General features: G+C 62.5%; 36 protein-coding genes and 4 tRNA genes (1 of these 40 only partly in view). 26 read left to right on the plus strand and 14 right to left on the minus strand.

Annotated features, from left to right (window positions below; genetic code table 11):
• The 11 genes from QWI18_RS17495 to QWI18_RS17545 all read left to right on the plus strand — a co-directional run.
• Positions 1 to 3,766, plus strand: the 3' portion of a protein-coding gene (locus tag QWI18_RS17495) for a non-ribosomal peptide synthase/polyketide synthase (protein WP_369319381.1). Its footprint begins 12,449 nt before the window's first position; only the last 3,766 of its 16,215 coding nucleotides appear in the window; its start codon lies off the left edge, out of view; it ends in the stop codon at positions 3,764 to 3,766.
• Complete coding sequence (locus QWI18_RS17500) at positions 3,759 to 5,189, plus strand: aspartate aminotransferase family protein (protein WP_369319382.1); 1,431 nt, start codon at positions 3,759 to 3,761, stop codon at positions 5,187 to 5,189. The genes QWI18_RS17495 and QWI18_RS17500 overlap by 8 nt, the downstream gene beginning before the upstream one ends.
• A 175-nt stretch (positions 5,190 to 5,364) precedes the next feature.
• Complete coding sequence (locus tag QWI18_RS17505) at positions 5,365 to 7,563, plus strand: TonB-dependent siderophore receptor (protein WP_369319383.1); 2,199 nt, start codon at positions 5,365 to 5,367, stop codon at positions 7,561 to 7,563.
• A gap of 1,093 nt (positions 7,564 to 8,656) precedes the next feature.
• The gene (locus tag QWI18_RS17510; RefSeq protein WP_296313839.1) at positions 8,657 to 8,857 is read left to right on the plus strand and encodes an MbtH family NRPS accessory protein; all 201 of its coding nucleotides are present in this window, start codon (positions 8,657 to 8,659) and stop codon (positions 8,855 to 8,857) included.
• Positions 8,858 to 8,894: 37 nt separating this feature from the next.
• Positions 8,895 to 9,887 carry a TauD/TfdA family dioxygenase gene (locus tag QWI18_RS17515; protein WP_192134208.1) on the plus strand — a complete coding sequence of 331 codons (993 nt, stop codon included), beginning with the start codon at positions 8,895 to 8,897 and terminating at the stop codon, positions 9,885 to 9,887.
• A gap of 11 nt (positions 9,888 to 9,898) precedes the next feature.
• Positions 9,899 to 10,732, plus strand: coding sequence for a N(5)-hydroxyornithine transformylase PvdF (locus tag QWI18_RS17520; RefSeq protein ID WP_369319384.1), 834 nt, complete (start codon positions 9,899 to 9,901; stop codon positions 10,730 to 10,732).
• 42 nt (positions 10,733 to 10,774) lie between these two features.
• Positions 10,775 to 11,521 carry a siderophore-iron reductase FhuF gene (fhuF, locus tag QWI18_RS17525; RefSeq protein WP_369319385.1) on the plus strand — a complete coding sequence of 249 codons (747 nt, stop codon included), beginning with the start codon at positions 10,775 to 10,777 and terminating at the stop codon, positions 11,519 to 11,521.
• A 151-nt stretch (positions 11,522 to 11,672) separates the two neighbouring features.
• Positions 11,673 to 13,355: a methyl-accepting chemotaxis protein gene (locus QWI18_RS17530; protein WP_369319386.1), complete on the plus strand. Its 1,683-nt coding sequence runs from the start codon at positions 11,673 to 11,675 to the stop codon at positions 13,353 to 13,355.
• 194 nt (positions 13,356 to 13,549) lie between these two features.
• The gene (locus QWI18_RS17535; RefSeq protein ID WP_369319387.1) at positions 13,550 to 14,305 is read left to right on the plus strand and encodes a gluconate 2-dehydrogenase subunit 3 family protein; all 756 of its coding nucleotides are present in this window, start codon (positions 13,550 to 13,552) and stop codon (positions 14,303 to 14,305) included.
• 2 nt (positions 14,306 to 14,307) lie between these two features.
• Complete coding sequence (locus tag QWI18_RS17540; protein ID WP_065986091.1) at positions 14,308 to 16,083, plus strand: GMC family oxidoreductase; 1,776 nt, start codon at positions 14,308 to 14,310, stop codon at positions 16,081 to 16,083.
• 12 nt (positions 16,084 to 16,095) lie between these two features.
• The gene (locus tag QWI18_RS17545) at positions 16,096 to 17,457 is read left to right on the plus strand and encodes a cytochrome c (RefSeq protein ID WP_369319388.1); all 1,362 of its coding nucleotides are present in this window, start codon (positions 16,096 to 16,098) and stop codon (positions 17,455 to 17,457) included.
• Between the two features lie 377 nt (positions 17,458 to 17,834).
• On the opposite strand, the gene QWI18_RS17550 is transcribed toward QWI18_RS17545, so the two are convergent.
• The 7 genes from QWI18_RS17550 to QWI18_RS17580 form a co-directional block, all read right to left on the minus strand.
• Positions 17,835 to 19,004, minus strand: a complete 1,170-nt coding sequence (locus QWI18_RS17550; RefSeq protein ID WP_369319399.1) for a sugar MFS transporter — start codon at positions 19,002 to 19,004, stop codon at positions 17,835 to 17,837.
• Between the two features lie 223 nt (positions 19,005 to 19,227).
• Positions 19,228 to 19,605, minus strand: a complete 378-nt coding sequence (locus tag QWI18_RS17555; protein WP_369319389.1) for an L-rhamnose mutarotase — start codon at positions 19,603 to 19,605, stop codon at positions 19,228 to 19,230.
• Between the two features lie 10 nt (positions 19,606 to 19,615).
• A complete protein-coding gene (locus tag QWI18_RS17560; RefSeq protein WP_369319390.1) occupies positions 19,616 to 20,392 on the minus strand; it encodes an SDR family oxidoreductase in 777 nt (258 codons plus the stop codon).
• Positions 20,389 to 21,282 (minus strand): amidohydrolase, encoded by an 894-nt coding sequence (locus tag QWI18_RS17565; RefSeq protein ID WP_369319391.1) that lies wholly within the window; start codon positions 21,280 to 21,282, stop codon positions 20,389 to 20,391. The genes QWI18_RS17560 and QWI18_RS17565 overlap by 4 nt, the downstream gene beginning before the upstream one ends.
• A gap of 51 nt (positions 21,283 to 21,333) precedes the next feature.
• Positions 21,334 to 22,611, minus strand: coding sequence for an L-fuconate dehydratase (locus tag QWI18_RS17570; RefSeq protein WP_369319392.1), 1,278 nt, complete (start codon positions 22,609 to 22,611; stop codon positions 21,334 to 21,336).
• A gap of 191 nt (positions 22,612 to 22,802) precedes the next feature.
• Positions 22,803 to 23,648 (minus strand): fumarylacetoacetate hydrolase family protein, encoded by an 846-nt coding sequence (locus tag QWI18_RS17575; RefSeq protein ID WP_369319393.1) that lies wholly within the window; start codon positions 23,646 to 23,648, stop codon positions 22,803 to 22,805.
• A gap of 66 nt (positions 23,649 to 23,714) precedes the next feature.
• A complete protein-coding gene (locus QWI18_RS17580) occupies positions 23,715 to 24,455 on the minus strand; it encodes an SDR family oxidoreductase (protein WP_065986099.1) in 741 nt (246 codons plus the stop codon).
• Positions 24,456 to 24,702: 247 nt separating this feature from the next.
• Between QWI18_RS17580 and QWI18_RS17585 the strand changes: the two genes are divergently transcribed.
• The gene (locus QWI18_RS17585; protein WP_192134190.1) at positions 24,703 to 25,464 is read left to right on the plus strand and encodes a FadR/GntR family transcriptional regulator; all 762 of its coding nucleotides are present in this window, start codon (positions 24,703 to 24,705) and stop codon (positions 25,462 to 25,464) included.
• Between the two features lie 314 nt (positions 25,465 to 25,778).
• Here the strand turns inward: QWI18_RS17585 and QWI18_RS17590 are convergent, their stop codons facing one another.
• From QWI18_RS17590 to QWI18_RS17605, 4 genes are all read right to left on the minus strand, one after another.
• The gene (locus tag QWI18_RS17590; protein ID WP_192134188.1) at positions 25,779 to 26,612 is read right to left on the minus strand and encodes an oxidoreductase; all 834 of its coding nucleotides are present in this window, start codon (positions 26,610 to 26,612) and stop codon (positions 25,779 to 25,781) included.
• 141 nt (positions 26,613 to 26,753) lie between these two features.
• Positions 26,754 to 28,079, minus strand: coding sequence for an MFS transporter (locus QWI18_RS17595; RefSeq protein WP_369319400.1), 1,326 nt, complete (start codon positions 28,077 to 28,079; stop codon positions 26,754 to 26,756).
• Positions 28,080 to 28,427: 348 nt separating this feature from the next.
• Complete coding sequence (locus tag QWI18_RS17600) at positions 28,428 to 28,712, minus strand: hypothetical protein (RefSeq protein ID WP_296315320.1); 285 nt, start codon at positions 28,710 to 28,712, stop codon at positions 28,428 to 28,430.
• A 523-nt stretch (positions 28,713 to 29,235) separates the two neighbouring features.
• On the minus strand, positions 29,236 to 30,432 hold the full coding sequence (locus tag QWI18_RS17605) for an amino acid aminotransferase (protein WP_369319394.1): 1,197 nt from the start codon (positions 30,430 to 30,432) through the stop codon (positions 29,236 to 29,238).
• Positions 30,433 to 30,765: 333 nt separating this feature from the next.
• Here QWI18_RS17605 and uvrB point away from each other — a divergent pair, with 333 nt between their 5' ends.
• Entirely contained in the window at positions 30,766 to 32,781 is a 2,016-nt protein-coding gene (gene uvrB, locus QWI18_RS17610) for an excinuclease ABC subunit UvrB (RefSeq protein ID WP_065986047.1), read from the plus strand.
• 126 nt (positions 32,782 to 32,907) lie between these two features.
• On the opposite strand, the gene QWI18_RS17615 is transcribed toward uvrB, so the two are convergent.
• Positions 32,908 to 34,398 (minus strand): MDR family MFS transporter, encoded by a 1,491-nt coding sequence (locus QWI18_RS17615; protein WP_369319401.1) that lies wholly within the window; start codon positions 34,396 to 34,398, stop codon positions 32,908 to 32,910.
• Positions 34,399 to 34,447: 49 nt separating this feature from the next.
• Positions 34,448 to 35,503: an HlyD family secretion protein gene (locus QWI18_RS17620; protein WP_369319395.1), complete on the minus strand. Its 1,056-nt coding sequence runs from the start codon at positions 35,501 to 35,503 to the stop codon at positions 34,448 to 34,450.
• A gap of 257 nt (positions 35,504 to 35,760) precedes the next feature.
• On the opposite strand from QWI18_RS17620, the gene gltX reads away from it, so the two are divergent.
• From gltX to QWI18_RS17665, 9 genes are all read left to right on the plus strand, one after another.
• On the plus strand, positions 35,761 to 37,242 hold the full coding sequence (gene gltX, locus QWI18_RS17625; protein ID WP_065986050.1) for a glutamate--tRNA ligase: 1,482 nt from the start codon (positions 35,761 to 35,763) through the stop codon (positions 37,240 to 37,242).
• A 217-nt stretch (positions 37,243 to 37,459) separates the two neighbouring features.
• Positions 37,460 to 37,535: transfer RNA gene (locus QWI18_RS17630), tRNA-Ala, on the plus strand.
• Positions 37,536 to 37,618: 83 nt separating this feature from the next.
• Positions 37,619 to 37,694, plus strand: a tRNA-Glu gene (locus QWI18_RS17635).
• Positions 37,695 to 37,745: 51 nt separating this feature from the next.
• Positions 37,746 to 37,821, plus strand: a tRNA-Ala gene (locus QWI18_RS17640).
• A 54-nt stretch (positions 37,822 to 37,875) separates the two neighbouring features.
• Positions 37,876 to 37,951 (plus strand) — tRNA-Glu (locus QWI18_RS17645).
• A gap of 197 nt (positions 37,952 to 38,148) precedes the next feature.
• The gene (locus QWI18_RS17650; protein WP_369319396.1) at positions 38,149 to 38,688 is read left to right on the plus strand and encodes a TetR/AcrR family transcriptional regulator; all 540 of its coding nucleotides are present in this window, start codon (positions 38,149 to 38,151) and stop codon (positions 38,686 to 38,688) included.
• Between the two features lie 260 nt (positions 38,689 to 38,948).
• Complete coding sequence (locus QWI18_RS17655; RefSeq protein WP_192134178.1) at positions 38,949 to 39,389, plus strand: thioesterase family protein; 441 nt, start codon at positions 38,949 to 38,951, stop codon at positions 39,387 to 39,389.
• 76 nt (positions 39,390 to 39,465) lie between these two features.
• A complete protein-coding gene (locus QWI18_RS17660) occupies positions 39,466 to 40,425 on the plus strand; it encodes a tRNA-dihydrouridine synthase (protein ID WP_065986053.1) in 960 nt (319 codons plus the stop codon).
• Between the two features lie 113 nt (positions 40,426 to 40,538).
• Entirely contained in the window at positions 40,539 to 40,982 is a 444-nt protein-coding gene (locus QWI18_RS17665) for an Hsp20 family protein (RefSeq protein WP_296308742.1), read from the plus strand.
• A gap of 51 nt (positions 40,983 to 41,033) precedes the next feature.
• On the opposite strand, the gene QWI18_RS17670 is transcribed toward QWI18_RS17665, so the two are convergent.
• A complete protein-coding gene (locus tag QWI18_RS17670) occupies positions 41,034 to 41,930 on the minus strand; it encodes a LysR family transcriptional regulator (protein ID WP_369319397.1) in 897 nt (298 codons plus the stop codon).
• A 155-nt stretch (positions 41,931 to 42,085) separates the two neighbouring features.
• Between QWI18_RS17670 and leuC the strand changes: the two genes are divergently transcribed.
• The 4 genes from leuC (at position 42,086) to asd (ending at position 46,584) form a co-directional block, all read left to right on the plus strand.
• On the plus strand, positions 42,086 to 43,510 hold the full coding sequence (leuC, locus tag QWI18_RS17675; protein ID WP_296308740.1) for a 3-isopropylmalate dehydratase large subunit: 1,425 nt from the start codon (positions 42,086 to 42,088) through the stop codon (positions 43,508 to 43,510).
• A 10-nt stretch (positions 43,511 to 43,520) separates the two neighbouring features.
• Positions 43,521 to 44,159: a 3-isopropylmalate dehydratase small subunit gene (gene leuD, locus QWI18_RS17680; protein WP_065986057.1), complete on the plus strand. Its 639-nt coding sequence runs from the start codon at positions 43,521 to 43,523 to the stop codon at positions 44,157 to 44,159.
• A gap of 148 nt (positions 44,160 to 44,307) precedes the next feature.
• The gene (leuB, locus tag QWI18_RS17685; protein ID WP_296308737.1) at positions 44,308 to 45,390 is read left to right on the plus strand and encodes a 3-isopropylmalate dehydrogenase; all 1,083 of its coding nucleotides are present in this window, start codon (positions 44,308 to 44,310) and stop codon (positions 45,388 to 45,390) included.
• A gap of 81 nt (positions 45,391 to 45,471) precedes the next feature.
• Positions 45,472 to 46,584: an aspartate-semialdehyde dehydrogenase gene (gene asd, locus QWI18_RS17690; protein ID WP_296308735.1), complete on the plus strand. Its 1,113-nt coding sequence runs from the start codon at positions 45,472 to 45,474 to the stop codon at positions 46,582 to 46,584.
• The last annotated feature ends 862 nt before the right edge of the window (positions 46,585 to 47,446 follow it).

Genomic DNA, 47,446 nt, shown 5'->3' on the forward strand with positions numbered 1-47,446 from the left:
CGCCGAGTTCGACCGACGCGCCAATCAACTGGCTCATGCCTTGCGCGCCCGGGGCATCGGCACCGAAGTGCGCGTGGCGATTGCCATGGAGCGGGGGATTGATCTGTGGCTGGCGTTTTATGCGGTGCTCAAGTCCGGCGGCGCGTACATCCCGGTCGACCCGGATTACCCGACCGAGCGCCTGCGCTACATGTTGGAAGACGGCGGCGTGAAGCTGTTGATCAGCCACGATGCCGCATTGGATCGAGTGCCGGTGGGCGACGTGCCGTTGCTGAACATCGACGAACTGGATTGCTCGTCCGAGCCAGTAACCGCGCCCAATGTGGTGATTCATCCGCAGCAACTGGCCTACCTGATTTACACCTCAGGCTCGACCGGCAAGCCGAAAGGCGCGGCCATCGCCCACGCCGACATCTCGATGCACATCCAGACCATCGGCGAGCGCTATCGCTTCACATCGGAGGACCGCAAGTTCCACTTCCTGTCGATCAGTTTCGACGGCGCCCACGAAGGGTGGATGATGCCGCTGTGTTACGGCGCGCGGGTGGTGTTGCGCGATCAGGAGTTGTGGAGCGTTGAACAGACCTACGACACGCTGATTCGCGAAGGCATTACCGTGGCCTCGTTCCCGCCGAGCTACTTGCGTCAGCTGTCTGACTGGGCCGGTGTGCAGGGCAAAGGCCCGGGGGTGAAAACCTACTGCTTCGCCGGCGAAGCCTTCAGCCGGGAAATGCTCCACGACGTGATCCGAAATCTGCAACCGCTGTGGATCATCAACGGCTACGGCCCGACGGAAACCGTGGTCACACCGACCTTGTGGCTGGCGTCTGCCGAGACCGCTGATTTCACCACCGCCTACGCGCCGATTGGTGATCTGGTGGGGGATCGTCAGGGCTACGTGATGGACGCGGATTTGAACCCGTTACCTCAAGGCATTGCCGGGGAGCTTTATCTGGGTGGCGCAGTGGCGCGGGGTTATCTGGACCGTCCGGGCGCAACGGCTGAACGCTTCCTGCCGCACCCGTTCAGGGCTGGCGAACGCATCTATCGCAGCGGCGACCGCGTGCGCCTGAATAGCGAAGGGCTGCTGGAATACCTCGGCCGTATCGACCATCAGATCAAGATCCGTGGCTTCCGCATCGAGGCCGGTGAAATCGAAGCGGCGCTCAAGGCCTGCGAGGGCGTGCGTGAAGCGCTGGTGATCGTGCGCGACAAAGGCAACGGCAAGCAGTTGCTCGGCTATGTCGGCGGCAATGAACTGTCGGAAGACAGCCTCAAGGATCAGCTGAAAAACACCCTGCCGGAATACATGGTGCCGGCGCACATCGTGGTCATGGAGCGCCTGCCGCAGTTGCCCAACGGCAAGCTCGATCGCAACGCGCTGCCTGATCCGCAGCTCGGCAGTCAGGCCGTCGAAGCGCCGGAAAGTGAGCGCGAAGTCGAGCTGGCAAGGGTCTGGCAACAATTGCTGGGCGTCGAAAGCATCAGCCGTCAGGACAGCTTCTTCGAGCTGGGCGGCGATTCGATCCAGTCGTTGGCGGTGATCACCCGTCTGCGTCAGGTCGGTTTCAAGCTGCTGCCCAAAGACGTGTTCAGCCATCCGCGGCTTAAGGATCTGGCCCTGCGCCTCACGGTCATCGAGGCCGGCGCAGCGCCGTTGATTGAAGACGCGCCGAAGGGCGAGTTGCCGTTGACGCCGATTCAGGCGCATTTCTTCGAGCAGCCGATGAGCAAACGCGCGCACTTCAACCAGGCGCTGTTGCTGGACGTGCAGCGCCCGCTGGAAGCGGCATTGCTGAGCAAGGCGCTGGACGCGCTGCTGGGTCATCACGATGCCCTGAACCTGAGTTTCCATCAGCACGCCGACGGTCGCTGGCAGCAGCAGTATCGAGCAACACCGGCTGCCGACAGCCTATGGCTGCGTGACGTGGCCGACGAGCGTGCCATGACTGCGCTGTGCGAACAGGCCCAGCGCAGCCTTGACCTGCACGACGGTCCGCTGCTGCGTGTGGTGCTGGCGCAGATGCCTGAAGGGCAAAAACTGTTGCTGGTCGCCCATCACCTGGTGGTCGACGGTGTGTCGTGGCGGGTGCTGCTGGAGGATCTGGCGCGGGCTTACGCCCAGATTGCTTCGGGCAGCTCGGTCGATCTGGGGCCGAAATCCAGCAGCTTTCAGCGCTGGGCGCGGCATCTGGTCGATGCGGCACAGGCGCCTGAGCGTCAAACCGAAGTGGGCCAGTGGCGGGAGCAGGTCGGCAGCACCGAGCCGGTGTGCCCGGTGGACCACCCGGAAGGCCGCGCCACGCAACAGGACCTCGAACAGTGCGAGCTGCTGCTGGACGCCGGGCTGACCCGCCGTCTGCTGCGCGAAGCCCCGGCGGCACTGGCGGCGCGCACCGATGAAATCCTGCTGGCCGTGCTCGCCGAAGCGCTCAAGGACTGGAGTGGCCAGCCCGACACCCTCATCGCGCTGGAGGGCCATGGCCGCGAAGCCCTCGCCGACGGCCTGGATGTGGGCCGTACAGTGGGCTGGTTCACCAGTCTGTTCCCGCTGCGGGTGCGTGCTGCGAACGACATACGCCAGACCCTCGCCAGCGTGCGCGACAGCCTGCGGGGCTTGCCGGACAAGGGCGTCGGCTTCGGCCTGCTGCGCTATCTGGGCAACGATTCGGCGCGTCAGTCATTGGCCGCGCTGGCGGAACCCAAGGTGGTGTTCAACTACCTCGGTCAGTTCGATCAGGACCTGGGCGATGGCCGCTTCTCGCCGTCGAAGCTGTCGGCCGGGGCGCTGGTGGATCCGTCCACCCCGCTCAATCGCGAGTTGGAAATCAACGGTCAGGTGTTCGCCGGGCAACTGGGGCTGACTTTCCGTTTCAGCGGTCAGCGCTATCAGCGCCAGACCATCGAACGCCTGCAAACCGCCTATCGCGACGGGCTGGTGGCGTTGCTGGAAAGCCTGCCGTCGGCGCAACCGGCCGCGCCGCAATCGACTGCACCGCAAAGCCTGTCGGTCAGCCGCGACGGCGCGCCGAATCCGCTGATCCGCCTGAGCAGCGGCGCCAGTGACAAACCGCCGGTGTTCTGCGTGCACCCGGTCAGTGGCACGGTGGTCGGTTACTACGCACTGGCCCGGCGCTTGTCTGCGCAGTGGGACGTGTGGGGCATTCAGAACCGTCAGGTGCTGGACGGTCAGTGGCGCGACAGTTCCATCGAGCAAATGGCCCGGGACTACGTCAAGGCGCTGCTTGAACAGCAACCGTCCGGCCCATACCGGCTGATCGGCTGGTCCATGGGCGGGACCATGGTCCTGGAAATGGCGCGACTGCTGACCCGACTCGGCAAGCGCGTTGAGTTCGTCGGCCTGATCGACGGCTACGTACCGGGCGCCGGCCAGCCGCGTCCTGCCGTGCCGGAAACCCCGGTTCTCGACGCTGATGACGAGGGCCTTGAAGCCGACGCGCACTGGCAACAGTTGCTCGGCGTCGAGCGGCACATGCGCCAGCTGGCCAATCAATGCCGCCAGATCCACGCCCTCAGCGTGCCGGTCTACGCCTGGTGGGCCGAGGGCTCGCCGGAAAATAACGATAACGCACCGGCTCTTCTGGAGCAGGGCATGGGTGTTCGCTTGCAGGTTTCGGCCTGGATCGACGCCGACCACCTTTCGATCGTCCGTGATCAGCCGTTCATCACTCAGCTTGCCGAGGCCCTCGCGCAGGTCAACGAACGCCCTCATTCCTACGATTCCCAGGAGCACGAACATGCATAGCCAACACAACGTGACGCCGATTGCCGCCCGCCACAGCGAGGCGCTGTCGAGCAGCCCGGACGCCGCCGTGGCCAACGCCGACTACCGCTTTGCGCCAACCCCGCGACTGGAGCGGCAGGCCGCCGTGGAATCCAATGCGCGCAGCTACCCACGGCGCATCCCCCTGGAACTCAAGCGCGCCCAGGGCATTCACGTGCAGGACAGCGAAGGGCGCTGGTTCATCGATTGCCTGGCCGGCGCCGGCACCCTGGCGCTGGGGCATAACCACCCCGAGGTGATCCAGGCGATGCGCGCCACCCTCGACGGCCAGCGTCCGCTGCACACCCTGGACCTGATGACTGAAGCCAAGGACGATTTCATCAACGAGCTGTTCGCCTTGCTACCGCCAGAATTCGCCAAGGACGCGCGCATTCAGTTTTGCGGCCCGGCCGGTACCGATGCGGTGGAAGCGGCGCTGAAACTGGTACGCACCGCCACCGGGCGCAGCAATCTCATGGCTTACCACGGCGCCTATCACGGCATGACCCAGGGCGCGCTTGCGCTGATGGGCAACTTGGGGCCGAAGACTTATCTGGACGGCATGGCCGGCGGCGCGCAGTTCCTGCCGTTTCCCTACGACTACCGCTGCCCGTTCGGCGTCGGTGGCGAGGCCGGCGAGCGCATCGGCCTGCACTACATCGAGAACCAGCTGACCGACCCGGAAAGCGGCGTCCTGCCGCCGGCCGGGATGATTCTGGAAACCCTGCAGGGGGAGGGCGGCGTGGTGCCGACCTCGGCCAACTGGCTGCGGGAAATCCGCCGCATCACCCGCGACGCTGGCGTGCCGCTGATTCTCGACGAAATCCAGTGTGGCGTCGGTCGCACCGGCAAGCCGTTTGCCTTCGAACACGCGGGTATCGTGCCGGACGTGCTGGTGCTGTCCAAAGCCATCGGCGGCAGCCAGCCGATGGCGGTGGTCGTCTACAACAAGTCCCTGGACGTGTGGAAACCGGGCTCCCACGCCGGCACCTTCCGTGGCAATCAGCTGGCGATGGTGGCGGGTTCGACAACCTTGCGCATCGTCCGCGAACAGCAACTGGACCTGCACGCCGCCGCCATGGGCGAGCGCCTGATCGGCCACCTGCGCTCGCTGCAGAAGGACTTCCCGCAGATGGGTGATGTGCGTGGCATGGGCTTGATGCTCGGGGTGGAAATGGTCGATCTCGACGGCCGCCCGGACGCCCTCGGTCACTTCCCCCACAGCGGCGCGCTGGCCTCGAATGTTCAGCGTGAGTGCTTGCAACGCGGCCTGATCATCGAAGTGGGCGGGCGGCACTCGTCGGTCATTCGCTTCCTGCCGCCGCTGATCGTCACCGCGACGCAAATCGACCAGATCGCCGACATCTTCGCCGCCGCCGTTTCAGCGGCCGTCAAACAGCGTTAAACCCTTGTTGTAACAGCGTTGAACCAGGGCGTAGGACCAGCAGTGGCCCTTCGCCCTTTTTTACGATAAGAATGGTAATGAGAAACGTTCTTTGTTACATTTTCACGCTTTTTTGACATATGTGGTCAATTTTGGGGCCTTGCCCCGTGTGATATCAAAGGGAGGGGGAGTTCGGATGGCGAGCAATAACAAGGGTCAATTCAAGGTCAATGCCTTGGCCGCACTGGTCGCAACGGTCGCCTGCCACGGCGCGGCGTGGGCGGCGGATGCCCCGGCCAAGGCCGAGCAGGGCGCTACCATCGAGCTGCAGAATTCGGTGGTCACCGGCGAAGCACCCGAAGGGGAGCAAACCGTAGGCTATCAGGTGAAAAACAGCACGGCCGGCACCAAGACCAGCACACCGCTGTCGGAAACCCCGCGCTCGGTGTCAGTGGTGACACGCCAGCGCATTCAGGATCAGGGCTCGCAATCCCTGACCGACATCCTCGGTTACGTCCCCGGCATCTTCGCCCCGCCATTCGCCGTCGGCGACGGCCTCGCGGGCGACCTGTTCTCCATTCGCGGCTACAACGCCACCGACTACGGTTACGGCCTGCTCAAGGACGGCCTGCGTCTGCAAGGCAACCGTTACGACACCACCACCGAACCCTATGGCCTGGAACGCACTGAAGTGTTCCGCGGCCCGAGCTCGATCCTCTACGGCGAAAACGCGCCGGGCGGGCTGGTCAACCTGGTCAGCAAGCGCCCGACCGAAACGCCCCAGGGCGAAGCCAAATTCACCTACGGCAGCAACAACCGCCGCCAGCTCTCCCTCGACGTCTCCGGCCCGCTGACCGACGACAACCGCATCCTCGGCCGCGTGGTCATGCTCGGCCGCAACGCCGACACCCAGGTGGATTCGGTGCCGGACGACCGTATCTACATCGCGCCGTCGATGACCTTCAACTTCGACGAAGACACCGCGCTGACCCTGCTCTCGTCCTACCAGCGCGACCGCACCAAGCTGCTGCTCGGCTACCCCGCAGCGGGCACCTTGCTGAACAACGTCAACGGCAAGATCGGCAAGGACCAGTTCAACGGCAACCCGAACTGGGACGACTTCGAGCGCGAAACATGGACCCTGGGTTACGAGTTCAAGCACCAGCTCAACGACACCTGGCAGTTCCGCCAGAACTCGCGCTTCATGGAATCGCGTCTGGACCGTCACGAGACTTGGCCGAACAACCTGAATAACGCCGGTTTTGGCAGCACCCTGACCAGCACCGCGTACGATCGCGACAACAAGTCGATCACTTACTCGCTGGACAACCAGTTCGAAGGGCACTTCACCTCCGGTGCACTGGAAAACACTGTGCTGCTGGGCGCGAGCTACGACCGCACTTCGTACAACCAGGACTGGGCGGCCGGCAACGGCGGTACCTACAACGCCTTCAACCCGGTGTTCCCGTCGGCCAAGCCGCGCATGCTCGCGACGGTTCAGAACTCGCAGCTGGATCAACAGATGTACGGCGTTTACGGCCAGCTGCAGAGCAAGTACGACAACTGGATCTACCTGCTGGGCGGGCGTCAGGACTTCGTCAACAGCCAGTACCGCAACCGCGCCGGCACCATCAGTGGCGTATCGGACCTGGACGGCTGGGACCATCGTTTCAGCTGGCAGACCGGCTTGATGTACCAGTTCGAGAACGGTATTTCGCCGTACGTGAGTTACTCGACGGCGTTCACGCCGGTGCAGCAGTCGTCGCAACCGAACGGCGAGTTGCTCGACCCGATTCTCAGCGAGCAGTACGAGGTGGGTCTGAAGTACGAGCCGGCTGGCTGGAACACGACGTTCAGCGCGGCGGTGTTTGACCTGACCAAGACCCACGATGTGATTTCCGGTTCGAACGGATACAGCCGTCAGATCGGCAAGAGCGAGTCGAAGGGCGTGGAGCTGGAGGTCAACAGTGATGTGACCAAGAACCTGAGCCTGACGGCGTCGTACACCTACACCGATGCGCGGGTGACGAAGGACAGCCCGGGGTCGTTGTACGAGGATCATCAGTTGACCGGCATACCGCGTAATCAGGCGAGTACCTGGGCGACGTATCGCTTCCTGGATGGCCCGATGAGCGGTTTCCGTGTGGGTGGCGGGGTGCGTTATTTCGACAATACGTTCGCGTATACCGCGCCGACGCTGTACGGGAAGTTGAAGACGGGCGATGTGACGCTGGTGGATGCGTTGGTGGGGTATGACATCGATAAGCATTGGTCGGTGGATGTGAATGCGAAGAATCTGTTCGACAAGGAGTATGTGAGCGGCTGCAATAACGCGGGTCGGTGTTATTGGGGCGAAGAGCGTACGGTCCTGGGGACTGTGGCGTTCCGCTGGTAATCCGTTAGGGGACCGCCGTTAGGGAACCGATTTATTTACAGTGCTTCATCGTAAATTAATCTGTCCCCGAGGTGCGCGGTGCGGCTTATTGCGCCAGGATCAAAAGCGTCTGCCTAGGGGCAGACGTTTCGCCTTCGGCGAGTTACTTGGAAAAGCACCCCAAGTAACCAAGGGTGCTTGCTCTCGGTTGGGCCCGACTTCGTCGGGTTCCTTCACTCCGGTCCCGCTCCGTGGGCCCGCTGCCATCCGCCATCCATGGCGGGGGGCAGCTCTCGCCGCATCCATGCGGCTCGGCCCACTCCGCGAGACCTCCGTTCAGCCTGCACCCAAGTCGCGATGGGTGTCGTCTGAACTTCATGTGTATGAAGATCAAAAGCAACGGCAACGGCAACGGCAACGGCAACCGCAACCGCAACCGCAACCGCTTCCCGGCTAAAGCCGGTCCTACAGTCGAGGCACCGCCAAGTCCACTGGACGCCTGCGATCCCTTTGTAGGACCGGCTTCAGCCGGGAAGAGGCCAGCCCACTCCCCAACAATTTCGCTGATAGCACCCCTTCCCTTTATCGATCGTGCCCACGCTCCGCGTGGGCATGCATCCTGTGACGCTCCGCGTCACCCCACCTAAGAAGGGACGCGGAGCGTCCTAGGCGGCATTACCACGCGGAGCGTGGGAACGATCACAACCGCATGTTCTTCGCTTCTGCCGTTGATCTTCCTACACAAAAAGCCCAGTCACCGCCAAACGCGACTTGGGTGCAGGCTGAACGCAGACGACGCGCAGTGGGCCGAGCCGCATGGATGCGGCGAGAGCGCCGTCAGGACATGGATGTCCGTTCGGCGCGGGCTCCACGGAGCGTCGTCGAAGTGAAGGTATTCCGACGAAGGAGGAACCTAACCAGGAGCAGGCACCCTTGGTTACTTGGGGTGCTTTTCCAAGTAACTCGCCGAAGGCGAAACAGTCTGCCCCCAGGCAGACGCCCTTGATCCGCTTTTAAGTTTTTCGCGAAAAACCACTAACCATCCAGCCCGCTCGTTCGTCTTTCAGGTAAGGCGCGCTTACCTGCGCCGTTCCAACACCACGAGGGATAACTCATGAGCTTCGACAGCGAAAACACACAGTTCCGGGTCGTCATCAACCACGAAGAACAGTACTCCATCTGGCCCGACTACAAAGCCATCCCGGACGGCTGGAAAAGCGTCGGCGTCGAAGGCGACAAACAGACCTGCCTCAACCACATCGAAAACGTCTGGACCGACATGCGCCCCCTCAGCCTGCGCAAGGCCATGGCCTGAACCCACCCCCTTCAGCCACATCAGGAGCGTCCCGCCCATGAACATGCGCATGCTCACCCCCGAACGCCTGCGCCTTGAAGCCGGCTTCCCCCTGCGCGTCCAGCCCGGCCAGACCGGCGTCTCCCTGGCCGCCGAAATCGACGCCCTGCGCAGCGTCGTTGACCACTCGCTTGAGCGCGACGGCGCCATCCTCTTCAGCGGCTTCACCCCCGAAGGCGTCGAAGGCTTCCAGCAGTTCGCCGCCTCCTTCGGCCACTCGCTGCTCAACTACGAATTCGGTTCCACCCCGCGCAGCCAGGTCGATGGCAAAGGCGTCTACACCTCCACCGAATACCCGGCCCACCGCTCGATCCCCCTGCACAACGAACAGGCCTACACCACCGAATGGCCCATGCGCATCTTCTTCTACTGCGCCAAAGCCGCGGTCAGCGGAGGCGAGACGCCGATTGCCGACAGCCGCCGGGTGTTCCAGCGCATCAGTCCGGCGCTGCGCAAACGCTTCGAAGAAAAGCGCCTGATGTACGTGCGCAATTACGGCAACGGGCTGGACCTGACCTGGCAACAGGTCTTCAACACCGAGCGCCACAGCGACGTCGAAGACTACTGCCGCCCCCGTGGCATCCAGTGCGACTGGAACGAGGACGGCGACCTGCGCACCCGGCAGTTGGTGCAAGGCGTCGCCCAGCATCCGCGCACCAAAGACTGGGTCTGGTTCAACCAGGCGCACCTGTTCCACCTGTCGAACCTGGACGAGGAGATGCAGGAGATCCTCCTCGACACCGTCGGCGAAGAAGGCCTGCCGCGCAACGTCTACTACGGCGACGGCAGCCCGCTGGAGGCCGACGCCCTGGCGGAAATTCGTGGCGTGCTGAGCGAATGCGAAGTGGTCTTCCCCTGGCAGACCGGCGACGTGCTGATGCTCGACAACATGCTCACGGCGCACTCGCGCAAGCCGTTCAGCGGCGAACGCAAAGTCGTGGTCGCCATGGCCGAAGGCGTCAGCGGCGACACCCTGCACACCCTTTCCTGAGTCCGATATTCATGCAGAAAACCAAGCTTGTTTACGTCTGGTCGCTGCGTAACGCCGCGGCGGACAAGGCCGGTCAATACGTCGATTACCACGGCGAGCAGCGTTACATGACCTCGCCACTGGAGTACCTGGTCAAGGCGCTCAACGACACCGCCCTCGGCGATCACTACTCGCTGGAAGCGATCATCTACGACGAGAATCCTGAGTCCGCGCGGGACCGCGAGAGCATCAAGGACTACGGGTTCAAGCCGGGGCAGGGCGCCCACTGGTTCTACCCGGCGGGCCTGACGGTGCAGGGGCGCAAGGTCGATGACCTGCTGGAAAACGTGCCGTCGAGCTACCGCGCCTTGCCCTTGGGCGACAGCGCGAGGCCGGCCGGCAAGTCGGATTTCGAGCGACGTCTCGGCGAGCGACTGCACGCGCTGGGCGCCGACGTCGTGGTCCTCGACGGGTTGCTGGTGATCCTCGACGAACTGGTGCGCGAAGGCGCTGATTTCCATCGCCGCATCTTCAACGTGCACCCGGGCATCACGCGGCTGGAGTCACCGTACGAACGGCGCGGCGCCTATGCCACCCTCGACGCGCTGTACGGCGCCCGGGGCAAGAAAGTGGTCGACTGGACCACGCGGGAGATGGTCGACACGCCGGTGGTGAACATGACCGGCGCGTCGTTCCATTACGTCGACACCGGCATCGATTCCGGTGAGGTGGTGTTCGACGTGCTCGACACGCCCATCGCGCCCGACGACACCATCCTCGAACTGCGCTGGAACAACTTCAACAACAGCCTGTTTCCCGCGCTGGAGCAGGGGTTGTGGGTGCTGGCGCGGCAGCAGTCCCATTGACCGCTTCACGATGAACAGGCGGCCAGCACAGCGAATCGCCCCATGATTCCTGCGCTGGCGCCGCTGTTTATCGCTGACTTCGAGCACTATCGCGATGTGCTCGTATTGCCCGACGACCCTCGCGTCGGTGTGCCTTTACGCACCTTTCTCGGCGGCGATTACCTGAACGATGTCCTAACGCGATTCGGTACTGCCTATCCCGAGAGCGACCCGCGCGGGCTGGCGTCGATCTGGAGCAAGTACTACTTCGTGAAGCTGATTCCGCCGGTGGTGGCGGCTTCGCTGATTCTCAACCATCGTCTGCCGCTGCACCTCGATCATCTGCAGCTGATTCTCGACGATGATTGCCTGCCTGTCGCGTTCAAACTGCCTGACGCGGGCCAGCAATGGACGCCCGGTCCGGCCGATGCTTTCGAGCGTTTCGATGAGTTGCTCGACCATAACCTCAGGCCGTTCATTCAAGCCTTGGCCGGCCACTTCCGCCTGTCCCCCAAGGTGCTGTGGAGCAACGCCGGCAACTATTTCGAGTGGCTGTTGGGTGTGCTGGCCAATGCGGTGCCTCACGCCGATCTGACCCATGGTCACCAGTTGCTCAACGCCCGACATCTCCCCAATGGACGCCGCAATCCGCTTTACCAGCCGGTGCGTTACCTCAAGATTGACGGGCAAAGCGAACCAAAGCGACAACGCCGAGTGTGCTGCATTCGTTATCGAGTGACCGCGCTTGAGTTGTGTGACAACTGCCCGTTATCTAAATCAAAGCCGCCAGTGAAAATCCATCCACGCTGATCGCTGCGCAGGCCCTGGCCTGTGGCTCTAGCCCCATTCATATGGATACGGACTAGCCAATACATTGGCGTCAAATTGCCAGCAAAAGCTTTGAAGTTGTACGATCTCTGGCCGATAGTGGGGGACTAACGACCAGGAGGTGACCCGTCCCATGAAGCTTACCGTCAAGCGCAAGCTGCTCTGTCTTGCCATCATTCCCGCCCTGTTGTTCGCGCTGATTCTCAGTGGCGTCGCCTCGTGGGTGTTGCAGCGCAGTGCCGATCAGCAGATGCAGGACACCCGCGAGAAACTGGTGGAACGTAACCGCCAGGTGCTTAAAAATTACGTGGACGTGGCGTTGACCACCATCAAGCCGCTGCACGATGCCTCCGCCCCCGGTGACACGGCCGCACGGAACAAGGCGCTGGAACTGCTCAAGCCGATGAAGTACGGCGAAGACGGTTACTTCTTCGGTTACGACACCAAAGGCGTCCGGGTTTTCCGTGGTGACAGCGCGGCGGGCGTCGGCAAAAGCTTCTGGGACACCCGCGACCCCGACGGCACCTACCATTACCAGACCTTCGTGGAAGTGGCGAAGAACGGTAAACACTACGTCGATTACGCGGCGCCCAAGCCCGGCGATGAAGCGGTGCAAGTGCCCAAGCTCGGTTACACGGTGTACCTGGACAAGTGGGACATGGTGCTGGGCAGCGCGATCAACATGGACGACATCGACGCCGCCATGGTCCTGGAGCAGGCCGCCGTCGCCAGCCGCACGCGCAGCATTCTCGGCAGCGTCTTCGTGGTGACCCTGGTTCTGCTGCTGCTCACGGCGACGGCGGGCCTCTGGACCGCCAACGGCATCGTCCGCCCGCTGCGCATTCTCAAAAGCAACCTGGACGACATCGCCGCCGGCGACGGCGACTTGACCCACCGCCTGGTGGTGACCGGTCGCGATGAGCTGGGTGATTTGGCGGCCTCGTTCAACCAGTTCGTCGACAAGATCCACGCCATGGTCCGGCAGGTTGCGCAAATGACCACCGACCTGGACGGGCTGGTCAATCAGGCAACCCAGCAGACCCTGCGTTCCGAGAAGGCCATGCAGCGTCAGCGTGAGGAGACCGATCAGGTCGCCACCGCCATTCACGAGATGTCCGCCGCCGCGCAAGAAGTGGCACACAGCGCGCAACGGGCCGCCGAGGCCGCTTCCGAAACCGATCTGCAAGGTCATAACGCGCGCAGAGTGGTGGGCACCAGCATCACCGGGATGAACTCGCTGGTGAACGACATCCGCATGAGCGGCACCAGCCTGGACAGCCTGCAACAGGACGTGCGCTCTATCGTCTCGGTGCTGGCGGTGATCCGCTCGATTGCCGATCAGACCAACCTGCTGGCCCTCAACGCCGCGATCGAAGCGGCGCGTGCCGGGGAGGCCGGGCGCGGTTTTGCCGTGGTCGCCGATGAAGTCCGCGCGCTGGCCAGCCGCACCCAGCAAAGCACCCAGGAAATCCAGGGCATGATCACCCGTCTGGAAACGGGCACTCATGCCTCCGTCGAAGCCATGCGCCGTTCCACTCAGGCAGGCGAGGGCGCCAACCAGCAGACCAACGAAGTGGGCCAGTCGCTGGATTCCATCTCGCAGCTGATCGGCACCATCAACGCGATGAACGCGCAGATTGCCAGCGCCGCCGAAGAGCAGACCTCGGTGGCCGAGGAAATCAACCGCAGCGTCCACCAGATCGCCGGTGCGGTGGAAAACCTCGCGGAGGAAACCGAGCAGAGCTCGCGCACCATGCGTGACGTCTCGACCCTGGGCAGCAACCTCAGCGCCTTGGTCCGCCAATTCAAGATCTGATGAATCGTTTAACCCGGGCGCGCTAAGGCGTTAGCTGGTTTGATGGCACCCAGATACTTAGCCTGGCAACGATTAGTGCGCAATCCATTCGCCTCGCGTCTGCGGATCAGTCGCCGCAGCGTCGGGCGAGTTCCTAAGAAGAAAACGCAAGAAAAACGAAGCACACCCGTGTTTGGTCTCAGGAGAAGTGAACGATGTTCGATGACGACACCTCCGCGGCGCGTCGCGATTTTCTACGCAAGTCGCTGACACTCATCCCCGTTGTAACCCTGGCCAGCGCCGGCCTTCCTTCCGGTGCCTTCGCGCAAACGCCCGCCAGCGACGTACAGCAAAGCCTGCCTGCCGGGCCGGGGGCGGCAGCGGCAGCGGGCGACTACACGCCGACGTTCTTCACGCCGCAAGAGTGGGCCTTTCTCATCGCGGCCTGTGATCGCCTTATCCCGTCCGACGACGTCGGCCCCGGCGCCGTCGAACTGGGCGTGCCCGAATTTCTCGATCGACACATGCAGACGCCGTACGCCAACGGTGGCATCTGGTACATGCAGGGCCCGTTCCTCGAAGCCGCGCCCGAGTTCGGCTATCAAGGCCGGCTGAACCTGCGTGAAACCCTGCGCGTCGGCATCAAGGCCATGGACGCGCACTGCAAGAATACCTACGACGGCAAAGTCTTCGCCGAGGTGTCCTCGGCCCAACAGGAAGACCTGCTCAAGGCCGCCGAGAGCGGCAAGCTGGCGCTGGAGGACATCGCTTCAAAGCTGTTTTTCAGCAACCTGCTCAACGAAGTGCGCAACGGCTATTTCGCCGACCCGTCCCATGGCGGCAACAAAAACATGGGCGCGTGGAAAATGATCGGCTACCCCGGCATGCGTGCCGATTACACGGACTGGATCACGGTACGCGACAAGCCCTATCCGCTGGCACCGGTCGATCTGTCCGGGCGGAGGGGCTGAACATGGCAAACGTAAAACCGAAAGTAGACGCCGTCATTGTCGGAATGGGCTGGACGGGCGCGATCATGGCCAAGGAATTGACCGATGCCGGGCTGAATGTGGTGGTCCTGGAGCGCGGTGCAGACCGCGACACGCAGCCGGATTTCGCCTACCCGAAAGTCGTCGACGAACTGGAAGGGTCGGTGCATCGCCGTTACCTGCAAAGCCTGGCCCAGGAAACCGTCACAGTGCGCCACAACCTGACGTCCACCGCCGTGCCCTATCGGCAGATGGGCTCGTTCAAACCCGGCACAGGCGTCGGTGGTGCGGGCAGTCACTGGTCCGGCTGCCACTTCCGCGCATTGCCCGAAGACTTCAAGCTGCGCACCAACGTCGAGCAGCGCTACGGCGCAAGCTTCATCCCGTCGGACATGAGCATCCAGGATTTCCCGGTCAGCTACGAAGACCTCGAACCGCACTTCGATCACTTCGAATACGTCTGCGGCACGTCGGGCAAGGCGGGGATCATCAGCGGGGTCAAGCAGCCCGGCGGCAACCCTTTCGAAGGCTCGCGCTCCCGTGAGTTTCCCCTGGGCCCGAACCCCAATTACCTCGGCGCCGAAATGTTCTACGGGGCCGCGCGGGAGATGGGTTGGGACCCGTATCCGATTCCGGCGTCCAATGCGTCGGCGCCCTACGTCAACCCGTACGGTTGTCAGATGGGCCCGTGCAACGCCTGCGGGTTCTGCAGCGACTACGGCTGCCTGAACTACTCCAAGGCGAGCCCCAACATCAGCATTCTGCCGGTGCTGCGTCAGCGCAAGAATTTCGAGCTGCGCACCCACGCTCAGGTGCTCAAGGTCAACCTCGACAGCGACGGCAAAAAAGCTACTGGCGTCACCTACCTCGATGCTCAGGGCCGGGAAGTCGAGCAGCAGGCCGATCTGGTCTTGCTGTGCGCGTTCTCGCTGTACAACGTCCACCTGATGCTGCTCTCGGGGATCGGCAAACCCTACGATCCGCAGACTGGCGAAGGCACGGTCGGGCGCAATTATTCCTACCAGAACCTCAACCGCGTGGTGCTGTTTTTCAACAAGGAAGTGCAGGCCAATCAGTTCATCGGTATCGGTGGCGCCGGCACCACGATGGACAACCTCAACGGCAACCAGCTGGATAACGCCAAGGCCGGTTTCGTCGGCGGCGGCATCATTTGGGCGCGGCAACCCGGGGGCGGGCCGGTGCGCGGGATCAACGTGCCACCGGGCACGCCGAACTGGGGCACCGCCTGGAAACAGGCCGCCAGCGACGCGTTCCGTCACTCGTTCTATTTCGAGGTCCAAGGCGCCTGCATGTCCTACAAGCAGCATTACCTGAGCCTGGACCCGACCTACAAGGACGGCTTCGGTCGACCGCTGCTGCGCATCAACTTCGACTGGCACGACAACGAGATCAAGGCCTCGCAGTTCCTGGTGGGCAAGGCGCTGGAGATGTCGAAGATCCTCAACCCGGTGGCGCTGGCCGGCGATGCCAAGAAACCCGGCGAGCATTACAACATCACCAAGTACCAGAGCACCCACACCTGTGGCGGCGCCATCATGGGCAGCGATCCGAAGACCTCGGCGCTGAACCGTTATCTGCAGTCCTGGGACGTGCACAACGTTTTCGCCATCGGCGCCAACGCGTTCCCGCAGAACAACGGCTACAACCCGACCGGGATGGTGGGTGCGCTGGCGTACTGGTCCGCCAAGGCCATTCGCGAGCAGTACCTGAAAAACCCCGGCCCGCTGGTTCAGGCCTAAGGAGAAATGACCATGAAGAAGTTTCTCTTGAGCCTGATTTCACTGGCGGTGCTGGTGTTCGTTGCGCTGCTGGTGTTCGCGCTCTGGCCGACCTCGACGCCCAAACTCGCACCCGCGCCCGACACCGATCAGGCCGCGCTGATTGAAAAGGGCCGCTACCTGGCCGACGCCGGAGACTGCACGGCGTGCCACACCGCCACTGGTGGCAAGCCGTTCGCCGGAGGACTGCCGATTGCATCGCCGATCGGCACGCTGTACAGCAGCAACATCACCCCGGACACGGCGTCCGGGATTGGCCTTTACTCGCTGGACAACTTCGACCGTGCGCTGCGTCATGGCATCGCGGCCAACGGCAACAGCCTGTACCCGGCCATGCCGTATCCGGCCTATGGGCGAACCACGGATGACGACGTGCGCGCGCTGTACGCGTACTTTATGCACGGCGTGGCTCCGGTGCAGGCCGAGAACCGCGCCAACGATGTGCCGTGGCCGTTGTCGATGCGCTGGCCGCTGGCGATCTGGCGCAAGGTCTTCGCGCCATCGCCCGAGGCCGTGGCGTTCAATAGGGCGCGCTACCCGGACGCGCAAGTCGCTCGCGGGGCGTATTTGGTTCAGGGACTGGGGCATTGCGGCAGCTGCCACACGCCGCGTGCAATCACCCTGCAGGAAAAAGCCCTGGATGAATCGGGCGCGGAATTCCTTTCCGGCGGCCCGGTGATCGACGGCTGGCTGGCGGTGAACCTGCGCGGCAATCCTGCTGACGGACTGGGCAGCTGGAGCAAGGACGACATCGTCGCCACCCTGCGCAGCGCGCGCAGTGCGACCCATGCGGTATTGGGCGGCGCGATGGGCGATGTGGTGGTGCACAGCACCCAGCATCTCAACGATGCCGACTTGCAGGCGGTGGCCGCGTACTTGAAAACCCTGCCGGCGAGCGAGCGTCAGGTGTCCAGCTTCAAGGCGGATCCGGCAACCGCCAAGGCTCTGGCGGCGGGGCAGGAGGGCAGTCGCGGTGCCGAGTTGTATGTCGACAACTGCGCGGCCTGTCACCGCACCAACGGACAGGGTGAGGAGCGGGTTTTTCCGAAGATCGCCGGCAACTCGTCGGTGCTGTCGGAAGACCCGGTGTCGATGATTCGTCTGGTGCTGGCCGGCAGCAAACTCCCCGCCACCGAAACGGCGCCTTCGCAACTGGGCATGCCCGGGTTCGCCTGGCGCATGTCCGATGAAGAAGTGGCGCAACTGCTGACCTTCATCCGCAGCAGCTGGGGCAACCAGGCACCGGCCGTCAACGCCGGCCAAGTGGCGCAGATGCGCGCGACACTGCCGAAAGAATCCCCGGCGGTGAGCCGTACGGACATTGCCAAGCCCTGAGGGTTAGCGCTGCGCGGGTGACTTTCTGATAGTTCCCACGCTTCGCGTGGGAATGCCCGGTCGGACGCTCTGCGTCCCTGAGACGATGCACATTTCAGGTGTTGTGCGAGGCGACGCGGAGCGTCACGGGATGCATGCCCACGCAGAGCGTGGGCACGATCACGATTGGGGCTGGCTGAAACCTGATAGTAGGACCGGCTTCAGCCGGGAAAACGCAAGTCTTCACACCGCAAAAGTGAGGGTGTCGCAACTGGCCTCTTCCCGGCTAAAGCCGGTCCCACAAAAGCGTCGCGCACGCCGATTGGGACTGGCTTAAACCTGATAGTAGGACCGGCTTCAGCCGGGAAGGCGTCAGTCCTCACACCGCAAAACCGAGATCACGCCTCCCGCCCGCGTAACCCGCTACGCCCATAAAACGCCACCACCACAAAACACCCCAGCGGCAGCAGGTACGCCAGCGCCGTGGAGAAGTGGTCCGCCACCAGCCCCATGAAATACGGCATCAGCGCGCCGCCGACGATGGCCATGATCAGGAAGGAGCTGCCGCGTTTGGTGTGGGGGCCGAGGTTTTTCACGCCCATGGCGAAGATGGTCGGGAACATGATCGACATGAAGAAGAACACCGCCACCAGCGCCACCACGGACACGCTTTCCACGCCGCTGACCACCACCGCGCACAGCGCGACGTTGATCCACGCGTAGACCATCAGCAGCCTTTGCGCCGGGATACGCCCCATCAGCCAGGTGCTGAAGAAACGTCCGCACATGAAGCAGATCATCGCCACCGACAGCAGGTATGCGGCACTCTGGCTGGTCACGCTCGCCCAGTGCTCGGTGACGTAATTGATGAAGAACGCGCCGACGCCGACTTGCGCCGCGACGTAGAAGAACTGCGTGACCACGCCGCCTACAAACTCGCGGTGCTGCCAGAGGGTTTTGTGGTCGTGGCGTTGAATGCTTGACTCCTGCTCGCGCAGATCGGGCATCGGCGTGCGGGCGAACAGCGCCGCCACCAGCAGGACGATGACCGCGATGACCACGTAGGTGGTTTGCAGCGAGCTGTTGTCGCTGCCGGCGTTGCTGCCGCCGAAGAACAGTGCGCCCCCCAGCAGCGGCCCAACGAACTGGCCCAGGCCGTTGAACGATTGCGCCAGATTAAGCCGTCGCTCAGCACCTTTCGGATCACCCAGCACCGTCGCATAGGGATTGGCCGCCGTCTCCAGACAACCCAGCCCCAGGGCGATGACGAACAGCGCGAACAGGAAAAACGGGAAGCTCGCCGCATTGGCCGCCGGCATGAACAGCAATGCGCCCGCAGCGTACAGGCACAGACCCAGCAGGATCCCGGCCTTGTAGCCGAAGCGGTCCATCAAAAAGCCGGCGGGCAGGGCGATGATGAAATACGCGCCGAAGTAGGCCGCCTGCAGCAGCCCGGACTGGGCCTTGCTGACGTGCAGCGTTTCCTGAAAATGCTTGTTCAGCACATCAAGCAGGCCATACGACAGGCCCCAGAGAAAAAACAGGCTGGTCACCAGCATCAACGCCATCCGCACCGATGGCTCAGCGTGCCGATACACCCCAGTCTGTACTTTGCTGTGTTTGGTCAACATAACGCTCTCCTTTTTTGTTGTTGTTCAAGCGTGCCTGTGGAAGTGAGCTTGCTCACGAAGAGGCCGGTACATCCACGAGTTTTCCAGCGTTTGAAACTCAGCTTTCGCGAGCAAGCTCGCTCCCACCAGAGACCCATTCAGCAGCCGGCGCAGAGGGGTGTCAGGGCTCATGAAGTCTTTTCAATTGCTCATCCAGACTGAAAATCTGCGCCATGGGCTGCCATTTATTCCCCGGCTCGGTCCACGGCGTCGGCGTCTGAAACCGCCACATCAGCGCTTCCCATTCCTGCACTTTGGGATGGGCCGCCGACGCCTGCTCCATCGCGTCGGCGCTGAAGCCCGGCGCTGTGTCCATGACCATGAACAGCCGCGTGCCCAGTCGCCAGATCTGCATGTCCAGCACACCCTGGCCGCGAAGATGCTCGGCGATTTCCGGCCAGATGCGCCGATGCAACTGCTCATACTCGGCAATCAATGCCTCGTCATCGGCGAGGTCCAGAGCCAGACAAAAACGCTGCACAATCAGCCCAGTATTCATGTCAGCGCGCTCATGTCAGTGCCCGGTCAAGGTGCGTATAGCCGCCATCCACCACCAGCCACTGCCCGGTGGTGTGGGATGCTCGCGGGGATAGCAGAAACAGCACGCTGTCGGCGATCTCGGTCGGCGTGGTCATGCGCTGGCCCAAGGGGATTTTCTCGACGATCTTCGCCAGCTTCCCGTCAGGGTCGTCAAAGCTGGCAATCCAGCGCTCGTACAGCGGCGTCATCACTTCGGCCGGGATCACCGCGTTCACCCTCACGCCATCGCTCAGCAACGACGCCGCCCATTCCCGTGTCAGGGACAGTTGCGCACCTTTCGAGGCGGTATAACCGCTGGTGCCGCCCTGGCCGGTGAGGGCGGTTTTCGAGCCGATGTTGACGATGGCGCCCTTGCTGGCCTTCAGCGCGTCAACGCACAAATGCGCCATGACGTAGTAGTGAATGAGGTTCTTCTCCAGCGACTCGATGAACGCGCTGCGACCGGCCTCCAGCCCGACGTTGTCATTGACACCGGCGTTGTTGACCAGCCCGTCGATGTGACCAAAGCGTTCCAGCACCTGGCTCACCGCCGCCGCACATTCGGCCTCATCGCGCAGCTCGACCTGGACGAACAGGGTTTGCGGCTGGCGTCTGTCCAGTTCTGCCGCGAGTTCGGCGGGCAGCGGTTGATTGGCGAAGATCACCGGGATCGCGCCTTCTTCGGCCAGCCCCAGCGAGATGGCTGCGCCAATCCCCGAGCCGCCGCCGGTGACGATGATGATTTTGTCGTGCAGGTGCAGATTCATGGGCAGTTTCCTTGCAGGCCATAAAGGCGAATGGCGGTGCCGCCGCGCAGCTCATGTTGCTCATCGACAGAGAGCCTACTGATGGCGGTTTCGAACAACTGGTGGACATCGCTGTAACGGCCGGCGAGCTGGCAGACCGGCCAGTCTGAACCGAACATCAACCGTTGCGGCCCGAACAGCTCCAGCGCCAGACAGAAGTAAGGCAGCAGCTCCCCCGGTCGCCAGTGCTGCCAGTCGGCCTCGGTAATCAGCCCGGAGAGCTTGCAGGCGACGTGGGGCAGGGCGGCCAGCGGGGCGAGGCGGTCGGCCCAGTCGATGGGGTCTTCCCGGGACAGGTCCGGTTTGCCGAGGTGATCGAGGATCAGGTGATGCCGGTCGTGGCGTTGGCAGAAGTCGGTGGCGGCGTGCAGGTCTTTGTCTTTTATCAGCACGTCGTACGCCAGCCCGTGGCGTTGCAACAGCTGAATGCCACGGGCGAACGCAGGGTCCTGGAGGAACAGCGACGGCGCCGGTTCGTCCTGGATCAGATGACGGAGGCCGACCAGTTTTTGCGCGCCTTTATGAGCGTCGCCCCAGCGTGAGAGTTGCGCCTCTAGGTCATCCGCCCGCAGATCCGCCCAGCCGACCACGCCAAAGATCCACGGGTAAGTGGCGGCGTGGCTGAGCAGCGCGTCGGTCTCGCTGACGCTGTGCCGCGCCTGCACCGCGATGCAGCCGTCGATACCGTGCTCATCGAGCAGAGGTTTCAAATCCCCCGGCAGGAAATCCCGTTGCAACGCAGCATGGCGCTGGTCGATCCAGGGGTAATCCCGGGCGTCGTAGGTCCAGAAATGCTGATGGGCATCCACCCGCAAGGGCGCTGCCGGAATGCTTGAGTGTCGGGACGACATTGTTGTTGTACTCCGTCCGTTTCATGCCTGGGCAAAGCTCTGGCGGGGTCCTCAGCCTTTGTACGCGTACTGCTCCCGCGAAGCGGTTTTCATCTGAATCGAAAACCCCGGTGCGGCCGGCGGCAGATACGCGGCGTCACGAATCACGCAGGGGTCTTCAAAGTGCTCATGCAGGTGATCGACATACTCCACCACCCGACCTTCATGGGTCCCGGCGATGCACAGGAAATCGATCATCGACAGGTGCTGCACGTACTCGCACAGCCCGACGCCACCGGCATGGGGGCAGACCGGCAGCTGGTATTTGGCGGCCATCAACATCACCGCCAGCACCTCGTTGACCCCGCCGAGCCGGCAGGCGTCGATCTGCACCACGTCGATGGCGCCGCGCATGATCAGTTGCTTGAAGACGATGCGGTTCTGGCACATCTCGCCGGTCGCCACCTTCACCGGGTGGACGCCGAGACGAATCGTGCGATGGCCCTCGACGTCGTCGGGGCTGGTCGGTTCTTCGATGAACCAGGGTTTGGCAAACGCCAGTTCACGGACCCAGTCGATGGCCTCTTTGACCTCCCAGACCTGATTGGCGTCGATCATCAGATGGCGATCCGGCCCCAGCACTTCCCGGGCGATGCGCACGCGGCGAATGTCGTCCTGCAGGTCGCGACCGACCTTGAGTTTGATGTGGGAAAAACCGCCATCGACCGCCTCCTGACACAGTCGGCGCAACTTGTCGTCGGGGTAGCCCAGCCAGCCCGCCGACGTGGTGTAGCAGGGGTAACCGTCGGCCAGCAGCGTTCGCAGCCGCTGCGCCCTGCCCTCGGCGCGCTCGGTCAGCAGGGTCAGGGCTTCGTCCGGGGTGAGGCAGTCGGTGATGTAGCGAAAATCGATGCAGCGCACCAGTTGCGCCGGGGTCATTTCCGCCACCAGTTGCCACACCGGCTTGCCCTCGGATTTGGCCCACAGGTCCCAGGTGGCGTTTACCACGGCGCCCGTCGCCAGGTGAATCGCGCCCTTGTCCGGGCCGATCCAGCGCAACTGGCTGTCGCTGGTGACGTGGCGCCAGAAACGGCCCATGTCTTCGGTGATCCATTCCAGCGTCAAGCCGACCATCACGCCGGCCAGTGCGTTGATCGCTGTGCAGCAAATCTCGTTGCCACGGCCGATGGTGAAGGTCAGGCCGTGGCCCTGCAGGGTGGGGTGATCGGTTTCGAGAATGACGTAGGCCGCCGAGTAATCGGGGTCCGGGTTCATCGCGTCGGAGCCGTCGAGCAATTGCGACGTGGGGAAACGGATGTCTTCAACGCGCAAGGCGGTGATGGTGGTCATGGCGGGTCCCTTTGGCATTGTTATGGGCAGCGCGGCGTATTGGGAAAACTGAGGAAACCACTGATCTCAAGTGCATGCAGAACCTGTGGGAGCGAGCTTGCTCGCGAAACCTTTACTCCTGATGAATAGGCAGGGAATGCACTGGCCTCTTCGCGAGCAAGCTCGCTCCCACAGGAATGGTGTTTGCTGCCTCAGGCGTCGACCGTCAGTTGCTGCTGTTCGCCCAGCCCTTCAATCCCCAGACGCATGGTCTGGCCGGCGCGCAGGAACACCGGTTCCGGCTTGATGCCCAGGCCCACGCCCGGCGGTGTGCCGGTTGAAATCACGTCGCCCGGTTGCAGGCTCATGAACTGGCTCAGGTAGCTCACCAGCTTGGGAATCTGGAAAATCATCGTCCGCGTGTTGCCGTTCTGGTAGCGCTTGCCGTCGACTTCCAGCCACAGGTTGAGCTGATGGGGGTCGGCGATTTCATCGCGGGTCACCAGCCACGGGCCGATCGGGCCGAAGGTGTCGCAACCCTTGCCCTTGTCCCAGGTGCCGCCGCGCTCGAGCTGGTATTCACGCTCGGACACGTCGTTGATCACGCAATAACCCGCCACGTGTTCCAGCGCATCGGCCTCGCCGATGTAGCGACCACCCTTGCCGATGACTACGCCCAGCTCGACCTCCCAGTCGGTCTTCTTCGAGTTGCGCGGGATTTCCACGTTGTCGTTGGGGCCGACGATGGCGCTGGTCCACTTGTTGAAAATGATCGGCTCTTTCGGAATGTCGGCGCCGGTTTCAGCGGCGTGGTCGGCGTAGTTGAGGCCGATGCAGATGAACTTGCCGATCTGGCCGACGCACGGACCGAGGCGCGGAGTGCCCTCGACCAGCGGCAGGCTGTTGATGTCCTGGGACTGCAAGTGCGCGATGCTTTCCGGGCTCAGGGCGGTGCCCGACAGGTCGCCGATGAGATCGGTCAGATCGCGAATGCGGCCGTTGCTGTCCAGTAGGCCAGGGCGTTCTTGACCGGGTTCGCCGTAACGCAGCAATTTCATGGGGAGTCCTCTAAATGGTGATTGATCAGAAATCGGTTTAACGAATACGCGGGATTGGCGGCGGGCTCAATTGCTCCAGCCACCGTCGATGATTTGCGCAGTGCCGGTGGTAAAGCCGCTGGCGGACGACCCGAGGTACAGCGCCAGTTGGGCAATTTCCTCGGGCGTACCCAGGCGTCCCATGGGTTGGCGGGCTTCGAACGCGGCGTACACCTCGGACTCGTCACGATGCTCCCGCGCCGCCTGATCGGCCACCCGCTGACGCAGGGAAGGGGATTCCACGGTGCCGGGGCAAATGCAGTTGCAGCGGATGTTCTGGCCGACGAAATCAGCAGCGACCGAACGGGTGATGCCGATCACGGCGGCCTTGCTCGCGCAGTAGGCGAAGCGGTTGGGCACGCCCTTGATGGCCGAGGCGACCGACGACATATTGATGATCGAGCCGCCACCGTTGGCCAGCATTGCCGGCAGAAACGCGCGGATCATCTTGTACATCGCGGTGACGTTGAGGTCGAAGGCGAAGCGCCAGTCGTCTTCGGAGCATTCGAGGATGTTGCCGCTGTGCACCACGCCTGCGCAGTTGAACAGTACGTCCAGCGCGCCCACTTCGGCGGCCAGCCGTTCGATGGCGGCGTGGTCGGTGACGTCGAGCACGCGCTTGTGCACGCCTTGCAGATGGTCCAGCGCTGCACCGTTGATGTCGATGGCGAAGACTTCCGCGCCGGCCTTCAGGTAGGCCTCGACGCTGGCTTGACCGATGCCCTGGGCGGCGGCCGTGATGAGCACTCGCTTACCGGTGAGGTCCATGTTGATCCCTTGTTTTTATTGTTGAGACGACCTGCCTGGCAATCAAGCGGTTCAGGTCTGCTGACCGGGCCACGGAGGCCGCATTCAAGCGAAGACGACGCACGCTAACCCCATCGGGTTTTGCTATGCTCCGCTCACTGCAGTGCTCCAATGGTCAGGCCATTGGTCCTGTTTTTAGCACTTGTCATGGGCCGCAACAAGGCCATTTGTCGATCCAGTGCACTGTAAAATTCCGAGCCGATTCCCCATGCCAATCCAAGTAATTGATAACCAGAGACTTTATCGCCAGATCGCCGATCAGCTCCGCGCGTTGATCGACAGCGGCGAGTTTCCACCGGGCAGCCGCCTGCCGGCCGAACGTGAATTGGCGAAGATGCTGGGGGTGAGCAGGGCGTCGGTGCGTGAGGCAATGATTGCCCTTGAGGTAATCGGGCTGGTGGATGTGCGGGTGGGCAATGGCGTGCTGGTCTGCGAACCGCCGGGGCAGAAGCTGTCCGATGAACCGGTGATGACCCAGGTCACCCGCGATCAGTGGAAGGACGTCGACCCGGAGCTGGGCATCGAGGTGGATTTCAGCGCGGAGATTCCGCCGTTTGCCCTGCTTCAGGCGCGTCGGCTGATCGAACCGGAAGCGGCGGCGCTGGCCGCGCAAAACGCCAGCGATGAAGAACTCGACGCGATCCGCGAGGCCTTCGAACGCAACGCCCGGGACAACCGCGAGCATTCCCACACCCACCCCGGCGATCGCCTGTTCCACATCCGCATCGCCCAGGCCTCGGGCAACCCGGCCTATGGGCTGATGATCAAGCACCTGCTCGGGCATCAGTACGGCAGCATGTTCCAGCGTTTGCAGGCCCACTACACCTCCGACGACATGCCGTTCCGCTCCGAGCACGAACACCGCCTGATCCTCGACGCCTTGCAACACCGCGATGCAGAAGCTGCGAGGCAGGCGATGGCGGGGCATCTGGATGAAGTGATCCGCATCTTCAGCCGGGGCGGGGTGTAGGTTAAGTTACGCCACGAGTTCCCGGTTGACGGCTCCCACAAGGAGGGCGTTTCCCAGAAAAAATGATGGTGGTCATGCCGGCCTCTTCCCGGCTAAAGCCAGTCCTACAGTGGGTACGCAGCAGGTCTGTAGGACCGGCTTCAGCCGGGAAGCTTTTGATGTTGATGTTGATGTTGATGTTGATGTTGATCTGCTTTTGACCTTCATACGCAAAAAGTCCAGTTACCGCCAAACGCGACTTGGGTGCAGGCTGAACGCAGGGCCCACGGAGCGAGACCGGAGTGGCCGTTAGGCCGACGCCCTTTCATCGAACTTCACCCATCCGTCGAACGCGACACCTCTTCCCATTCCGCAAACTCGGCTTCCAGCTGCGCGAGCTTTTCCCGCACCAGCTTCAACGCATCGCTGCCCAGCAACAAGTGCGCGGGCGGGGTGGGGCTATCAATCAGCTTGAGCATCGCGTCCGCCGCCTTGACCGGATCCCCTGGCTGCTTGCCGCTGCGTTCTTCGCGGGCCTTGCGGATCGGGTCGAAGCTGGCGTCGTAGTCGGCAATTTGCCGTGCAGTCCGTTGCATCGAACGCCCGGCCCAGTCCGTGCGGAACGAACCCGGCGCCACGGCCGTGACAAACACATTGAAGGGCTTCAACTCCTTGCTCAGGGATTCGGAAATGCCTTCCAGCGCAAACTTGCTGCCGTGGTAGTAGGAAATCCCCGGCATCGTGATGAAGCCGCCCATGGAGGTGACGTTGAGGATGTGCCCGCTGCGGCGCTGGCGGAACAGCGGCACGAAGGCCTTGATGATCGCCACCGCGCCGAACACGTTGACGTCGAACTGCCGACGCAAATCCTCCAGCGGCGACTCTTCCAGAATGCCTTCGTGACCATAGCCGGCGTTGTTGACCAGCACGTCGATGGGCCCGAACGCGGTGTCGGCCTCGGCGACCACGCGGTCGATGTCGTCGAAGTCGGTGACGTCCAGCAGCACGCCGTGGGCGCGACCGGGTGCCTGGGCTTCGAATGCCTGAACGGCGTCTTCATTGCGCAGGGTGCCGATCACCGTATGACCCGCCGCCAGCGCCTGTTGCGCCAGCGCTTGACCGAAGCCGCTGCTGACACCGGTGATGAACAGGGTTTTTGATGTGCTCATTGTGGGTTTCCTCTCGGGGCCGAAGCCGTTGATCGATGGTCGATGCTTGAAGTCCCCCATGGTAGGAACCCTGCGCGCCAAACCGATGACCCAGTCCTGCGCGATGATTGCCTGATCCTGCGCTGGCTGGATTGACGACGTTTAAGGCCGCGGATTGGCGGTGTTCTTGGTCACCAACCGCAAGCCGCTCGCCACACTGCCCACCGCCGCAAAGCCGGCGCCGATGCTCAACGCCAGCACCGGGCCGTGGGTGCTGGAAATGCCGAAACTCAAGGCCACCAACGCCGCGCCCGTGGCCTGGCCAATCAGGCGTGCCGTCGCAATCGTGCCGCTGGCGCCGCTGGAGCGCTCCTTCGGGGCGCTGGTCATCAGCGCTTTCTGGTTCGGCGCCTGGAAGAAACCGAAGCCGATTCCGCACAGCATCATCCGCGCGATGATGGAGATTACGCTGGCGTCGGCCGGCATAGTCGCCAGGGAAATCATCCCCATACAGAGAATCGCCAGCCCGATCCCGCCCAGCAGCCCCGGCGCATAACGGTCTGACAGGCGCCCGGCGAACGGCGCGATCATGGCCACCACCACCGACCATGGGGTCATGAGAAACCCGGTCTGGATCGGGTCGCGGCCCAGGGTGCTTTCAAAAAAGAACGGCAGTGAGACAAACGCCAGCCCTTGGGTGGCGAACGAACAGAACGCCGTCAGCGCCGACAACGCGAACATCGGCCGCTTGAGCAAATCCAGCGGGAACATCGGCGCAGGGTGCCCGACCTCGCGCTTGAGCATCAGCGCGCCGCCCACCAGAAAAACCGCCAGGGCGATCAGCACGCTGGCCATGGAGCCCAGTTGCGCCGCCTGACTCAGGGCAAAGATCAGCGCGCCGAAGGTGATGACGTTCAGCACGGCGGTGACGCGGTCGAAGGTCAGTGTGCCGAGACGGGTCGCGGGCAGCGAATTCCAGGCGAACACCAGGGCGAACAGGCCGATGGGCAGGTTGATCGCGAACAGCCACGGCCAACTCGCCACCGACAACACCAGCGAGGCCACGGTCGGGCCGATGGAGAACGAGGTGCCGACCACCAGCGCGTTCATGCCCAGTCCGCGGCCGAGCCGTTCGTGGGGGAAGATCGAGCCGATCAACGCGGCGTTGACGCTCATGATCGCGCTGGCGCCGATGCCCTGCAGCACGCGGGCGACGGTCAGCGTCGGCAGTGACCAGGACAGCGCACACAACGCCGACGACACCACGAACAGAATCAGCCCGCCCAGATACACCTTGCGGTGGCCAAGCACGCCGCCGAGCGCCGCAAACGGCAACAGCGTGGCGACGGCGGCGAGCTGGTAGGCGTTGATGATCCACACCGACGCCGCCGGTGAGGCGTTCAAATCAGCCGCGATGGCGGGGAGGGCGGTATTGGCGATGGCGGTGTCGAGGGTGGCCAGGGCGATGGACATCAGAATCGCCGCCATGCCGCGAAACTCGCGGGGTGTGAGTTTATTACCGACGCGCGGGGCATCCTGAGTGGCGGGCTGGACCATTATCGACAACGCTCCGGGGATGAACTTCAGGCAAGTCTGCGGGCGCAGACCAAGGCGTGATGGTGCCGTTTTGTTAGGGGGCCATGCAATGAAATATCCGCCAGATCGAGCGGGTGGTGGAGCTGTTAGATCCGAACCAGGTCAGAGGCGGCGGTGAGAATCCCGTGGGAGCGAGCTTGCTCGCGAAGACTTAAGCCAACCCCCTGGAGATCCAGCGGCTGTGGCGACCTCCTCGCGAGCAAGCTCACTCCCACCAGTGCCCCGGACCGAAGGCCGCCCTCAACCCCCGGCGGTATCAATGTCCTTGTCCAGCTCACCCGTCTGCAGCTCCTCTTTGGTGGTGTCCGGCGATTCATGCTCTTCCGGCTCGAAATCCGGGGTAAAGCTGTTATCCCCCGCATCGACCCCGGCGTTCTCATGACCCTGCGCGCCGTCTTTCGACTCGCCCTGCGGCTTGACCGTGTCCTTCTGCGCCACGCTGCTGTCCAGGGCTTCCGGTTGCGCGGCCGGGCTAATCGCCGGGTCGTTGCGGTTGACGGTTTGATCATTGTTCTGGGTAGCCATATGCACCTCTTCTGTCATATCCCGTTCACAGGACTTACAGATATCGAGGGCAACGGCGCGCAAGGGTTCGATCCATGTGCTGACCGGCAATGTCGCGGCTTCATTTACCCGATCGTTCCCGGCGTGCCCACTGACGCCTTCCCGGCTAAAGCCGGTCCCACAAAAAAGCGACGCGTGCACTCAGTAGGACCGGCTTCAGCCGGGAAGCTTTTGATTTGCTTTTGATCTTCCTACACAAAAAGTCCAGACGACACCCATCGCGACTTGGGTGCAGGCCGAACGCAGACGACGCGCAGTGGGCCGAGCCGCATGGATGCGGCGAGAGCGCCGTCAGGACATGGATGTCCGTTCGGCGCGGGCCCACGGAGCGTCGTCGAAGTGAGGGTATTCCGACGAAGGAGGAACCTAGCCAGGAGCAAGCACCCTTGGTTACTTGGGGTGCTTTTCCAAGTAACTCGCCGAAGGCGAAACGTCTGCCCTTAGGCAGACGCTCTTGATCCTGATCTTGATCTTAAAAAAGCCCTCAGATAACCGCCAGGATCGCCTCGGTAACAGCCCCGATATTCCCCTGATTCAACGCCGCCACACAAATCCGCCCGGTATCCAACGCATAAATCCCGAACTCATTGCGCAACCGATGAACCTGCGCCGTCGTCAGACCCGAATACGAAAACATCCCCCGCTGCCGCGCGACAAAACTGAAATCCTGCCCCGCCGCATTATTCGCCAGACGCTGCGTCATCTCCTCACGCATCCCGCGAATCCGCAGGCGCATCTCGCCCAGCTCCTCCTCCCACTTGGCACGCAACTCAGGGCTGTTCAACACCGTCGCCACAATCGACGCGCCATGGGTCGGCGGGTTCGAATAGTTCGTACGGATCACACGCTTCACCTGAGACAACACCCGCGCCGTCTCTTCCTTCGAATCCGTCACGATCGACAACGCACCGACCCGCTCGCCATACAGCGAAAACGACTTCGAAAACGAACTGGAAGCAAAGAACGTCATGCCGCTGTCAGCGAACAAACGCACCGCCGCTGCGTCCTCGTCAATCCCGTCACCGAAGCCCTGATACGCCATGTCCAGAAACGGCACATGACCCTTGGCCTTCAGCACCTCAAGCACCTTCTTCCAGTCTTCCAGGGTCAGGTCAACGCCAGTGGGGTTATGACAGCAGGCGTGCAGCACGACGATCGAGCCGGACGGCAGGTTCTGCAGATCCTCCAGCATGCCCGTGCGGTTCACGTCATGGGTGGCGGCGTCGTAGTAACGGTAGTTCTGCACCGGGAAACCGGCGGTTTCGAACAGCGCGCGGTGGTTTTCCCAGCTTGGGTCGCTGATCGCCACAACGGCATCAGGGGAGAGCTGCTTGAGGAAGTCCGCGCCGATTTTCAGAGCGCCCGTACCGCCGACCGCCTGGACCGTCATCACTTGGCCCGAAGCCAGCAGCGGCGACTCAGCGCCGAACAGCAGGGTTTGCACGGCCTTGTCGTAGGCAGCGATGCCGTCGATGGGCAGGTAGCCGCGGGGCAGGTGTTGGGCCACCCGGTTTTCTTCCGCTTCGACAACGGCGCGCAGCAGCGGAATTTTCCCTTCTTCGTTGCTGTAAACGCCGACACCCAGATTGACCTTGGTCGTGCGGGTATCGGCGTTGAATGCTTCGTTGAGGCCCAGGATTGGATCGCGTGGTGCCATTTCGACAGCGGAGAACAGGCTCATTGTGCGGGGGCTCTGAGTGGGGAGTGAATGGGTCGCGTCGCTCCAGCCGATTGCACTAGAGCGGTGCACAAACGGGGAGCAAGTATAAAGGCCTGCGCCAGTGCGGGCGACAGTCCCGCGCAGGTTTTTCAGGGTTTTTCGCGAAATTTTTCGACCGTTAGTCCCGTGCCGCGGACTAATCTGCGGAGGGTGGCTTGAAAGGTGGCGCCGTCGACTCCACTTGTAGTCCCATCACTTCTTTTATGTACGTCTTTTCCCTGACGGGATCAGCCGTCCGTGCTCAATTGCGTTGCTGCGGGATTCATCCGGCAGTGGCCCCTCCAGAGGTACGTTATGTCCGAGTTTCAGCTCGTTACCCGTTTTGAGCCGGCCGGCGATCAACCGGAGGCGATTCGTCAGTTGGTTGAAGGCATCGACGCCGGCCTGTCGCACCAGACCCTGCTCGGTGTAACCGGTTCGGGCAAGACCTTCAGCATCGCCAACGTCATTCAGCAAGTGCAGCGCCCGACGCTGGTGCTGGCGCCGAACAAAACCCTGGCCGCCCAGTTGTACGGCGAGTTCAAGGCGTTTTTCCCGAACAACTCGGTCGAGTACTTCGTTTCCTACTACGACTACTACCAGCCGGAAGCCTACGTGCCGTCGTCGGACACCTTCATCGAGAAGGATGCGTCGATCAACGACCACATTGAGCAGATGCGCCTGTCCGCGACCAAAGCGCTGCTGGAGCGCAAAGACTCGATCATCGTCACCACGGTGTCGTGCATTTATGGTCTGGGCAGTCCGGAAACCTACCTGCGCATGGTTCTGCATGTGGATCGCGGCGACAAGCTCGACCAGCGCGCTTTGCTGCGTCGCCTGGCCGACCTGCAATACACCCGCAACGACATGGATTTTGCCCGGGCGACCTTCCGGGTGCGCGGCGACGTGATCGACGTGTTCCCGGCGGAATCGGACCTGGAAGCCATCCGCATCGAGCTGTTCGATGACGAGGTCGAGAGCCTTTCTGCCTTCGATCCGCTGACCGGGGAGGTGATTCGCAAACTGCCGCGCTTCACCTTCTACCCGAAGAGCCACTACGTGACCCCGCGGGAAACGCTGCTGGAGGCAATGGAAGGCATCAAGGTCGAGCTGAACGAGCGTCTGGAATACCTGCGCGGCGCCAACAAGCTGGTGGAAGCCCAGCGTCTGGAGCAGCGCACCCGCTTCGACCTGGAGATGATCCTCGAACTGGGTTACTGCAACGGCATCGAAAACTACTCGCGCTACCTGTCCGGGCGTCCGTCTGGTGCGCCGCCGCCTACGCTCTACGACTACCTCCCCGCTGACGCGCTGCTGGTGATCGACGAATCCCACGTCAGCGTACCCCAGGTCGGGGCCATGTATAAGGGCGACCGTTCGCGCAAAGAGACGCTGGTGGAATACGGTTTCCGCCTGCCGTCGGCGCTGGATAACCGGCCGATGCGTTTCGATGAGTGGGAAAACGTCAGCCCGCAGACCATTTTCGTCTCAGCAACGCCGGGTAACTACGAAGCCGAGCACGCGGGCCGCATCGTCGAGCAAGTGGTGCGGCCGACCGGTCTGGTCGACCCGCAGATCGAGATCCGTCCGGCGCTGACCCAGGTCGACGACCTGCTCTCGGAGATCCACAAGCGCGTGGCGATCGAGGAGCGGGTGCTGGTGACCACGCTGACCAAGCGCATGTCCGAAGACCTCACCGATTATCTGGCCGACCACGGCGTGCGCGTGCGTTACCTGCACTCGGACATCGACACCGTCGAGCGCGTCGAGATCATCCGCGACCTGCGCCTGGGCACCTTCGATGTGCTGGTGGGGATCAACTTGCTGCGCGAAGGCCTGGACATGCCGGAGGTGTCGCTGGTGGCGATTCTGGATGCCGACAAGGAAGGCTTCCTGCGTTCCGAGCGCTCGCTGATCCAGACCATCGGCCGGGCCGCGCGTAACCTCAACGGCCGCGCGATCCTGTACGCCGATCGCATCACGGGGTCCATGGAGCGTGCGATCGAAGAAACCGATCGTCGTCGCGAAAAGCAGATCGCGTTCAACCTGGCCAACGGCATCACGCCGAAAAGCGTCATCAAGGACGTCGCCGACATCATGGAAGGCGCCACCGTGCCCGGCTCGCGCAGCAAGAAGCGCAAAGGCATGGCCAAAGCCGCCGAAGAGAACGCCAAGTACGAGGCCGAACTGCGCTCGCCGAGCGAAATCACCAAACGCATTCGTCAGCTGGAAGAGAAGATGTACCAACTGGCCCGCGACCTGGAGTTCGAAGCCGCGGCACAAATGCGCGACGAGATCGGCAAACTGCGCGAGCGCCTGCTGGCAGTTTGAGGACTCGCGGGAGTAACCGGGGTGGCGCTCCCACACGATCCCGGTTGACTTGGAATCTCGGCCACGCCGCTGGGCCTTGTGGGAGTGAGCTTGCTCACGAAGGCGTTCTCGGCGTTTCAGGGCGGCTTAATGCGCCGCGCCACTCTCGACCCCCGAAGGCAACTTCCGCGTCAACAGCACCGCCAGCATGCTGATCCCCAGCGCAATCCCGACAAAATGAAACGCGTCGTTGTAGGCCATGATCGCCGCCTGTTGATGGGCGATCTCGCTGAGCTTGCCCAACGCCGCCGTTTCACTGCCCAACCGGTCGGTGAGCATCGCCATGCGTTCGGCGACTTGCGGGTTGGCGGGGGAGATCGATTCGCGCAAGTAGTCGAAGTAGGTCTTGGTCCGCGCATCCAGCAACGTCGCCAGCAGCGCGATGCCGATGGCGCCGCCCAGGTTGCGCAGAATGTTGAACAGGCTTGACGCCGACCCCGCGTCCTGGGGCTGAATGAACGCTGTGGCGATCAGAGAAATGGTCACCATGATCAGCGGCTGACCCAGCGCCCGCACGAGCTGAATCTGATTGAACTGCGGCCCGGCGAAATCCGGATTGAGCACGCCGGACGAAAAGCTCGCCAGCCCGAACAAGCCAAATCCCAGCGTACACAGCAGCTTCGGCGAGATCACCTTCATCAGTTGCGGCACCAGCGGAATCAGAAACAGCTGGGGCACGCCCATCCACATGATCACCTCACCGATCTGCTGGGCGTTGTAGCCCTGAATCTGCGCCAGGTACAGCGGCAGCAGATAGATCGAGCCATACAGCCCGACGCCCATGCCCACGCTGGAAATACTCGACAGCCCAAAATTGCGGTTGCCGAGAATGCCCAGATTGATGAGCGGTTTGTCCTTGGAAAACTGAACGATCACAAAGCTGATCAGGCTCACCAGCGCAATGCTGCCCAGGCCGACGATCAGGTTCGATTCCAGCCAGTCCTTGCGATGCCCCTCTTCAAGAAACACCTGCAAACAGCCCAGCCCGACCCCCAGGGTGACGATGCCGGCGTAGTCGGTGCTCTTGAGCAATTCCCAGTGGGGCGCCTTTTTCTCCAGCCCGTACAGCAGGCCGCCGATCATCACCAGCCCTGGCGGGATGTTGATGTAAAAGATGTATTCCCAGCCGAAGTTCTCCGTCAGCCAGCCGCCCAGGGTCGGGCCGATGGACGGGGCGAAAGTGGCGGTCATGGCGAACAGCGCCATGCCTTTGGCCCGGTGATGCTCCGGCAGTTTGATCAAGGTCAGGGTGAACGCCAGCGGGATCAGCGCGCCGCCGGTGAAACCCTGCAGGGCGCGAAAGACGATCATGCTTTCCAGGCTCCAGGCCATCGAGCAGAGCAGGGACGACAGCAGAAACCCCACCGACACCCAGACCGCCAGACGTCGCGCCGAGAGCAACTGCACCAGCCACGCTGTCAGCGGAATCATGATGATTTCCGCGACGAGGTACGAGGTGGAAATCCACGAGCCTTCTTCCAGTGTCGCCGACAGCGCGCCCTGAATGTCCTTGAGCGACGAGTTGGTGATCTGGATATCGAGGACCGCCATGAACGCGCCAAGCATGACGCTCATCACGGCAATCCAGTCGCGCCGGGTCGGTTCGCCAACCGGGCGGATCAGCTCGTCACTGGCCACGTTGCGGGTCGTTCGCTGACCGGATATCGACTGAAACGGTCACCGACATGCCCGGGCGAATCTTGCCGTGCAGGGGGTTGTCCGGCGCGAAAGTCAGCTTGACCGGGATGCGCTGCACGACCTTGGTGAAGTTGCCGGTGGCGTTGTCCGGCGGCAGCAGGCTGAACTGCGCACCGGAGGCGGCAAACAGGCTGTCGACGCGGCCCTCGATGGGCGTGCCGGGAAAGCTGTCGAAGGTCAGCTGGGCGACCTGACCGATCTCCATGTGCTCGATCTGGGTTTCCTTGAAATTGGCCTGCACCCAGATGTCCTGGTCCGGCACGATCGACAGCAGATACGCGCCGGCCTGAACGAACTGGCCATTGCGCGCCGCCCGCTGGCCGACCAGCCCGCTGAGGGGCGAGTGGATCTCGGTGCGCTGCACATTAATCTGCGCCTGGGCCAGGTCGGCACGGGCGGTGGCGATCTGCGCGTCGAGGCGCTTGATCTCGGCGTTCAGCGCGTTGACCTGCTGGCGCTGACTCTGGGCATCGGCCTGGGCCTTGGTGACCTGGGAGCGGGCAACGTTGCTGTCGGCGGTCATGGTGGTCACCTGGGCTTCCGAGACGAAGCCCGGGGTGCGCAGCTTTTGCAGTCGCGCCAAGTCCAGTTGCGTGCGCCCGAGGGTCGCCTGATTCGCTTGCACCTGCGCATCGCTGGCGGCGATCAGGCTCGACTGCTGGGTCAAGCGGCTCTGTGCCTGCAGGCGCTCCGCTTCGCGGGTTGCCAGGGTCGCCTGGGCCCGGTCGATGGCCAGGCGGAAATCATCCGGCTCAAGCCGCACCAGCAACTGGCCTTTTTCCACGTGCTGGTTGTCCTGCACCAACACCTCGTTGATCCGCGCGCCGAGCTGGCTGGACACCCGGGTGATTTCACCCTGCACGTAGGCGTTGTCGGTGGACTCGTGAAAGCGTCCCTTCAGGTACCACTGGGCGAAGAAGGCGAGGGCGATCAGCAGGACCACCCCGAAGAAGATGAACAGGCGGCGCTTGAGTTGGGCGGGCATGGGCGTTCTGGATTATTGGAATGTACGCAAATTTATCAGGGTTGGCGGTCTGGCACCTAGCCATCGTCGCGATCATGACCGCCACTGATGGCGCGGCATTCGTTGCAACACCCGTGGCGACGCGTGCCGTGCGGCGAGGGCGGGGCCGCCTGTCCTGCCATTACCACGATTCTGCGCTCCATCAAGCGTCCGCGCTGGAGCCGCGCAGGCCGCGCCTGTTAACATTCGCGGCTTGTTCGACCTATCCGGGATTTTCCATGACCACCGTTCGCACCCGCATCGCGCCATCGCCCACCGGCGACCCCCACGTTGGCACGGCCTACATCGCGCTGTTCAACTATTGCTTCGCCAAGCAGCATGGCGGCGAATTCATCCTGCGCATTGAAGACACCGATCAACTGCGCTCGACCCGCGAGTCCGAACAACAGATTTTCGACGCCCTGCGCTGGCTCGGCATCGAGTGGAGCGAAGGCCCCGACGTCGGCGGTCCCCATGGCCCGTATCGCCAGAGCGAGCGCGGCGACATTTACAAGAAGTACGTGCAGGAACTGGTCGACGCCGGTCATGCTTTCCCGTGCTTCTGCACCGCTGAAGAGCTGGACCAGATGCGCGCCGAGCAGACCGCCCGGGGCGAAACCCCGCGCTACGACGGCCGCGCGCTGCTGCTGTCGAAAGAAGAAGTCGAGCGCCGCCTGGCCGCCGGCGAACCCCATGTGATCCGCATGAAGGTGCCGAGCGAAGGCGTCTGCGTGGTACCGGACATCCTCCGTGGCGAAGTCGAAATCCCGTGGGACCGCATGGACATGCAGGTCCTGATGAAGACCGACGGCCTGCCGACCTACTTCCTGGCCAACGTCGTCGACGACCACCTGATGGGCATCACCCACGTGCTGCGCGGCGAAGAGTGGCTGCCGTCGGCACCGAAGCTGATCCTGCTCTACGAGTACTTCGGCTGGGAAAAGCCGGCGCTGTGCTACATGCCGCTGCTGCGTAACCCGGACAAGAGCAAACTCTCCAAGCGCAAGAATCCGACCTCGGTGACGTTCTACGAGCGCATGGGCTTCATGCCGGAAGCGATGCTCAACTACCTCGGTCGCATGGGCTGGTCGATGCCCGACGAGCGCGAAAAGTTCTCGCTGGACGAAATGGTCGAACACTTCGATCTGACCCGCGTGTCCCTGGGCGGGCCGATTTTCGACATCGAGAAGCTGTCGTGGCTCAACGGCCAATGGCTGCGTGAACTGCCGGTGGAAGAGTTCGCCACCCGCGTGCAGAAGTGGGCGTTCAACAGCGACTACATGATGAAGATCGCCCCCCACGTTCAGGGCCGCGTCGAGACGTTCAGCCAGATCGCACCGCTGGGCGGTTTCTTCTTCGCCGGTGGCGTGACGCCGGACGCGAAGCTGTTCGAACACAAGAAGCTGTCGCCGGAACAGGTGCGTCAGGTCATTCAGCTGATCCTGTGGAAGCTGGAGTCCCTGCGTCAGTGGGAGAAGGACAAGATCACCGGTTGCATTCAGGCAGTGGTCGAGCACCTGGAACTGAAGCTGCGGGACGCCATGCCACTGATGTTCGCCGCCATCACCGGTCAGGCGAATTCGGTATCGGTCACCGACGCCATGGAGATTCTGGGCCCGGACCTGACCCGTTTCCGTCTGCGCCAGGCGCTGGACATGCTGGGCGGGGTGTCGAAGAAAGAGAACAAAGAATGGGAGAAGCTGCTCGGCGCCATCGGCTGAGTGACCACCTGAACTAGCCAGGGCCATTGAGCGATGGCCCGTTGGCCGGCGTGGGCCGGTTTTCCGGGAGGCGGTAAGTGATTGTTATCCCGGAAAATTCTTTTGGAATTGTTTGAAAAAGAGTTTGACAGCTTTGTGGGTCGCACTTAATATGCGCCCCGTCCACACGGCAACGCAGAAATACGCGGTAACGCGGCGTTCTACGTAAGTGTATTGTGGGGCTTTAGCTCAGCTGGGAGAGCGCCTGCATGGCATGCAGGAGGTCAGCGGTTCGATCCCGCTAAGCTCCACCAAATTAGAAACTTCAAGGTTTGCGTTACTGCCTTGAAGTTTGTCCCGCTCCGGAACCAGCACCGAGGCGGTACGCAAGGGTTACGTCCCCTTCGTCTAGTGGCCTAGGACACCGCCCTTTCACGGCGGTAACAGGGGTTCGAGTCCCCTAGGGGACGCCAGTTTTACCGAGTGAGGCTTTAGAGCTGATCTCCGCCGAGAGGCGTAAATCCGGGGCTATAGCTCAGCTGGGAGAGCGCCTGCATGGCATGCAGGAGGTCAGCGGTTCGATCCCGCTTAGCTCCACCAATTTCTGCCAGGGTTCGCCAGGTTGTCATCGGCGCATCTGCTCGAAGGTTTTGCGTCCCCTTCGTCTAGTGGCCTAGGACACCGCCCTTTCACGGCGGTAACAGGGGTTCGAGTCCCCTAGGGGACGCCACGATTTCTCGCTCTGCGAGACCAAGGGTCATTCGATTATTGAATGGCCCTTTTGTTTTTCCGGGGTTTGGTTCCAGACCCTGCCTTTCTTTGCCTCTCTCTTCGTTCATCTGCCCATCGTTCATCCCAAGCACCGGTGTCGTCCTTGCCAACGCACATGATGAGGATAATATTATCGCCATCATCCCGGAGGCGGTCATGAACGATAAAAAAGCACAGACCCGCGAACGCATTCTCACTGCTGCCAGCACCGCGTTGATCGCCCGCGGCCCGATCGAGCCCAGCGTCAACGAGATCATGGGCGCGGCCGGGCTGACGGTAGGCGGCTTCTACGCGCATTTCGACAGCAAGGAAGCGCTGATGCTTGAAGCGTTCAGCCAGTTGCTGGCCAAGCGCCGTGAGATGGTCGCCAGGATCGACGGTCAATTGCCGGGTGAGGAGCGTCGCGCGCTGCTGGCCGTGTTCTACCTGTCGCGCAGGCACCGCGACGCCGAAGAGCACGCGTGCCCGTTGCCGACAGCGATCGGGGAGATGGCGCGTCTGTCCGAGGATTTTCGCAACGCCCTGGCGGAACACGTCGAACTGATGGTGGCGCAACTCGCTGCCAGCCCTGAAGAATCCGACAAAACCCTGGCCGATATCGCATTGATGGTCGGCGGCCTGGCCCTCGCCCGAGCCCTGGGGCCCGGTGAACTGTCAGACCGCGTGCTCCGGGCGGCGAAGTCCGCGGTGCTGTGATGCCATTGTAGGACTGGCTTCAGCCGGGAAGAGGCCAGCGTGGGCACCCTCAATTCTGCAGCGTGACATCCGACGCCTTCCCGGCTAAAGCCAGTCCTACAGAACCCCCACGCACCCCGTAGGACCGGCTTCCGGCGGCTGAGGGGACTGATTTATTTACAACGCTTCACCGTAAATTAATCTGTCCCCGGCTGGACCATTTCTTGTCCGATGCTTTTAGTTACACTGCCCGGGTGATGAATTTGATAGGGCATTAAGAAATGGTCTGGGATCTGGCAACGCCGTTCGTCATCGATCTGCAGGTGGGCGAGGAGGATATCGACGGCCTGGGTCACGCCAACAACGCGGTGTATGTCACCTGGCTCGAACGCTGCGCATGGCGGCATTCCCAGCAACTGGGCCTGGACCTGACCGAGTACCGTCGACTCGACCGGGCCATGGCCGTGGTGCGGCATGAGATCGACTACTTGGCCAGCGCCTATCAGGATGACGAACTGCAACTGGCGACCTGGATCGTCGACTGGGATCAACGCCTGAAAATGACCCGGCGCTTCCAGCTCAAGCGGCCCAGTGATGGCGTGACCTTGCTGCGCGCGCAGACCACCTTCGTCTGCATCGAACTGTCGTCGGGTAAACCCAAGCGCATGCCGAGCGAGTTCATCGACGGCTACGCCGCCGGCCTCCACAGCGCGGTCTCCTGACGCTCGGCGCGCGTAAACCGTATCCAATCCGCCGGCCTCTGCGTAAACTGCCGGACTTTTTTTCGAGTGTGACCCCATGCAAATTGCCCTGGCACCCATGGAAGGCCTGGTCGACGACATCCTGCGTGACGTGCTGACGCAAGTCGGCGGCATCGACTGGTGCGTGACCGAATTCATCCGGGTGACCGAGCGCGTGTTGCCGGAGCATTACTTCCACAAGCTCGCGTCCGAGCTGTTGCAGGGCTCGAAGACCCGCGCCGGCGTGCCCTTGCGTGTGCAGCTACTGGGGTCGGACCCGGTATGTCTGGCCGAGAACGCAGCCTTCGCGGCCGAACTGGGGGCGCCGGTTATCGACCTGAATTTTGGCTGCCCCGCCAAGACCGTCAACAAATCCCGAGGCGGGGCGGTGTTGCTCAAGGAGCCGGAGCTGCTGCACACCATCCTCAGTCACGTACGCCGCGCCGTGCCTGCGCACATTCCGGTCACCGCCAAGATGCGCCTGGGCTACGACAGCACCGAACCGGCGCTGGATTGCGCCCGGGCCCTGGAAGCGGGCGGCGCGGAGCACATCGTCGTCCACGCCCGCACCAAGGTCGACGGCTACAAGCCGCCGGCGCACTGGGAGTGGATTGGCAAGATTCAGGACGTGGTGAAGATTCCGATCATCGCCAACGGCGAGATCTGGACCGTCGACGACTGGCGCCGCTGCCGGGAGATCTGTGGCGCCCGCGACATCATGATCGGTCGCGGTCTGGTGGCGCGTCCGGACCTGGGCCGGCAGATCGCCGCGGCGCAAGCCGGGCGTGAGGTCATCCCCATGACTTGGGCCGAATTGCAGCCCCTGCTGCGGGATTTCTGGTTGCAGGCCATGGCCAAGATGACCCGCGTTCAAGCGCCGGGCCGCCTCAAGCAGTGGGTGGTCCTGCTCACCAAAAGCTACCCCGAAGCGACCGTCCTGTTCGATGCCCTGCGCCGCGAAACCGACTGCGAGCGGATCAGCCAGATGCTCGGCGTGAGCGTGCCGGAAGCCGCCTGAAAATTTTTTGCACGACTCTTGAAACGCAAATGACCGTCCCTATTTTGGGATGACGCGATGCCGAAGTCGGGTCGCGGCGATAACCACTTGCTGATTTATCAGGAGATTTTCAGATGACTACTGCATTTTCCCTGGCTCCACTGTTCCGTCACTCCGTTGGCTTTGACCGCTTCAATGACCTGTTCGAGTCGGCGGCGCGCAACGAGTCGGCCAGCAGCTACCCTCCCTACAACGTCGAGAAACACGCTGATGACCAATACCGCATTGTCATCGCGGCCGCGGGTTTCCAGGAGGAAGATCTGGAGCTGCAAGTCGAGAAGGGCGTACTGACCGTCACCGGCAACAAGCGCGAGAATACGGCGGAAGGCGTGACCTTCCTGCACCAGGGCATCGCCCAGCGTGCCTTCAAGCTGTCGTTCCGCCTAGCTGACCACATTGAGGTCAAGAACGCTGCTTTGGCCAATGGCCTGTTGAACATTGACCTGCTGCGTCTGGTGCCTGAAGAGGCCAAGCCAAAACGCATCCAGATCAATGCCCAGAAAACCCTGACTCACTGATCCAGAGTCAGCGTAAGAAGGCGCCCTGCGGGGCGCCTTTTTTGTGCGCGCTCAGCGCGCGGGCGATTGCTCCAGCCCTGCAGCTTGCGCATCCAGCAACGCCATGAACGCCCGCGCCGCGTTAGACAGCGTGCGTTCGGTGTGGACGATATACCCCAACTGCCGCCGTAACTGGACACCCGGCAACGGGATGGGGGTGACTTGCTCGTCGAGCATGGTCCGGGGCAGCACGCTCCAGGCCAGTCCGATGGACACCATCATCTTGATCGTCTCCATATAGTTGGTGCTCATGGCGATATTCGGCTTCAGCCCCTGCGACTCACAGAGCTCGCTGACGATGTGGTGGGTGAAGGTGTTCTCGCCCGGAAACACCGCCGGGTAGCGGGTGAGGTCGGCCAGGCTGACGTTTTTTCGGGTCGCCAGCGGGTGCTCGGGCGCGGCGACGAAATCCAGCGGGTCGTCCCAGACCTTGACGGCTTTCACCAGCGCGTGGGGCTCGGGTGCCAAGGTGATCACCGCCAGCTCCGCACGGCCGTGGAGGATTTCTTCGTAGGCCACTTCCGAATCGAGAAACTGAATGTCCAGCGCGACGTCCGGGTAGGTCTTGGTAAACGCCCTTAACAGCGTAGGCAACCGGTGCAAACCGATGTGGTGACTGGTCGCCAGGGTCAGACGCCCGGTGACCTCGCCGGTCAGGTTGGTTAGCGCGCGACGGGTGTCGTCCAGCACATTGAGGATCTGATAAGCGCGGGGGAGCAGGGCGCGTCCGGCTTCGGTCAGACTGACCTCACGGCCCAGCCGATCAAAAAGCCGCACGTCCAGTTGCTGCTCCAGGCCGGCGATGCGCTTGCTGACCGCCGGCTGAGTCAGGTGCAGGCGCTCGGCAGCGGCCGAGAAGCTGCCCATCTCGGCGATGGCAATGAAGGCATTGAGATTAGCCAGATCCATCTCGGATTCCTGTTGGTTATGCAAAGCATGAAAAATATGAATTTGAGTTATTTAAGCATATTCCATAGCATCACCCCCACAAGCCAAGGGTCTTTACGGTGTCATCTCGACATCGGCGGCCGGGGCATAGAAATACGCTGATGAGGAACCGTCTGATGGCCGGCAAAACGCTCTACGACAAGCTCTGGGATTCGCATTTGGTCAAGCAGCGCGACGATGGCTCTGCGCTGCTCTACATCGACCGTCACATCATCCACGAAGTGACGTCGCCTCAGGCTTTCGAAGGCTTGCGCCTGGCCGGACGCTCACCATGGCGCATCGACGCCAACGTCGCCACCGTCGACCACAACGTGCCGACCACCCCCGACCGCAAGGACGGCGTCGACGCCATCGTCGATCAAGTGTCGCGCTTGCAGGTCAAGACCCTGGATGACAACTGCGACGAGTACGGCATCACCGAATTCAAGATGAACGACATCCGTCAGGGCATCGTTCACGTGATCGGCCCGGAGCAGGGCGCGACCTTGCCGGGCATGACCGTGGTCTGCGGCGACTCGCATACGTCCACCCACGGCGCATTCGGCGCGCTGGCCCACGGCATCGGCACTTCCGAGGTCGAGCACGTCCTCGCGACTCAGTGTTTGGTCGCGAAGAAAATGAAGAACATGCAAGTGAAGGTCGAAGGCAAGCTGCCGTTCGGCGTCACGGCCAAGGACATCGTCCTCGCCATCATCGGCAAGATCGGCACCGCCGGCGGCAACGGCCATGCCATCGAATTCGCCGGCAGCGCCATTCGCGACCTGTCCGTCGAAGGCCGCATGACCATCTGCAACATGTCCATCGAAGCCGGCGCCCGTGTCGGGCTGGTGGCGACCGATGAAAAGACCATTGCCTACGTGAAGGGTCGTCCTTTCGCACCGACTGCCGAGCAGTGGGACGCAGCCGTCGAGGCCTGGAAAGACCTGGTGTCCGACGACGACGCGGTGTTCGACACCGTGGTTGAGCTCGACGCGACCCAGATCAAACCGCAAGTCAGCTGGGGCACGTCGCCGGAAATGGTCGTGGCCGTGGATCAGCATGTGCCCGATCCAGCGCAGGAAGCCGATCTGGTCAAGCGTGGCTCGATCGAGCGCGCCTTGAAGTACATGGGCCTGAAAGCCAATCAGGCGATCACCGACATTCAGCTGGATCGCGTGTTCATCGGTTCGTGCACCAACTCGCGGATCGAGGACCTGCGCGCCGCAGCGGACATCGCCAAAGGCCGCAAAGTGGCGTCGACCATCAAGCAGGCGATCGTCGTGCCAGGCTCGGGTCTGGTGAAAGAACAGGCCGAGCGGGAAGGGCTGGACAAGGTCTTCATCGAAGCCGGTTTCGAATGGCGTGAGCCGGGCTGCTCGATGTGCCTGGCGATGAACCCGGACCGCCTGGAGAGCGGCGAGCACTGCGCGTCCACCTCCAACCGCAACTTCGAAGGCCGTCAGGGCGCCGGTGGGCGTACTCACCTGGTCAGTCCGGCGATGGCAGCAGCGGCTGCGGTCAGCGGCCGTTTCGTCGACGTTCGCACCATGAGCCAGGCATAAGGAGCCCCGTATGAAGCCTTTTACCCAACACACCGGTCTGGTCGCTCCGCTGGATCGCGCCAACGTCGACACCGATCAGATCATCCCCAAGCAATTCCTGAAGTCGATCCGCCGGACCGGCTTTGGCCCGAACCTGTTTGACGAGTGGCGCTACCTTGATGTGGGTCAGCCGTACCAGGACAACAGCAAGCGTCCGCTGAACCCGGATTTCGTGCTCAACGCCGAGCGTTACCAGGGCGCCAGCGTCCTGCTGGCCCGGGAAAACTTCGGCTGCGGCTCGAGCCGTGAGCACGCCCCATGGGCGCTGGAAGAGTACGGTTTTCGCAGCATCATTGCGCCGAGCTACGCTGACATCTTCTTCAACAACAGCTTCAAGAACGGCCTGCTGCCGATCATCCTGAGCGAAAGCGAAGTCGATGAGCTGTTCAAAGTGGTCGAGGCGACGCCGGGCTACCAGTTGAACGTGGACCTGCAAGCCCAGACCGTGACCCGTGAAGATGGCAAGGTCTACCACTTTGAAATCGACGCCTTCCGCAAGCACTGCCTGCTCAACGGCCTGGACGATATCGGCCTGACCCTGATGGACGGCGAGGCGATTGCCGCGTTCGAGAGCAAGCATCGCGCTTCGCAGCCGTGGCTGTTTCGCTGAGGGGCAGTTATTAGCTTCAAGCTTCAAGCTGCAAGCGGCAAATTGACCGCGGTGTGACTGCTGATTCTTGCAGCTCACCGCTTGGAGCTTGCCGCTCCCGAGTCGGCACCGATCACCGGCTCGACACGTATTCTGAAACGAGGGTTTTATGAGCAAGCAGATTCTGATTCTCCCAGGTGATGGTATCGGTCCGGAGATCATGGCCGAGGCGGTCAAGGTGCTGGAACTGGCCAGCGAGAAATATCAGCTGGGTTTCGAACTGAGCCACGACGTTATCGGCGGCGCGGCCATCGACAAACACGGCGTACCACTGGCAGATGAAACCCTCGAGCGCGCTCGCGCCGTTGATGCCGTGCTGCTCGGCGCCGTGGGCGGCCCGAAATGGGACGCCATCGACCGCGACATCCGTCCGGAGCGCGGCCTGCTGAAGATCCGCTCGCAACTGGGCCTGTTCGCCAACCTGCGTCCGGCGATTCTGTATCCGCAACTGGCCGATGCGTCCAGTCTGAAGCCTGAAATCGTCGCCGGCCTGGACATCCTCATCGTCCGTGAGTTGACCGGCGGTATCTACTTCGGCGCCCCGCGTGGCACCCGCGAGCTGGAAAACGGCGAGCGTCAGTCCTACGATACGTTGCCCTACAGCGAAAGCGAGATCCGCCGCATCGCCCGCGTCGGCTTCGACATGGCCCGTGTGCGCGGCAAGAAGCTCTGCTCGGTGGACAAGGCCAATGTGCTTGCGTCCAGCCAGTTGTGGCGTGAAATCGTCGAACAGGTAGCCAAGGATTACCCGGACGTTGAACTCAGCCACATGTACGTCGACAACGCTGCCATGCAGTTGGTCCGCGCACCGAAGCAGTTCGACGTGATCGTCACCGACAACATGTTCGGCGACATCCTCTCCGACGAAGCGTCGATGCTCACCGGCTCCATCGGCATGCTGCCGTCGGCGTCGCTGGATTCGAACAACAAGGGCATGTACGAGCCTTGCCACGGTTCGGCCCCGGACATCGCCGGCAAAGGCGTGGCCAACCCGCTGGCGACGATTCTGTCGGTGTCGATGATGCTGCGTTACAGCTTCAACGAGCACACCGCTGCCGACGCCATCGAGAAAGCCGTGAGCCTGGTGCTGGATCAGGGCTTGCGCACCGGCGACATCTGGTCTGAGGGCAATGCCCGGATCGGTACGCAGGAAATGGGCGACGCCGTAGTCGCCGCGCTGCGCAATCTGTAATATCTCGGGCCCACGACTGTCAGGTTGAGCCCAGTGGCTCTCTGCGGTCGGGGCCCCACTTTTAATTAAGGTGTAGTTGCGATGAAACGTGTAGGTCTGGTCGGTTGGCGCGGGATGGTCGGTTCCGTGCTCATGCAGCGCATGCTGGAAGAGCAGGATTTCGATCTCATTGAGCCGGTTTTTTTCACCACCTCCAACGTCGGCGGCCAAGGCCCGTCGGTGGGCAAGGACGTCGCGCCGCTGAAAGATGCCTACAGCATCGACGAGCTCAAGACCCTGGACGTGGTGCTGACCTGCCAGGGCGGCGACTACACCAACGAAGTCTTCCCCAAGCTGCGCGAAGCGGGCTGGCAGGGTTACTGGATCGACGCGGCGTCGTCCCTGCGCATGCAGGACGATGCGGTGATCATCCTTGATCCGGTCAACCGCAAGGTCATCGACCAGCAGCTGGATGCCGGCACCAAGAATTACATCGGCGGCAACTGCACCGTCAGCCTGATGCTGATGGGCCTGGGCGGGCTGTTCGAGGCCGGTCTGGTGGAGTGGATGAACGTCATGACGTATCAGGCCGCTTCCGGCGCCGGTGCGCAGAACATGCGTGAGCTGATCAAGCAGATGGGTGCGATCAATGCGTCGGTGGCCGACGAGCTGGCGAACCCTGTCAGCGCGATTCTGGACATCGACCGCAAGGTGGCTGACGCGATGCGCGGCGAGGGTTTCCCGACCGAGAATTTCGGGGTGCCGCTGGCGGGCAGTCTGATCCCGTGGATCGACAAGGAGCTGCCGAACGGTCAGAGCCGCGAGGAGTGGAAAGGGCAGGCGGAGACGAACAAGATTCTGGGTCGTTTCAAGAGCCCGATTCCGGTCGATGGTATTTGCGTGCGCATCGGTGCGATGCGGTGCCACAGTCAGGCGCTGACCATCAAGCTGAACAAGGATGTGCCGATCGCTGACATCGAGGGGATGATCAGTCAGCACAATCCTTGGGTGAAGCTGGTGCCGAATAATCGCGAAGCGAGCATTCAGGAGCTGAGCCCGACGTCGGTGACCGGGACGTTGAATATTCCGGTGGGGCGTTTGCGTAAGTTGAATATGGGTTCGCAGTATCTGGGCGCATTTACCGTGGGCGACCAGTTGTTGTGGGGCGCGGCGGAGCCGTTGCGTCGGATGCTTCGTATTCTGCTCGAGCGGTAATCACTGTTCGTAGGGGACTGATTTATTCTCGTAGGGGACTGATTTATTTACATAGCTTCACCGTAAATTAATCTGTCCCCGGATCTGCGGCGTGAGTTAGTACGCCAGGATCAAGAGCGTCTGCCTAGGGGCAGACGTTTCGCCTTCGGCGAGTTACTTGGAAAAGTCGAAAGTCGCACCATCCCCAAGTAACCAAGGGTGCTTGCTCCTGGTTTGGTTCCTCCTTCGTCGGAATCCCCTCACTCCGGTCCCGCTCCGAGGGCCCGCGCCGAACGGGCATCCATGCCCTGACGGCGCTCTCGCCGCATCCCTGCGGCTCGACCCACTCCGCGAAACCTCCGTTCAGCCTGAACCCAAGTCGCGATGGGTGTCGTCTGGACTTCCTGCGTAGAAGATCAAGATCAACAGCTTCCCGGCTGAAGCCGGTCCTACGGGTGCGCGCGTTCTGTTGGTGGGACTGGCTTTAGCCGGGAAGGGGCCGGCCCATTCACCATCAATTTCCCGGCGCGCCCACCGATGCTTTCCCGGCTGAAGCCGGTCCAACGGGTGCTCGCGGTCTGTTAGTGGGACTGGCTTTAGCCGGGAAGGGGCCGGTTCATTCACCATCAATTTCGCGGCGCGCCCACCGACGCTTTCCCGGCTGAAGCCGGTCCCACTGTATGCACGCGGTCTCCTGTAGGACTGGCTTCAGCCGGGAAGCTTTTGATCTTGCTCTTGATCTGCTTTTGCCCTTCAAACACAAAAGGTCCAGCCACCGCCAATCGCGACTTTGGTGCAGGCTGAACGCAGGTCTCGCTCCGTGGGCCGAGCGGCATGGATGCCGCGAGAGCCGCCCCCCGCCATGGATGGCGGATGGCGGCGG

Source organism: Pseudomonas sp. W2Oct36 (assembly GCF_041060465.1).
GTDB classification, from domain to species: Bacteria; Pseudomonadota; Gammaproteobacteria; order Pseudomonadales; family Pseudomonadaceae; genus Aquipseudomonas; species Aquipseudomonas graminis_B.

What these genes read in the sequence shown, in the direction of transcription:
- leuD (WP_065986057.1), top strand. Translation starts at nt 43,521, where the DNA reads ATGAAGCCTTTTACCCAACACACCGGTCTGGTCGCTCCGCTGGATCGC.
- fhuF (WP_369319385.1), top strand. Translation starts at nt 10,775, where the DNA reads ATGATTCCTGCGCTGGCGCCGCTGTTTATCGCTGACTTCGAGCACTAT.
- QWI18_RS17540 (WP_065986091.1), top strand. Translation starts at nt 14,308, where the DNA reads ATGGCAAACGTAAAACCGAAAGTAGACGCCGTCATTGTCGGAATGGGC.
- QWI18_RS17595 (WP_369319400.1), bottom strand. Translation starts at nt 28,079, where the DNA reads ATGGCGGCGATTCTGATGTCCATCGCCCTGGCCACCCTCGACACCGCC.
- QWI18_RS17660 (WP_065986053.1), top strand. Translation starts at nt 39,466, where the DNA reads ATGCAAATTGCCCTGGCACCCATGGAAGGCCTGGTCGACGACATCCTG.
- QWI18_RS17605 (WP_369319394.1), bottom strand. Translation starts at nt 30,432, where the DNA reads ATGAGCCTGTTCTCCGCTGTCGAAATGGCACCACGCGATCCAATCCTG.
- QWI18_RS17530 (WP_369319386.1), top strand. Translation starts at nt 11,673, where the DNA reads ATGAAGCTTACCGTCAAGCGCAAGCTGCTCTGTCTTGCCATCATTCCC.
- QWI18_RS17565 (WP_369319391.1), bottom strand. Translation starts at nt 21,282, where the DNA reads ATGTCGTCCCGACACTCAAGCATTCCGGCAGCGCCCTTGCGGGTGGAT.
- QWI18_RS17655 (WP_192134178.1), top strand. Translation starts at nt 38,949, where the DNA reads ATGGTCTGGGATCTGGCAACGCCGTTCGTCATCGATCTGCAGGTGGGC.
- QWI18_RS17500 (WP_369319382.1), top strand. Translation starts at nt 3,759, where the DNA reads ATGCATAGCCAACACAACGTGACGCCGATTGCCGCCCGCCACAGCGAG.
- uvrB (WP_065986047.1), top strand. Translation starts at nt 30,766, where the DNA reads ATGTCCGAGTTTCAGCTCGTTACCCGTTTTGAGCCGGCCGGCGATCAA.
- QWI18_RS17570 (WP_369319392.1), bottom strand. Translation starts at nt 22,611, where the DNA reads ATGACCACCATCACCGCCTTGCGCGTTGAAGACATCCGTTTCCCCACG.
- QWI18_RS17550 (WP_369319399.1), bottom strand. Translation starts at nt 19,004, where the DNA reads ATGGCGTTGATGCTGGTGACCAGCCTGTTTTTTCTCTGGGGCCTGTCG.
- QWI18_RS17600 (WP_296315320.1), bottom strand. Translation starts at nt 28,712, where the DNA reads ATGGCTACCCAGAACAATGATCAAACCGTCAACCGCAACGACCCGGCG.
- leuC (WP_296308740.1), top strand. Translation starts at nt 42,086, where the DNA reads ATGGCCGGCAAAACGCTCTACGACAAGCTCTGGGATTCGCATTTGGTC.
- QWI18_RS17515 (WP_192134208.1), top strand. Translation starts at nt 8,895, where the DNA reads ATGAACATGCGCATGCTCACCCCCGAACGCCTGCGCCTTGAAGCCGGC.
- QWI18_RS17620 (WP_369319395.1), bottom strand. Translation starts at nt 35,503, where the DNA reads ATGCCCGCCCAACTCAAGCGCCGCCTGTTCATCTTCTTCGGGGTGGTC.
- QWI18_RS17545 (WP_369319388.1), top strand. Translation starts at nt 16,096, where the DNA reads ATGAAGAAGTTTCTCTTGAGCCTGATTTCACTGGCGGTGCTGGTGTTC.
- QWI18_RS17670 (WP_369319397.1), bottom strand. Translation starts at nt 41,930, where the DNA reads ATGGATCTGGCTAATCTCAATGCCTTCATTGCCATCGCCGAGATGGGC.
- QWI18_RS17510 (WP_296313839.1), top strand. Translation starts at nt 8,657, where the DNA reads ATGAGCTTCGACAGCGAAAACACACAGTTCCGGGTCGTCATCAACCAC.
- QWI18_RS17650 (WP_369319396.1), top strand. Translation starts at nt 38,149, where the DNA reads ATGAACGATAAAAAAGCACAGACCCGCGAACGCATTCTCACTGCTGCC.
- QWI18_RS17555 (WP_369319389.1), bottom strand. Translation starts at nt 19,605, where the DNA reads ATGAATACTGGGCTGATTGTGCAGCGTTTTTGTCTGGCTCTGGACCTC.
- QWI18_RS17535 (WP_369319387.1), top strand. Translation starts at nt 13,550, where the DNA reads ATGTTCGATGACGACACCTCCGCGGCGCGTCGCGATTTTCTACGCAAG.
- QWI18_RS17590 (WP_192134188.1), bottom strand. Translation starts at nt 26,612, where the DNA reads ATGAGCACATCAAAAACCCTGTTCATCACCGGTGTCAGCAGCGGCTTC.
- gltX (WP_065986050.1), top strand. Translation starts at nt 35,761, where the DNA reads ATGACCACCGTTCGCACCCGCATCGCGCCATCGCCCACCGGCGACCCC.
- QWI18_RS17520 (WP_369319384.1), top strand. Translation starts at nt 9,899, where the DNA reads ATGCAGAAAACCAAGCTTGTTTACGTCTGGTCGCTGCGTAACGCCGCG.
- QWI18_RS17560 (WP_369319390.1), bottom strand. Translation starts at nt 20,392, where the DNA reads ATGAATCTGCACCTGCACGACAAAATCATCATCGTCACCGGCGGCGGC.
- QWI18_RS17505 (WP_369319383.1), top strand. Translation starts at nt 5,365, where the DNA reads ATGGCGAGCAATAACAAGGGTCAATTCAAGGTCAATGCCTTGGCCGCA.
- QWI18_RS17575 (WP_369319393.1), bottom strand. Translation starts at nt 23,648, where the DNA reads ATGAAATTGCTGCGTTACGGCGAACCCGGTCAAGAACGCCCTGGCCTA.
- QWI18_RS17580 (WP_065986099.1), bottom strand. Translation starts at nt 24,455, where the DNA reads ATGGACCTCACCGGTAAGCGAGTGCTCATCACGGCCGCCGCCCAGGGC.
- asd (WP_296308735.1), top strand. Translation starts at nt 45,472, where the DNA reads ATGAAACGTGTAGGTCTGGTCGGTTGGCGCGGGATGGTCGGTTCCGTG.
- QWI18_RS17665 (WP_296308742.1), top strand. Translation starts at nt 40,539, where the DNA reads ATGACTACTGCATTTTCCCTGGCTCCACTGTTCCGTCACTCCGTTGGC.
- leuB (WP_296308737.1), top strand. Translation starts at nt 44,308, where the DNA reads ATGAGCAAGCAGATTCTGATTCTCCCAGGTGATGGTATCGGTCCGGAG.
- QWI18_RS17585 (WP_192134190.1), top strand. Translation starts at nt 24,703, where the DNA reads ATGCCAATCCAAGTAATTGATAACCAGAGACTTTATCGCCAGATCGCC.